The sequence below is a fragment of the Botryobacter ruber genome (genome assembly GCF_003347595.2).
Lineage (GTDB): Bacteria > Bacteroidota > Bacteroidia > Cytophagales > Hymenobacteraceae > Pontibacter > Pontibacter ruber_A.
The window spans coordinates 230,249-287,919 of sequence record NZ_QCZK02000024.1; the positions used below are offsets into that span (position 1 = coordinate 230,249).

Here is a 57,671-nt window from a genome sequence, read left to right on the forward strand (position 1 = left end):
AGGTGTTGATGATGATAATATTGGAATCGTCTTTGTCGGATTCATGCGCCACGTCCATCTGGTTGGCACGCAGCTGCCCCATCAGCACTTCCGAATCGACCAGGTTTTTGGAGCAACCCAGCGTAATGACGTTTACTTTATCTTTTTTGAGTGTTCTTACTTTCACTTATGTAACTGTTATCGCGATAGTTCCTGAATACTGAAAACCATTGCGCGCCGGTAATAGTTCGTTTTGATAATCAGGGGGCAAAGGTACGGGAAGTTTGGGGAATAACAGAGTAAGGCGCGACGAGCCTTATTATTTTTTGCCACTTCAGCTGCAAAAAGACGTTCACCCCACTTGAAGGCAAACGACTGAGAAAGTAGAACGCTGAAATACCTTAGCGTGGTTTTTTAGTTGGGTTTTGCCTTACATCAAACAAAGCCAGAATAATAATCTGTTCTTGCTTTATTCTATAGAATACCCTCGTTTGCCTGGTTACCTGGAAACTAAAAATGTGTTTGTCAGCAACTTCAATTATACCTATCCTGGGAAACTCTTCCAATATATCCAGGAAATCAATTATCTTCTGCTCAAAAGCTTCTGCTACCTTTTCTCCCCACTCCTCTGTAATTTTGTTTCTGATGGAAGCATAGTTTCTTTCTGCTCGTTTGGTAAAAGAAATTTTCATTTCCGTTTTCTGAAGATGGCTTCCCTGGCAATCAAATTTTCCTCCTCTTCTGATTCTTCGTAGGCCAACAACACCTCCCGCTTCTGTTCCTCTGTCAAGGAATTCCAGATGGCACCAGGGGTTTGGCTCTCCCTGCTCTTCAGGAAATCATAAAGGGCTTGCAGCAGCTCTTCATTCTGGATTCGCTCTACGAGCTGATGTATGCTTATTTTTAACTCAATTGCTCCCATATCAAAAGATTTAACCTGTTAATTTACGAATTAATGAAGATATTGATCACCCTAAAGTGGAATGAGAAAGCACCTTTCATACATGCCACAGCCCCTCAATGAAAGAACAGGTAAGCAATAAAGATTGCAGCCACAATACCCGCCAGGTCGGCCAGGAGGCCGCAGGTGAGGGCGTAGCGGGTTCTGCGGATGCCCACGGAACCAAAGTATACTGCCAGCACATAAAACGTGGTTTCGGTAGAGCCTTGTATGGATGAAGCCAGCCGACCGACAAACGAATCTACACCATAGGTGTTCATGGCTTCTACCATCAGTCCACGGGCGCCACTGCCGCTTAAAGGCTTCATAAAGGCAACCGGCAAGGCCGGCACAAAGTCTGTGTTCAGGCCGGAAAGGCTGATCAGGTAACCAAGACCGTTCACCAGCATGTCCAGCGCGCCCGACGTCCGGAAAACGCCGATGGCTACCAGGATGGCCACCAGGTATGGGATGATGGTGATGGCTACGGAAAAGCCTTCCTTCGCTCCCTCAATAAACGCCTCATACACATTCACCTTCCGGATAAGGGCTAAGGCGACAAACGAAACAATGATGGAAAAGAGAATGACATTGCTCGCCACGCTGGAGATAACACTTACCTGCTCCTGCGGAATGGTGCTGAAATAGTAAATAAGCCCGCCAATGAGCAGCAGCAATGTGCCCAGGTACGCCAGAATAACCGGGTTGAACAGGTTGATGCGCTGGTAAAGGGCCACGGCGATCAAACCCACCATGGTAGAAAAAAATGTAGCCAGCAAAATGGGAATGAAAATATCGGAAGGGTCGGCGGCGCCCAACTGCGCCCGGAATACCATGATGCTGATCGGAATGATGGTGAGCCCGGAGGTGTTGAGCACCAGGAACATAATCTGGGCATTGGAGGCCCTGTCTTTGTCCGGATTCAGCTCCTGCATCTCTTTCATGGCTTTCAGCCCGAGGGGCGTGGCCGCATTGTCCAGCCCCAGCATGTTAGCCGAAAAGTTCATCAGGATAGAACCGAACACCGGATGGTCCTTCGGCAGTTCCGGAAACAAACGACTGAAGAAAGGGCCTACGAGGCGGGCAAAAAGGGCTACCACGCCGCCACGCTCCCCCACCTTCATCAGCCCCAGCCACAGTGTCATTACCCCCGTCAGCCCCAGCGAAATCTCAAAACCCAGCTTGGCATTGTCGAAGGTACTGGCCACGAGCTTCTGGAAGATTTCAGTGTCCTGGAAGAACAGCAGCTGAAAGAGGGCAATGGCGAAAGCAATGAGAAAGAAGGCTGACCAGAGGTAGTTTAGAACCATGAGGTTGGTAAGGTTGCTATGAATTTCAGAAAAGATACTGCACCTGCGGCATCAGGCTTACCGTCTACAACCGGTGGAAACCAATCTTAGCATGACAAGAGGAACAGAGGCTGTGGTGGCAGGTGCAGCGAAGGAAAAATTTATTAAAACTAATACACCGCATCATAATTCACCAGGAACTCCACCTCCGTCACTTCCCCCTCCTTTACCTCCACCGGGAAAATGTTATTCTGCCCGTCGAAGAGATTGGCATATAAACCTTTTGGCTCTTTCGTGAAGATGGAGTAGCGGCCAGGCTTTAAGCTGACGGAGAAATTGCCGTTGGCATCAGTCGTAACCTGGGCAACTTGTTTGGTTTTGATATTGGAGTAAAAAACACCTTCAGTGGTGGTTACCTGGGAGGCATTGGTGAGTTCGTAGATGAACACCTGCCGCTGCACACCACGCTTGTTGCTGGTGCGGGGCACGTCCGGGGAAGGCATCTGGTTGCCGCTTTCGTAGTAGATCTTTCCTTTGATGCCTTGTTGAATGGGTGCCTGGTTATCCTGTGCCTGCTCGCTGGAGGTGTCCTGCTTTACCATGCCTTGTGCTGTGGCGGAATCGGAAGCGCTGTACTGCTCATGCCCGGGCTGCTGTTTGCTGCCATTGCATGCCGCTATGAAGAATAGCAGTATAACCAACGCTTCTTTCATACTTCATTATTTTTTAAGCGAGAAGAACGACTCTACAAATTCCTGCTTGTCGAACACCTGCAGGTCTTCAATCTTTTCGCCGACGCCTATGTATTTAACCGGTATCTTGAACTCATCGGATATCCCAATAACCACGCCACCTTTGGCGGTGCCGTCGAGTTTGGTAATGGCCATGGCCGTCACATCGGTAGCTTTGGTAAACTCGCGTGCCTGCACCAGGGCGTTCTGCCCGGTACTGCCATCCAGCACCAGCAGCACTTCCTGCGGCGCATCCGGAATAACCTTCTGCATCACGCGTTTGATCTTGGCAAGCTCGTTCATCAGGTTCACCTTGTTGTGCAGACGGCCAGCTGTATCGATGATCACCACGTCGGCATTCATGTCTACGCCCTTCTTTACAGCATCGTAGGCGACAGAGGCAGGATCGGTGTTCATGCCGTGCGAGATAACCGGAACGCCTACGCGTTCGCCCCAGATAATGAGTTGGTCTACGGCAGCGGCCCGGAAGGTATCGGCTGCTCCTAACACCACTTTCTTACCGGCACGATGGAACTGGGCAGCCAGCTTCCCGATGGTAGTGGTTTTGCCTACACCGTTCACGCCTACCACCATAATCACGAAAGGCTTTACATTGGCAGGCAACACAAAGGCATCACCGGCTTCGCCTTCATTGTTCTCCTCCAGCAGGGCTGCAATCTCCTCGCGCAGAATGCGGTCGAGCTCGGAGGTATTTACGTATTTATCACGCGCCACACGCTTTTCGATGCGGTCGATGATTTTAACGGTTGTGTCTACGCCTACATCCGCATGCACCAGGATCTCTTCCAGTTCGTCGAGCACTTCTACGTCTACCGTAGATTTACCCATAACAGCTTTGTTGAGCTGTCCGAAAAAGCTGGTTTTGGTTTTCTCCAGACCTTTATCCAGAGACTCTTTTTTCTTTTCTTTTCCGAAAAAGTCAAAAATTCCCATCTTAAGCAATGTAGGGTGAACAAACGTTGTCTAACGACATGGTAATATACCAAAAAAGTCCCAATAAAGGGACTTTTTCAAATACACTATCTATAAATAAGTAGAGTAGGCTATACTATTTAGCAAGATATTCCTGTACTTTATCAACAGGCACCATTTCTTCTTTAAAAGTGTAAGCTCCGGTTTTAGGAGACTTCACAGCTTTAATTATTTTAGCCCAGTCTTTACCTGTAGCGGTTTTCAGGGTTGCAACTACCTTCTTAGCCATGGTTATTTAATTTCTTTATGTACAGTAACTTTTTTCAATACAGGGTTATACTTCTTAAGCTCAAGACGCTCAGGAGTGTTTTTTCTGTTTTTGGTAGTGATGTACCTTGAAGTTCCAGGTGCACCAGATGCTTTATGCTCTGTGCATTCCATGATTACCTGGATTCTATTACCTTTTGCTTTTTTAGCCATCTCAACAGTAATTTTTTATTTAGGACTGCAAATATACAAGCTTAAATCCTTTATTACAAACTATATAAAATTTTTATTACAGTAATTCTGCATCGTGCTTTTCTGCACCTGCCACCACAGCCTTAGCACCTGCTGCTTCCCCGCTAAGCCACAACCACGTCCCGTAAACGGATAATGCAGCAGCAGCCGGATAAAAAACAGCAACGGAGCGAGCCGCAACTGCAAAACAGTAGCTCACTCCGTTGCCGGGAAATGCTTTATTTTGAAGATGGCTTGTCCGGACCTGTGACGAAGCAGCGGCCGCTATACAGCCACCGTGCAGCTCAGAAGCTGACGCACCAGCACAAGACTAAAATCTAGAATACGATGTAGCCTTGCTCTACTGCTTTTTTCAGCACAGCAGAAATGCCATTCTTGTTGATAGTTCTTAAAGCTGAAGTAGAAACTTTCAGGGTAACCCATGCATCTTCTTCAGGAATGTAGAAACGCTTCTTCTGAAGGTTTGGATAGAACTTACGCTTGGTTTTATTATTAGCGTGCGAAACGTTGTTACCTACGCGTACTCTTTTTCCGGTTAAATCGCAAACTCGTGCCATCTTATATTCTTTCTAATTTATTTCAATAGGGGTGCAAATATCTGTAAAAAGATACAGAAAGTCAAAGACATGAGAAATATTTTTCTAAAAACTGATCCGGCTCCGGCTACACACATCAATTAAGCGCTGCTCCTACTGCTTCTCCTCCTTCCCGCCTGGCGCCTTGGCAGCTCCTTTCCGGAAGCCATAGGGGCAATGGCGGCAGCCGTTCTGGCAGCAATAGCCGCGTTTCAGGTGGTAGCTGGCCGTAAAAACCAGTACCCCCTGCTCGTTCAGGTAATAATCTTCTCCTTCTTTCAGATGTTGCCCCATTTTGCCCGATTTTCTACAAACAGCTGTTTATCTGATATTTTAGTTAAATATATTTTTTTTGCACAACAAACCACACATTTAATCGTTATATTTTAAACTTGATTAATCCTGTTTTATCAACATACTCTTTTACTAACCTAAATTTTTACTTATGGCTACCAATTCCACTCTTGCAGAAGTAATCCATTCGATGCGTAGCCGCGGCTACCTGACCACCTTCACGATACAGCATGACTGTATTTTCTGCCCCGAACTCGACACCACCATTGCCCCTGGCAGCCTGACCCTGATGGAGCAGCACGAAGTAAAAGCCCTTGACAAAGTAACCAAGCGCGAGGTGTACGGGTTCAGAACGCCAGAAAACGTGCTGGGCATTATGACCAACGCCTACGCCGATTTTGATCACAAAGGGTTTACGGCAGTCTTTAGCCAGTGCAGTCAACGGCAAAGGCAAAGGTAGCGGAATGTTTAGTTAAGACAGACTTCTGATTTCATTTTGCCCACATCCCTCCTCCGCCTGTAGTTAACTGACCTGGTTTTTCAAAAACTTCCGTTATAGCATTAACCTGCTGACAGCTTGTTTTGCCCCGGCTCAAAACCGGAACACCTGCTTTGAGCCGGGGCAAAACAAGGGCCTGCCATAGTAACGCCTGCCTGCACATAAAAGCAGGTGTATTTAATTACTTTTACAACCATTCCTGCTAAATTCTGTAATAATTCTACAGGCCGTTTAGCTACCGCCGTCACCAAACCTTTTGTGAAATAACATAAGCTATCACTATGAATATGCAAGCGATCACGTCGAGCCAGGAGGCTATTGCTATCGAATATAAATATGGCGCCCACAATTACCATCCGATACCGGTAGTCTTAACACGGGGCGAAGGTATATTTCTGTGGGATGTGGAAGGCAAGCGCTACTATGATTTTTTGTCGGCCTACAGCGCTGTGAACCAGGGCCACTGCCACCCTAAAATAATCGGGGCGCTTACCCTGCAGGCGCAGCAACTCACCCTTACCTCCCGCGCCTTTTACAACGATAAGTTGGGCGTGGCCGAAAAGTATATCTGCGAGTACTTCGGGTACGACAAAGCCCTGTATATGAACTCCGGTGCCGAGGCTGTAGAAACCGCTATTAAACTGGCGCGCAAATGGGGTTACCTGCAGAAAGGCATTCCGCCGCACAATGCCGAAATCATTGTTGTAGAACATAACTTCCATGGCCGCACCACCGGTATCATCTCTTTCTCCACCGACCCCGTCTCTACCAAAGGCTTCGGACCGTACATGCCTGGCTACAAGGTAATTCCCTACAACGACCTGGCAGCGCTGGAAGAGGCCCTGCAGGAGAACCCCAACGTGTGCGGTTTCCTGGTAGAACCGATCCAGGGAGAGGCTGGTGTGGTGGTGCCTGATGAAGGATACCTGGCCAAGGCGCATGCGCTCTGCAAAGAATACAGCGTGCTGCTGATGGCCGACGAAATACAAACCGGCATTGGACGCACCGGCCAGATACTCGCCAGTTGCTACGACGCTGTACACGCCGATATCCTGATACTGGGCAAAGCGTTGTCGGGTGGTGTGCTGCCGGTGTCGGCGGTGCTGGCGAATGATGATATTATGCTGTGTATCCAGCCTGGCGAGCATGGCTCTACATTTGGGGGCAACCCATTGGCAGCAGCCGTAGCTATAGCTGCGCTGGAAGTGATCAAAGAAGAGAACCTGACGGAGAACGCCCGGATACTGGGAGAAATTTTCCGGGAGCGGATGGAGCGCCTGAGGGAGAAACGCCCGGAACTCGTGACACTGGTACGCGGCAAGGGACTGCTGAATGCTGTGGTCATAGAACCCACAGCCGACGAACGTACGGCCTGGGATGTGTGCGTGGAGCTAAAGGAAAACGGGCTGCTCGCCAAACCAACCCACGGCGACATCATCCGCTTTGCCCCACCGCTGGTTATCACAGAGGAGCAACTGCATGCCTGCTGCGATATTATCGAGGAAGTGATTCTGAATTTTTGATCCGCCGTGTAGGGACAGGTCGGGACCCAATGCCGTCAACTTAAGAAAAACTAAAGGTTATTGTCATTTCGACCAACGGGAGAAATCTGGGTTAATTAGCAAAAAAGGCAATATATCAGATCTCTCACTGCGTTCGAGATGACAATTTAATCCTTAAGTTGACGGCATTGGGTCGGGACCTGTCCAATCGTTCCCGATCCAATCCTACCCCAGACTCATATTAATTTGCTGCATCAGCCACCACAGCCTCTGCTCTAATGCATGACTGGTCCTGCACAATTGCCGGTGCACGATTCGGGCAGGTCGCGACCTGCCCCTACACAATATATTTTCGCTACTACTGCGCTGCAAACACCTTTTTCAGCAGGTCGGTGGTGCGGGCGCCGGGGTTCTGGCGGATGTTCTTTTCTTCTTTGGCTACCATCACAAACAATCCTTCTATGGCTTTCTGGGTGGCATAGTCGTCGAGGTTGGGGTTTACTTTCTGCACCAGCGGAATTTTGTTGTAGGTGTTTACCAGGTTGGTGTAATATTGGGTGGCATTTACCTTATTGAGCGAATTCTGGATAATAGGCTTAAACTTCTCGTTCAGTTGCGGCGAGGTGGTGCGGTTCAGGTATTGGGTGGCGGCATCGTCCTGTCCTTTCAGAATACTCCAGGCATCCTGAATCGTCATCTGACGGATGGCCGACACGAAAATAGGCTTGGCTTCGGTGGCGGCGTCTTCGGCGGCACGGTTCAGGGCCAGCACAAACTTGTCTACCTCGCTGCCCATGCCAATGGCGCGCAGTTTCTCCTCTACCCGCTTCACCTCCGGCGGAAAAGGAATTTTGATCGCCGGGTTGTTGAAATAGCCATCCACCTGCGACACCACATCGGCCCCGTTCGAAGCCCCGGTAGTTAGCGCCTGCTTCAGCCCCTCGGCCACCTCATCGGCAGAGAGACTTCCGCCGCCAGCCAAACCGGTTACGGTTTCCTTCATTTTGTTCAGGTTAAACTGGGCCATGGCGCCACTGCTCACCAGCACCAGCAGCACTAAAAAGATAATTCGTTTCATATACTTGAAGTTAGATGTTCCAAAACCGGATGCACGAAAGGTAGCAAACTCCTGCAGCAATAACAACGCAGGCAGACGCCTATTTCATATACCCGATTTTCTTTCTATTTGATTCATCCTGAACAGGTTAAACCAATCCGAAAGGAGCAGCAAAGGCTGTGGTGACAGGAGCAGCAGAATAAAATGGTTGTTTCTGCAGCTGCGTCAACCGTTACACCTGCTGCCGGCCAGGAATTCAGCGTTCATGAAACCATAAAACAACAGGCAAAGGTTACTTTTCCATCCCATTCGCCGTACCTTTGCATAACGAAGCTCAGAACAATTTCTGTTAAGAATATAAAGCCATGATCAGAAGACCAAGACGAAATCGCCAGACCGAGGCCATCCGGAATATGGTGCAGGAAACAACCGTAAACCTGCAGGATTTTATTTTCCCTGTATTCCTGCTGGAGGGCGATAACCAGAAAACAGAGGTTTCCTCCATGCCCGGCATCTACCGCTACTCCATCGACAAATTGCTGGAGGAAGTGCAGGAGTGCGTGGATTTGGGCATCAAAGTATTTGCCCCTTTCCCGAACATCCGCGAGGAACTGAAAGATAAATACGCCCGCGAAAGCCATAACCCCGAAGGCCTCTTCCCCAGCGCCATCCGCGCTATCAAGCAGAACTTCCCGGATGTGGCGTTGGTAACCGACGTAGCCATGGACCCCTACAGCTCCGACGGCCACGACGGCATTGTGGAGAACGGCGAAATCCTGAACGACGAAACGCTGGAGGTGCTCGGCAAAATGGCGCTCGTGCAGGCGCAAGCCGGTGCCGACATTGTTGCGCCATCCGATATGATGGACGGGCGCATCGGCCACATCCGCAAAGTGCTCGACGAGAATGGCTTTCAGAAAGTAGCTATCATGTCGTACACCGCCAAGTATGCCAGCGCCTTCTACGGTCCCTTCCGCGATGCGCTGAACTCGGCACCAAAAGCAGGCGACAAAAAAACTTACCAGATGAACTACGCCAACGCCCGCGAAGCCCTGATAGAAGCCGAACTCGATACCGCCGAAGGAGCCGATTACCTGATGGTAAAACCCGCCCTGGCTTACCTCGACATCATCAAGCTGCTCCGCGAGAACACCAACCTGCCGCTGGCTGCCTACAACATCAGCGGCGAATACGCCATGGTAAAAGCAGCTGCCCAAAACGGCTGGATAGACGGCGAAAAAGCCATGGTCGAAATGCTCACCAGCATCAAACGCGCCGGCGCCGACATCATCCTGACCTACTTTGCCAAGCAGTACGCGCAGCTATTGAAGTTAAAGAGTTAGAGAGTTTAGGAGTTAGAGAGTTAGAAAGTTAAAGAGTTTAAGAATTATAATTTGTAGGGGTTGAAAATCTTCAACCCTTTTACAAATGGCGCAGCGAAAGTCTTTTGCTCCAGCCACCATTGCTTCTGCTCCTGGCAATCAATTAATCTTCTTAATCGTGTTCAGACAAAGAAATCACACTAATCATTAAAATCACCGTTAATCAAAGGTTCAGACAAACATAAAATCACACCCATCATTACATCCTACCATCAACGGTCCGGAATGGAACGACTTTGTTTAAATAATCCTTTATAGGTAAATTGATAGTCTGCTATAATCTGTTATTCTGACCTTATGAAGGAATTGGCCTTTTGGCTTATTGCACTACTCCTGACAACCGCTTCAACCGCCGCTGCACAGCAGCTGGTAACGAATGCCCGCAGCAATGTTCAGGCGCTGAAAGCCATTGCCCTTACTTCTGAAAAAGAATACAAAGAAAACCTCTCCAAGGCAGTAGCCCTGGCGAAAAAGCATGATTGGGTTATCGAGAAAACCTACCGGGATGGCTCACACCTGTCGCTGCAGGGGCTGGATGCGAACGGGCAGCCAGTTTACTACATCACCTATAACAATACCCGCAGTGCCGCAACCACCCGAACCGATCAGCTTTGGTCCGGCGGCAGCCTTGGCCTGAGCCTGAGCGGCGCCAGTCCGGTGGTGACTAACAGCCTGGGCGTGTGGGATGCCGGGCGCGTGTACGAAATGCATCAGGAACTGGCGGGCCGCGTGGTGCAGAAAGACAAAGCTACTACCGCTGATGAACATGCCACCCACGTAGCAGGCACCCTGATTGCCAGTGGCGTAAACCCTTTTGCCAAAGGAATGGCCTTTGGGGTAAAGCAGCTGCAGGCTTACAATTTTAACAACGACCTGGCCGAGATGGCTGCTGCTGCCAATACGCTGCTGGTATCGAACCACTCCTACGGCTCAGTTGCCGGGTGGCGCCACAATCCCGACCGGAAAGGCACCAAAGAAGATCCGTACTGGGAGTGGTGGGGCGATAACGATATCAGCAAAACCGAGGATTACAAGTTTGGCTACTACAACGATGTTACCGCCTCCTGGGACCGCGTTGCCTTTAATGCGCCTTTCTACCTGATCGTAAAATCTGCCGGAAATAACCGCAACGAAAACGGTCCTGCCGCAGGCGAACCCTACTACAAACGCAACAAGAACGGCAAGTTCACACTCGAATCTGCCCGTCCTGCCGACATCAGCGACAACAAAGGCTACGACATTATCTCTACCTACGGTACCGCCAAAAACATACTGACCGTAGGTGCCGTGGCGCCACTTGCCAATGGTTACAACCAGCCGTCCGATGTAGCGATCTCTTCCTTCAGCTCCTTTGGCCCCACCGACGATGGCCGCATCAAACCGGATATTGTAGGTGGTGGCGTAGCTGTTCTCTCCACACATAGCGATGCAAAAAACGCTTACAAATCGTTGAATGGCACCTCGATGGCCTCGCCGAACGTGGCAGGCACTATGCTGCTGCTGCAGGAACATTATGCCAACCTGCACGAAGGCACCGTGATGCGTGCTGCCACCTTAAAAGGACTTGCCATCCATACAGCCGACGAAGCAGGCACCGCCCCGGGCCCGGATTACAGCTATGGCTGGGGTTTGCTGAATGCTGCACGGGCAGCGACCGTTATCTCTAACCCAAAGCAGACGCACCTGCTACAGGAGCTAAGCCTGAACCTGGGACAAACGCAGACAATTGAAGTAGTGGCCTCCGGCGACGGCCCGCTGAAAGTAACCATTTCCTGGACAGACCCGGAGGGGAATGTAACGCCAGTGGGCGCAGAGGCTTTGAATAACCGCACACCCCGACTGGTAAACGACCTGGACCTGCGCGTGAGTGGCCGCAGCAACACCTTTCTGCCCTGGAAACTTAACCCGATCCGTCCTGCCGATGCGGCTTTTACCGGCGACAACATCCTTGATAACGTGGAGCAGGTACTGGTGCCCGATGCGGTGCCCGGCGAAACCTACACCATCCGCATCTCGCACAAAGGCAGCCTCAAAAACAGCCAGCAGGATTTTTCGCTGCTCGTAAGCGGTGTGGGCGGACAGGCTTATTGTGCCAGTACTGCCGCATCAGAAGCAGGTACTTATATCCGCACCTTACAACTAGGCACCTACCAGGCGGCTCTAGCGGCTACCGGTTGCGCCACCTTCCGCGACCTGACAGGCAGCAGCGCCATCTCCTTTCAGCCGGGACAGTCGCAGGAGCTTCGGGTAACAGCTGGCACCTGCAATGCTGACGCGCCCAAAGCAGCCAAAATTTTCATCGACTGGAACAGCAACGGCAACTTTACGGACGTCGGGGAAGAAACGCTGCTGGCAGCAAGCAACGACACCTTTGCAGCCACTGTTACCGCGCCTGCCTCTGCAGAACCCGGCACCACCATCCGGATGCGCCTTGTGCTGCAGGAAACAAGTACCGCAACTGCCATTACCTCCTGCGGCACCTATACCCGCGGCGAAACGCAGGATTACCGCATCCGGGTAGAGCAGCAACAGCATGATGTGGGCATTACTGGCATTGAACTGGTGGGTGCTACGGCGGCGTGTGCGTCTCCGGCACAGGCCGTGCTGGTAAAACTGCGCAACTTCGGGGCAGCGGCACAGGCAGCGGTTCCTGTTACCCTGCGCGTGCTTCGCGACGGAACGGAGGTTGCGCGCCTGACCAGCAGGTATACGGCAGGCTTAGCCTCCTTCTCCGAAGCTGAATTTGTAATGGAAGGCAGCTTCCCGACCGAAGCCGGCGCCTTGTATGAACTGGTAGCCTACACAGAACTCACGGAAGATGCCATTTCCCGAAACAACACCACCGGCCGCACCATCGCCATTGGCACGCCTGCCGCAGCCCCCCAGGCAACCGCTTTCCGTTGTGGCAGCGACACCCATCTCTCTTTGCTGAGCAGTGGCGGCAATAACACGTTCTGGTATTCTTCTCCAGCAGCAACGGTTCCGGTAGCTGCCGGTAACCAGGTAAGTGTGCCGCTCGACCAGTCGGTGAATACGCTTTATGCTGCCGTGAGCGATTTCTCGGCCACAGTGGGACCTGCCGCTAAAACCTTTGCCACAGGCGGAGGCTATAACCAGTTCAGCCCGGATGTGCTTTTTACCGCGCATGCGCCCATGGTGCTGGAAAGTGCCAGGCTGTACATCGGGCATGGCGGCAAAATCACCTTCACCGTATACACCGAAGCAGGCGCCCCTGTGTCGAGCCGCACGCTGACGGTACAGCCAACCCGAACACCTGCAGCCCCCGACGTACAACCTGACGACCCTTCGGACGTTGGCGCTGTTTACTACCTGGGCCTGGAACTGCCCGAGCCCGGCGATTACCGCATAGGCATCTCGTATGCCGAAGGAGCTACTATTTTCCGCAATAACCAGGGCGTGGCAGGCTATCCGTTTGGTATCCCGAATGTGTTTACCATTACCGGAAACACGGCAGGTACTGAGCAGACAGGCTACTACTATTATTTCTACGACCTGAAAGTACGGGCGCTGGGTTGCCGGAGTGAGCGGGCACCTGTGCAGATGGGAAATGGCCAGACACTGCCCCAACCGGTCATCAGCCGCTCCGGCCACTCCCTCGTATCCAGCGCCGCCACCGGCAACCGCTGGTACCTCGATGGCAAACTCATTCCCGGCGCTACCGACCAGGAACTGGAGCCCGACCGCAGCGGCAATTACAGTGTGGTAACGGTGCAGAATGGCTGTATCTCGGAAGAGGCCGTTCCTTACACCTTTATCTACAGGCCCGGCGTGGAAGAAATCAGCCCGGAACTGATCGTTTACCCGAACCCCAGCCGCGACCGCTTCCGCATAGAACTGGAGACCACCCAATCCGAAGACATCAGCTTTGAAGTTTCAGACATGACCGGCAACCTGCTCTACTCAGGCAAAGTGGCGCAACGCAACGGCCAGTACGAAGGCGTTGTCGATCTGTCAGCAAGGGCCTCCGGCATCTACCTGCTGCGCATCTACTACGGCGGGAAATACCACACCCGGAAACTGGTGCTGCAGCGGTAAGAAGTTAGAGAGTTTGGGAGTTAGAGAGTTTGGGAGTTAGAGAGTTAGAGAGTTTAGGAGGCAGAAATTTTGTAGGGGTTGAAAATCTTCAACCCTTTCAGAGAGTTTAAATTGGCGACCTGCGTTTTAGCTGTAGAGACGCAGTGCCCGCGTCTCCTGCACGAACCACAGGCAAATCTAATCAATCCTGTTATTCCTTAAATCATCTTAATCCTGTTCAGACAAAAAAATCCTGTACATCCTTTAATCATTTAATCGTGTTCAGACTAATATAAAATCACAAAAATCAATACAATCACTACCATCAGCGGTTCAGACAAACAGCAGCGGCTGTGGTAACTGGTGCAGTTAATGTACCAGCGCTGATTTGATCATGATGAACTCGTTGATGTTTTCCAGGTTAATAACGCCGGCCAGCTTGCCGCTTTCCAGCACCGGGTAGAGCGGCGCTTTGTTTTTCTGCAGGCTGGTGTAGGCATCGGCGAGCTTGTCTTCTACATCCAGCACCTTCACCTTGCTCAGCATAATACCCGCGACTGGTACATGCACTTTATCCTCTTTTACCGCCTGAATCAGCTGCGACCGGGAGAGGATGCCCACTACCTGTCCCTCTTCCTCCACCACAAAATCCTGGTCTGAGCCGGAGAGTAGTTTATTTAATGCATCGCGCACGGTTTCGGAAGGAGCAAGCGTGATGAAGTTGGTCATCATGCCTTCGCGCACGCTGTGGCCCCGCATAAACTCCAGGAACTGCACCATGATATTTTCGGAGTGGGCGCCAAAGAACACGAAAATGCCGATCAGGATAAGAAAGGGATTGTAGAAGAAGCCGATAAACACGAAGAAAATGGCTAGCATTTGCCCCAGGTTGGCTGCTATCTGGGTGGCCCGTACCCGGCCCAGCTTAAAGGCCAGCAGCGCCCGCAGCACTCGCCCGCCATCCATGGGAAAGGCCGGTATAGCATTGAAAAAGACGAGCATCAGGTTTACGAACAGCAGCAGGTAAAAGAAGTTGGCAGGCGTGATGCGGGTAAAAAAGTCTTCGGACGGCAGCTCCTGCAGCGAAGGCAGCGCCAGCCAGAGAATCAGGGCAATCACCACGTTTACGGCAGGACCCGCCACAGCAATCAGCAGCTCCTGCTTCGGATTTTCGGGCATCCGCTCCAGGCTGGCCACACCGCCAATGGGCAGCAGCGTGATCATTTTGGTTTTGATGCCATAGCGTTTTGCTGTAAGCGAGTGCCCCAGCTCGTGCAGCACCACACACAGGAAAATTGTAAGCACAAAGGCAACGGCCAGCACCGTGGTAAAGGCATCGCTCCCGCGGCGCACTTCCGAGAAAACAATCCAGCCGATGAGGATCAGGAAGGTCCAGTGTACCAGAATTTTAATGCCGGCAATTTTGCCCAGCTTTAACGACCATTTCATAGCGGTATCTGTTAGATGCGATATTACTTTAAACGGGATTGCAAAGAGAAAGGCTTCCTTTCCTGGTCTGCCCCTTTTGCCTGTGTGTTCTCTTTATTTGTAGCTTTGCCTTGTCGGGCTTGTGGCGGCTGCGTATACCCTGGCAAAACCTGCAGCGCTATACTTCTACTACGGGCCCACGTAAACATTTAGTTACAAGGCAGCAGCAGCTGGAATCTTAAACACAAACAGTTATGAACCTGAAAGAGCGGGACCTGGAGCGGGAGTTTATCTTTTCTACCTCACGAAGCGGTGGTGCGGGTGGTCAGAATGTGAACAAGGTGGAAACGAAGGTGGAGCTGCGGTTCCCGGTAGCGCAGTCGCAAGCGCTGACGGCGGAGGAAAAGGCGCTGGTACAGGAAAAGCTGGCCAACCGCATCAACAGCGAAGGGTATTTGCAGGTGGTGTGCCAGACGGAGCGCAGCCAGTTGCAGAACAAGGAGCGTTGCATCGAACGGTTTTATGAACTGCTACGGCAGGCGCTCACGCAGCAGAAAAAGCGCAAAGCCACCAAACCTTCTCATGCCTCTGTTAAGCGGCGTATAGAGGGAAAGCGGCGGCAGTCGGAGAAAAAAGCAAACCGTGGCGGGTACCGGGGGGAGTATTGAGGTGGGATTGAGGTTGATCTGTTAATCAATCCACTTTTTGGCTTTGCTCATACAGGAACTCTGGATCAAAATCGGCTTCATTTTCCCATTCAATCGTATCGAAACTTGTTCTCACTGTATTAAACAGCCGCTCATCTTTCAGTTCCTGGAATATGCCTAAATGAAGGTAAGGCTTTACATCAAACTGCCTTCTCTCTCCATTTTCAAAAGTCAGCAGCAAGAGGTAGTTTTCCTGGGGCTTTACATCTTTAACAGCTAAATACATCTTTTTTATTTTAACGGATCAATCTGAAACGGCTTTTCTCCATTCTGGCATAAAGTCCAGTCAGCCAGAAGCTCTTCACGGTGAATTTCTATCCAGGCCTGAATCAGGCGCAGTTGCTTCGAAGGAACTCGTCCTTCCATAACCTCGCCATCAGAAATTTTGACTGTAGTAGTAAAATCCTGATAATAAGCATGAATGTGAGGTGGATTATGCTCTTTAGGGCCATAATACATTCTGATAATTATCCCGAAAAACATGGAAATTGTTGGCATATCCTCTCATTTGATCAAAGTTACTCATTCCCCATCCTTTTTGTTTTGCTGGTGTTTCGGTGGTAATAAAAATCTGCCAACATACTTGACCAAATTGGCGCAGCTACACAATGTATTCCTATTCATTTTCCTTGTTTTCACTTTCTATACCTTCATCTCTTTCGTAGCAATTAAAAAGAAGAGAATAGCCATCTTTTAAAGCTTCATTGTAAAATTCAAGGTAATCTTCTTCTACATCTTCAGGAGACTCAAAAATAAGATATTCCTCCTCTAATTCATCTATTTGCCAGCCGTCACTTTCGATGTAGTACCTTGCCAGTTCATACGCACCATCAATGTCTGCATAGTTAATAAAAACTACTGCATATGCACCTTCTATTTTCCCATACTGACTTGAAGTTTCTGTCGGTAAAACATGAGCATTTAATTGATACATATTTGTGATTTATATTTTGTACAACTATATATTACTTGACTTCCTCCGTTTATCCACCCAATACAGAAGTATAAACCGAATAACCCTTACCAAATATAAGCAAAACCACCCATCATCCCCTCTCCCACCGCAGCTTTTTTACCTCAAGCAAAAAACAGGAGCAGCAGTGGCTGTGGTGGCAGGTGCAGCAGAATAAAACGGGGCAATAAACACCATTCCACCTGTTGCGACACACCAGAAACGGGAAGTCTGCCGTTATTGCAGCTGAGGCGCCGGCTGATGTAGCGCCCGACGCGCACGCGAATGTTCTGATCATTTTTAATAAACTAATATTCAGACGCTTACATTTCTACAGAAATTCCGGTGCAGCAGCTGTCGCATTAGGTAAGATATTTGCAGCCAGGCAAACGAACTTTTACACCCTTATGAAACGATATTACCTACTTATTCTTTTCCTTTTAGGACTGGCCACGGCCACCCAGGCACAGAAATACAGAACAGCAGCAGGCGCACGCCTCGACGGTAACCTGTTTGGCGTAACGGTGCAGCAGAAAATTTTGGAGCGCAGCACCATCGAAGGCATTTTTGCGGTAGGCGGCCGGGAGCTCAGCGCCACAGGCTTGTACGAATGGCACCGCCCCCTCCTGGGCAAACGCTTTAACTACTACCTTGGCGGCGGCGCACACGTGGGCAACCTGAAAGACCATGGCGTATTCACAGGCGTCGATGCCATTCTGGGCGTTGAATACAAAGTAAACGGTTTGCCTTTCCTGCTCTCAGCTGATCTGAAACCCGCCGTACATATCAACCACGAAGACTGGGCAGGCTTGTCGAGCGGTGTTTCGATACGTTATGTGATCCTGGCCGAAAAGAAGGAGAAGAAAAGCTGGTGGCCGTTCGGTAAAAAGGAAGAGGAGACTAAAAAGAAGCAGCAAAGCGAAGAGACAAACATCTTCGATAAGATTTTCAAAAAGCCCGAGCCGGTAAAGGAGGAGGAGACAAACCCGCTTAAAAAGATTTTCAGGAAACGGGAAGAGTAGCTCTGGCAGGAGCAGTTCAGTGATTCAGGAGGCAAGGCAGTGGTGGCAGGAGCAGTATAGTATAAAGGCATAAAATCTTTTGCTGCAGTTGCCACCACAGCCTTGCCTCCTGCTTTTGCCTGCAAAAACGGTGTTGCGTACTGCGCTTGTGGCGCAATCGTTAAATACCACGGCCCTAAAAAGGGAAGAAGTTCAGCCGGGGTAGCTGAACTTCTATAACAGGAAAGCTTGTTTTCATACTTTAACTGCAGTGCAAACTTCTGCATTAAAAGGTTAGTTTAAGTTTGTTCTATTCTGATAGCTACCGTTGGGGTCCGGTAGCACCATGTAGAGCCGGCAGTGTTGTTGCTGCGCTAAAGCAATGATGGGGTTTATTAGTTTGCTTTCCTTTATCTTCACAATTAGTAGTGTCTTTGTTCTGCTGCATACCCGGACCATAACGACACAGGTTTCAGTTCCTGCGCTGTATTTATCCCGAAAATAGTAATGCTAACGCATAAAATTTACTTTCTGGTTCCTTAAACTTCAGTAAATCATAATTTTTATAAATTTGCTGCAATATAAACCATAAACATTACATTCATAATTTATTTTTAACAGCTGCAGCACTAAATTCTTACCAAGTAGCTTTCAGCTGCTTTTCGCCACAAAATTTCTTTTGTGATTACAACGCTAAACCGAAGAAAAGATTATTTTCAGGTGCATACGCCAACATTTGTATACATGAAATAAAGAGGGGAGTTAATAAACTGGCCTGCCTGGCAGGCATCTGGTTACACTGTACGCTCTCAACCTAACTTCCGTCACCTAATCCGCCTTCTGCTTTACTTAACTGGTGTAAAAATAACTAGCGCAACCTATTTTAAAAAGGAATTTTTCACCTGCAACGTAACATACCTTTTTCAGGCCGTAAAACAGCAAAAACGGGCAAACAGCGTAAAAAGCCACAACTACTGTGTAAAAAAACTGGGCCTTCCCACAGCAATCGTAACATCACGGGGGAAAAATTTTTTCGCATTTTTTCCGGCTTCTACGCCCGGGCCTACAGTTGAACTGCAAACCGGAGCGCAGAAGCCGGATGTTATGGAAAAACAAGGGGGCTGACAGGTTGTTTCCGGATCGGAATTTCTTTGTTTTACTTTGTACTAAAGGCGCAGCAGATACTCTTTAACAGAAGCAGGCTCCGGTATAATCAGGAACGGGGCAGGCGTTTGGCTACTACCTCGAACTGCGGCAACAGGTTAGGGTACTGCTTCATTTCGGTTCTGACAGCTATTTCTTTCAGATCGTCGGCAGTTTTTTTGAAGATGCCGATAAACATGAACAGGATGGCGAGTAACAGGACAATGATTTTCATAGTTTTATGGGTTTAGTGTTTTTGAGTTTCTGACTTAATAGATAGTGGTAACAGGCTGAAGGTTGCCTGGAACTTCATAAATATTTTTGCTTTCAAAAAAAAGGTCGGCACCTGCCTGTTTCTCCTGTAAAACACTCTGAACCAGCCGCTACTACTGCTGCTGGCGCCATACCGCCGGCTCTAGTAGTAGCGGCATAACATAAGTTGCATTCAGCTGTTTAATAAGAAAAGGGATTTCTGTAAGGTGCCACAACACCTGTTCCTGTGGAGCCGGCTTAGCATAAACAGGTGCTGTTATATAGCTGCATCTTTAATTTAATCGTAGCTTTACTGTACCTGGTGTTAAACATTCCAGGCAGAGCTTTACAACCTATAGCAACTAACACATGATAAAAGGGAAGCTGATTGCATTGGGCGGAGGCGACGATGACGGGCTGCTGAAACTGATCCGTTCCCAGATATGCAACATCACATCACGTATTGAGGTAATTGCCACCGCTGCCACAGAAGTACTGGATGCCGGCATAGCTTACAAGAAAGCATTCGAGGAATTTGGGTGCAATCATGTCCGGTTTATGCACATCGACGAAAACCACAAAGCCGATACGCCGGAGTACCTGGAGCGGATTAAACAGGCGGACGTTATCTTTTTTACAGGAGGCGACCAGTTGCGGCTGGCAAAATTTCTGAAAGGCACGGAACTGCTGGGCATTATGCACCGCCGGTTCCGGGAAGAGGAAATTATTATTTCAGGCACCAGCGCCGGCGCAGCCGTCATGTCAGACCGTATGATCTACGACGGGTACGGCCATTATTCCCTGATTAAAGGCGAGATGAAAACCACCAAAGGCTTTGGCTTTATCCAGCATATCTACATCGACACACACTTTGCCGAACGCGGCCGCTTTGGCCGCCTGGCCCATGCGGTGGCGCACGACCCCGAGTACATTGGCATTGGCCTGAGCGAAGAAACCGGCATCATTATAAAAGAAGGCGACCAGGTAGAGGTATTCGGGACGGGCGTGGTCACCATCATAGATGCCAGCCAGGTGCGCTACTCCAACACACGAAAGATAGAAGAAAACGAACCCATTGCCGTAGAACAACTGATCATGCACCTGCTGGTACAAGGCTATCGCTACTGCCTGAAAGAACATATCTTCCAGCCTGTTGCCCAGGACGAATCGCCAACGAAATTAACGGCAGACCAGCGCTTGCTTTCCTCATAAGCTATTCCGCCTGCCGTAGCTTTACACCGGTTACAAAGAAAAAAGTAGTTCTGCTCCTGCCTCCACAGCCTCTGCTCCACACCAGCAAGGGCTGAAAACAAAAACAGGCGGAGCAGCCTGCTTCTGATCCGGGCTACTCCGCTTGCTTCTATTTCCGGTATTCTTTCTCCAGTTCCATGTTAATGGCTACACCTGCCTTGGCACCTTCTGCGGCAGCTACAATTACCAGTTGCATATCGCGGGAGGCATCGCCGGCTACAAACAGGCCTGGTATGTTCGACTTCTGCTGCCGTCGGGTCCTGATAACACCTTTTGAAGTAAACTCGCAGCCCAGCTGTTCGCCCAGGTCGCATTGCTGCATGGTGCCTGTTGCAAAAAACAGAACCTCCTGCTCACGCACCTGGCCGTTTTGCAGCACAATCCGCTGCAGCATCCCTTCCTCTCCCTCCAGCCGGGCAATGGACGAGGTGCAGATACCAACACCGTTCCGCTTCAGCGCATCGCGGTCCGACTGCGTCAGTTTATCGGTACCGTCGGTGTAGAGGGTGATGTTGTCGCTCCAGGTTTTCATGGCCAGCGCCTGCCCTACACCTTTGCGATCTTTGCCATACACGGCAATGGCCTTGTCCCGCGATTCCCATCCGTCGCAGTACTGGCAGTGGTGCACGCTGGTGCCATAAAAATCCATGATGCCTTCCACTTCCGGCATAATATCTTTCAGGCCGGTGGCAAGCAGAAACTTTTTAGACCGGTACACATTGCCGTCTTCATCGTTCACTACAAACTCGCCTTTGGTGTAGGTAGCGGTTTTTACAAGTTTAAAAATAAGTTCTATATCATACTTCTGCAGTTCTGTCCTGGCCAGCTCAATAAATTCTTTGGGCTTGATGCCATCGCGGGTCAGGAAGCCATTCATGCTTTGCGACCAGCGGTTGCGGGGCTGCTGGGTATCGAACACAGCCACTCTGCGCCTGCACCTGCCCAACAACATGGCAGCACTCAGACCGGCAGGTCCTCCTCCAACTATTATTACATCGTACATTACTTGTTCAAATTAAATTTGTGTGTAGTAACGTAGGATGTCCTGTTTAGGTAACGCAGCAGCCTGAATTTTTAAGGTTTGGAGTTTAGGGGTTAGAGAAGTAGAGAGGTAGTAAACATGTATGGGTTGAAGATTTTCAACCCTGTATCAGAGAGGCAGAGGCGTTGGGGGGGAAGGCTGTAGAGACGCGGTGCCCGCGTCTCCTGCACGAACCCCAAACAATCTTAAATCCGTGTCATCCTTGAATCTGTTTAATCCGTGATTCAGACAAACAAAAAATCACAAAAATCAATTAAATCACACGAATCAGCGGTTCAGACAAGCAGCAGAAGCAATGGAGGCAGGAGCAGAAAGAAAGTTTTTTGTCTGAACCTGGATTAACCAGATTAGTGGATTAACAGGATTGGGTTTGTCTGTGATTCGTGTAAGGGTTTAAAATTTTAAACCCTTACAAAAACTCTACCTCTCTAACTTTCTAACTCTCTACCTCTCTAACTCCCAAACTCCCTGATCAATGTGCATCGAGCCAGTTCTGTCCTACCCCCAGGCCAACTTCCATCGGCACGCTGAGCGGCAGGGCGTTCGTCATCAGCTCTACGATTTTTGGCGTTACAATTTCAACTTCCTCTTTGGGCGCATCGAAGAGCAATTCGTCGTGCACCTGCAGAATCATGCGGGTTTGCAGGCGCTCCTGCTGCAGGTACTCCCGGATGTTGATCATGGCAATTTTAATGATGTCGGCAGCCGTACCCTGGATAGGTGCGTTGATGGCATTGCGCTCGGCAAAGCCGCGGATGGTGGCGTTGCGCGAGTTGATGTCGCGGAGGTAGCGGCGGCGGCCCAGCAGCGTTTCCACATACTCCTGCTCCCGCGCTTTTTCGATGGCCGAATCCATGTACTCCTTCACGGCCGGGAATTCTGCAAAATACGCTTCGATGATATCAGCTGCTTCACGGCGCGGGATGTTGAGGCGTTCCGACAAGCCAAAAGCAGAAATACCGTAAATGATGCCGAAGTTGATGGTTTTGGCCTTGCGCCGCATTTCGCTGTCTACCTTATCGAGGGGCACATGAAATACTTTGCTGGCGGTGGAAGCGTGGATATCGAGGCCTTTCTGGAAGGCTTCGCGCATGGTCTGGTCGCCGCTGAACTCTGCCATAATGCGCAGCTCGATCTGCGAGTAGTCGGCAGAGATGAGCAGGTGTTTGCTGTCGCGGGCGACAAAGGCTTTGCGGATTTCACGGCCACGCTCGGTGCGTATCGGGATGTTCTGCAGGTTTGGATTCGTAGAGCTCAGGCGACCGGTGGCGGTAACGGCCTGGTTAAACGAGGTGTGTACGCGGTTATCCTGCTCGCACACCAGTTGCGGCAGCGCATCCACGTACGTCGATTTGAGCTTGGTGAGCTGCCGGTGGTCCAAAATCAGCCCAACAATTTCATGCTCCCCCGCCAGCTTCGACAGGATTTCTTCGCCGGTGGCGTGCTGGCCGGTCTTGGTTTTCTTTATTTTGCCTTTGCCATGCAGCTGCAGCTTGTCAAAAAGAATCTCCCCGAGCTGTTTTGGCGAGCCGATGTTGAATTCTTCTCCGGCTATTTTATAGATTTTGGTTTCGATCTGCCTGATCTCCTGCTCCAGTTGCAGCGAGAAATCGGCCAGCGCATTCGAGTCGATGCTGATGCCTTCTTTCTCGATGTCGGCGAGCACCTGCACCAGCGGGTTCTCTACCTCATGAAACAGCTTCCGGAGGCCCTGCTCCTGCAACAGCGGCGCAAAATAGCGCTTCAGGCGTAAGGTGATGTCGGCATCTTCGGCGGCGTAATCTTTTACCTCTTCCGGCGTCAGGTCGGCCATGGTCAGCTGCTTTTTGCCTTTAGGACCGATCAGGTCGGTGATGGGGACGGGGCTGTAGTGAAGGTAAGTTTCGGCGAGCACATCCATGTTGTGGCGCATCTCCGGCTCCAGGAGGTAGTGCGCCAGCATCGTGTCGAATATCGGTCCCTGCACCGCCACGTTGTAGTTTTTGAGCACCAGGATGTCGTACTTGATGTTCTGCCCGATCTTGAGGATGTTGCTGTTTTCGAGCACCGGCCTGAACTCGTCTACAATCCGTTGCGCCTCCTCCGGGTTGTCGTGCGGCACCGGCACATAATAGGCCTCGCCGGGCACGTAGCTGAACGACATACCCACCAGCCGCGCTACAATGGCATCGATACTGGTTGTTTCGGTATCAAACGAAATTTCCTCCTGCTTAAGCAGGTAAGTTACCAGGCTCTGGCGCAGCTCCGGGGTGTTGATCAGGTGGTAGTCGTGCAGCGTATTGCTGATGTTCTGCATCGTCTGCGGCACTGCTTCCTCAACAGCTGCTTCCGCTACGGCAGTTTCTCCGAACAGGGATGTCTGGTTTTCGCCGGCGCCTTTGGCTTTACGTGTGGACGTTTTAGCCGGAGCTGCCGTTGCCGAACCTAAGGTTTCGCCCAATACCCGCTGCGCCAGCTGCCGGAACTCCAGCTCTGCGAACAGCTCGGTCAGCCGTTCTTTGTTCGGGCCATCGTAGGTAAGCGCTTCTTCGTTAAAGTCGAGCGGCACGTCGCAATGGATGGTCGCCAGCTCCTTCGACAGCAGGCCCTGCTCGGCAAATTTTTCTACATTCTCCTTCTGCTTTCCTTTCAGTTTATCGGTGTTGACAATTAGGTTTTCGACCGAGCCGAACTGCTTGATGAGCGACTTGGCTGTTTTTTCGCCAATACCCGGTATGCCCGGTATGTTGTCCACGGCATCGCCCTGCAAACCCAGAATATCCTTTACCTGTTCTACCCGCTCAATTTCCCACTTCTCCAGCACTTTCTGCACATTCCACACCTCCACAGCATTGCCTAAAAAAGCAGGCTTGTACAGGAACACGTGGTCTGTCACGAGCTGGCAGTAGTCTTTGTCGGGTGTCATCATGTACACATCGAAACCTGCTTTCTCGCCCCTGCAAGCCAGCGTACCGATAATATCATCCGCCTCGTAGCCATCCAGGATCAGCACCGGGATGTTAAAGGCTTCCACAATCTTTTTGCAGTAAGGGATGGCCAGTGTAATATCTTCGGGCTGTGCCTGCCGGTGTGCCTTATACTCAGCAAAATTGTCGTGCCGGAAGGTTTTGGCCGCAGAGTCGAAGGCCACGCCGATGTGCGTAGGCTTCTCTTTGGTAAGCACTTCGACCAGGGTGTTGGTAAAACCCAAAGCCGCTCCGGTGTTCATGCCTTTGGAGTTGATGCGCGGATTTTTACTGAAGGCAAAGTGTGCCCTGTAGATAAGTGCCAAGGCATCTAACAGGAAAAGTTTTTTTCGTGGTTCGCTCATGGGCTAAAGTTAGTCAATAATTGAGGAAAATGAAGCAGCGCAGCTCCTGGTTTGGCAGTAAAACCATCCGACCGGCGGGACTGTTTCATTCTGCATTTGATTAATGAAATCTTCAACAGAAACTAATTGTCATTTCGAACGCAGTGAGAAATCTGAATAATAACAGGCATTTGTGTCAGTACCAGATTTCTCACTGCGTTCGAAATGACATAAAATATTAGAACGAAACGATTCTACGGCCGGCGGGATATTGGGGTGCAGCTGCTTTACCCGCAAAAGTTCGGTTGTGTACCACAATTCCTCAAACTGTAGAAAATTTTCCACACTCCGCTTCCCCGTTCCCCAGTTTGTTGACACTCAACACAAAAAGACAAACATCTAATTTTCAGGCACTTAATACCTTTTTTTGACTTTTGGCACAGTTCTGACATATGGGAGTTCATTATCAATTAAAAATTTAAACAACTTAAACACTGATATGAAAAAGGTAACAGTTTTAGCAGCAGCTATCGCACTATTCGGATTTACAGCTATCGAAGCAAACGCACAAACTCAAAATACAGAGCAGCCAACTTCTACCCAGCAGCCTACCGCACAAGCTCCTGAAGAGCAGCGCGAGAAAGTAACGCAGGAGTCGCTTCCGGCCCCGGTACAGGAAGTACTGAAGCAGGATGCGCTGAAAGACTGGCAGGTAAGCGAAATTTATAAAATTGCTGCTGCTGCCGAAGGCGAGAAAACACAATACGAAGTTTTCTTCACCAACGCACAGCAGGAAAAAGCGAAGATTCGTGTAGACGAAACCGGCGCCATCATCACCGACAAACCAGAACAAACCAATACACCAGCACAAACAGACACAAAAGAGTAAAGTAACACGAAGCTACATCTTCAAAGAAGCCTCCGGTATCGGGGGCTTTTTTGTTTTCCGGCTTTTCTGCAGCAGCCACCACTGCCTCTGCTCCGACACTGAGCCGCAGGAAGTTCTTCTTTGGGCCGCAGCATAAATTCCTGTCGCCATTTGCGCCGATCCTGCGTATATTGCTGCCTGAGATGCCACACCTACTACTAATTGACGACGATTCTTCCTTCTGCCTGATGCTGGCTACGTTCCTGCGCAAGCAGCAGTACAGCGTGAAAACCGCCTACACGGCAGGCGAAGGACTGCAGCTGCTGAAAGAGGAACCATTCGACCTGGTGCTCACCGATTTCCGCCTGCCCGACCGCGACGGCCTGGAGCTGCTGAGCCAGATACGGGTGCTGTCGGCTGATGTGCCCGTTATCCTGATGACGCATTACGCTGATATCCGGACAGCCGTGAAAGCGATAAAAATGGGCGCTTTCGAGTACATCACCAAACCCCTGAACCCCGACGAGACACTGCTCACCATCCAGAAGGCGCTGCAGAAAAAGAGTTCCGAACCAGCTGCAACAGCAAGCAGAAGTGCGGCAACAGGTTTTGCTTTTGTGACCGGAAACAGTCCGCAGGCCGCTAAACTTGACGAGTACATTGCCCTGGTAGCGCCTACCAACATGTCGGTGATTATCGAGGGCGAGAGCGGCACCGGGAAAGAGTATGTCGCCCGCCGCATTCACCTCCGAAGCAAGCGTTCGGATAAGCCTTTTGTCGCGATAGACTGCGGCGCCCTCTCGAAGGAACTGGCCGGCAGCGAGTTATTCGGTTATGTGAAAGGGGCATTTACAGGCGCGATGGGCAACAAGGAAGGCCAGTTTGAAGCAGCCAACGGCGGCACGCTCTTCCTCGACGAGATTGGTAACCTGCCTTATGAAGTGCAGGTACAGCTGCTCCGGGCCATACAGGAGCGGAAGGTAAAGAAAATTGGCAGCACCACCGACCTGGATGTGGATGTGCGCATTATTGCCGCTACCAACGAGGACCTGGTGCAGGCCGTGAGCCGCGGCGAATTCCGCGAAGACCTGTACCACCGCCTCAACGAGTTCAAGATAAACGTCCCGCCGCTCCGCAACCGCGGCGCTGATATCCTGCTGTTTGCCAACCACTTCCTGGAGCAGGCCAACCACGAACTCAACCGGAACATCACCGGCTTTGCCCTTGCAGTAAGCGATGCGTTTGAGCGCTACAACTGGCCCGGCAATTTGCGGGAGATGAAGAACGTGGTAAAGCGGGCGGTGCTATTGGCCAAGACCGACAAAGTAACGCTGGAAGAACTGCCCTCCGAAATTGCGAATGCCACTGAGGCTCCTGTAGCTGCCACCACACCCACGCCTGCCGAAGCACCAGCTCCGCAAGCCACCGACCTCCGGAGCACCGTTGAGCAAAGCGAGCGGGAGCAGATCATAGCGGTACTGGAGCGGGTAAAGTACAACAAATCCAGGGCCGCCCGCCTCCTCAACATCGACCGGAAAACGCTTTACAACAAGATCAAGCTTTATGGTATTGATGCGTGAGGGGATGAGGAATGGGACTACAATAACAAGACTAGCATCACATCGTTAAATATAGAAAACAGAAGTCTTATGAGTACGGAACAACTAAGAAACCTGGTTATCGACAAAATATCGGCTATTGAGGACGAGAATTTTCTACAGGCGATAAAAACTATTCTTGATACAAACACTGCTGCTTCTGGCGTTTATAAGCTCACCGAAGACCAAAAGCATAAAATTGCTATTGGCTTAGAGCAGCTAAATAAGGGACAGGTAGTAAGTAATGAGGATTTGGAGAAAGAAGAGGACGAATGGCTAAAAGAATAGTCTGGTCACTTCAGGCCAAAGAAGACAGAAGAGAAATTCTGGAATATTGGTTTAAAAGAACCGGCAACAAAAAATACAGCCAAAAGTTAGCTCACCAGTTCAGAGAAACGGTAAAATATATTGCAACTTACAACTATCTTGGGCGAGCTACAGATATGGAGGATGTGCGTGTGGCTGTTAGCGGACATTATTTAATTTTCTACCGATTACTGGAAAAGGTGGTGGAAGTCATCTCTGTTTTTGATAGCAGAAGAAATCCGGACACACTCACATTAAAGGGTGATAAAAAGTAACCCTACAGCACCAACCGCTGCTCCGCTTCCCGCAAACTCTTTACCTCCGCAGCAATAGCCTCCAGTACCACCGGCACCCCCACCTGTAGCTGTTCCACTACCCACTGCAGGCGCACTGCCTCCTGCTGCTCCTGGTGCAATACCTGCTCCAGCTCGTCCAGCAGCTTTACAACCGACTGCGCCCGCAGGTGCTTAAAGGCAGTCTGCATTTTGTGCGCCAGCGCCCCTGCCTGCTGCCAGTCATTTGCAGCGGCAGCCGCTAACAGTAACTGGAAATTCTGGCGGTGGTCGTTCAGCAAAGCTTCTAAAATGGCAGCTAAGGCCTCGTCGTCATCGCCTGCGAAGGCTTTTATTTCTGACAGGTCATAAGCAGGCCCTTTACTTTCCGTTTGGAGGAGCAGAGGCTGTGGTGGCTGCAGCAGCGAAATTCCTGGCGCACTTTTCAGCACTTTTGCCAGTTTCCGGTACAGCTCCTGCTCCGAGAAAGGCTTCAGGAGGTAATCGGTGATGCCGGTGTTGGCAAAGAACTGCTGGTGCCGGCTCATGATGTTGGCGGTCAGTGCGATGATTGGAATTGTAGCATCCTGCTTCCGGATGGCTCTGGCGACTGCCTTGCCACTCATGCCCGGCAGCTGTATATCCGTCAGCACCGCATCAAACTTTTCCTGCCCGATCCGTTGCAGCGCTTCCTGCCCGTCGTTGGCCAGCTGCACGGTTACGCCCCAGCGTTTGAGCATCATCTCGCAGAGGGTGCGGCTGTAGGCATCGTCGTCAATTACCAAAACCTTGCTGCCTTTAAACGCCTGCGCCTGCGGTTGCCCTTGCGTTTGCGGCTCCGGTTGTGCGGCTGGAACTGTCGCTTTTTTGAATGGCAGTCTGATCGTAAAAGTCGTACCCTGACCCGGCACACTTTGCAGCGTCAGGTTGCCGCGCTGCATCTCTACCAGCTGTTTGCTAATCGAAAGGCCCAGCCCGGTACCGCCATATTTCCGGATGATAGAATCGTCGGCCTGGTTAAACTCGCCAAACACGTGCTCCGCCTGCTCCAGCGGAATACCAATACCCGTATCGGCCACTGTAATACAGACCACCACCCTGCCCCGCCGCTGCGACTGCAGGCTGCACACCACGCGCACCTGCCCCTGGTGAGTGAACTTAAGAGCGTTATCGGCCAGGTTGAAGAGCACCTGCTTCAGGCGCAGCGGGTCGCCGAGCAGATAGGCGGGCAGTTCTTTGTCTGCCTCACAGCTAAAGGCGATGCCTTTGGTTTCTGCTTTCAGGCGGAATACCTGCTCCAGCTCGGCCAGCAGCTGTTGAATATTGAAGGGTGTTGCCTCCAGCACCAGCTTGCCTGCCTCCAGCCGCGAAAGGTCGAGCACGTCGTTCACAATGTGCAGCAAGTGTTCGCCGGCACTGCTGATGGCCTGCAGGTGTTCCTGCTGCGCTGCCTGCAAGGGTGTTTGCCCAAGCTGTTCTGCAAAACCCAGCACCACATTCAGCGGCGTGCGTATTTCGTGGCTCATGTTAGCGACAAAGGCCTCTTTGGCACGCGCCAGTTGCAGCGCCTCTTTGCGGGCGCGTATCAGCTGCGCTTTGTAGGCATTGCTGCGGGTAAGGTCGCGGAGGATGATCCAGATAAACAAAATGCAGCTTATCAAGCCAAACGCTCCGATGCAAAGCAGCACCACCGATGTTTTATTTACGATGGCGCGGGCACTGGCGGAATTCTGCGCCGCCTGCTGCGCCTCGCTACGCTCCAGGCTGTATATCATGGCCCGTATCTGGTCCATGATCTGCTTGTCCTGCTGCAGCAGGGCCAGCTCTTTGGCCGCTACTTTTTTATCGTGCCGGCTTACTTCGGTTTTGATGTCCTGCAGGATGTGTTTAACGGCTGACACCTGGGCAACAGGCTGCGGAAGCGGCGTGGTCGTGGTATCGACACAAATTTCCTGCTCCAGGAGTACACGTGGCGCTGCTGGAGCAGAAGCAACCTGTTCTGCCTGTTCCCTGGACTGGCGCTTTGAAAATAGCCTGCCCAGGAAGCCGCGCCTGTCGTCAGCAGGTTGTGCTGCAGCTTCTGTTGGCGGGTTAGTTCTGGGCGCTATCGTGGTGGTGGTTTGCTCTTTGATGATGGTGGTGGCAGGCTGCCTGGAAGCAGATAAGGTGATCTGGCGCAGCGCTTTATCGGAGAAGTTTAATTCGCGTCGCTGCTTTTTTAACTCCACGTACCGCGCCATGCTCTGCTGCTTGGCCTGGAGCAACACCGAAACAGAATCCAGCTGCGTCAGCTCATGAGTGCTTCCGTTCATCAAGGTGCGCAGGGTATCTACCTGCCGGTCGATGTCCTCCAGGTGGGCCAAATAGGCTTTGAAATACTGGTCGTCGGTGGTAAGCGTGTAGGCCCTGATGGCACTTTCGGCCGTGGCAATATCGGCCAGCGTATGATGCAGCTTCGCCAGCTTTACATTGGGCTGCGACAGCAACTCTACTGACGAAAGTAGTTTGGTGAAACTTGCATAAAAAAGATAAATAGCAACAGCCACTACCGTAATGGAAAGGCAGAAACCTGTTACTACTTTTGCTTTGGTTGTTTCTTTAAAGAACCTCATGTAATCTTGCGCAGGCTGTATTTTGGAAAGCAAAACAGCCATTTGCCTGGTTGGTGCTGGTAACTTAACGAAAAATTGTGTGAAATGATTGCGGCGTCAGCTTAAATTGGTCGGACACAGCAACTTCCGCAGCAGGATTATTGTAGCAACAACCCGGACTGCAGGTGATGTGCTAAGGCAGTGGTGACAGTAGCTGCAGAAAAAAACTTAAAAAAAGGGGCAAAAAATAAAGGCGCTGCTCAGGAAATAAGCTTCCCGTCAGCGCCTTTCATCGTTTTACTTTCTTCTTTTACCAGTCGCTGCTGGCGCCGCCGCCGCCAAAGGAGCCCCCGCCGAAACCGCCGAAGCCTCCTCCTCCGCCCCCGCCAAACACGCCGCCGCCTGTCCTAAAGGTGCCGAAGCCGCCGGGAATGAAGATGGGGCCGCCCAGTGTGCGTGCTCCTCTGCGCCCACCACCTCTGCCACCGCCGCCGCCTCTCCTGGCCAGGATAAAGACAACGAGCATCACGATCAGGATAATCAGGAAAAGCGGAGGTCCGTCATCTTCCTGCGCCCGCCGTTGCTGTTCCGGGGGGGCCTGGTATTCGCCGCTGGCCATGCTGATGATCAGGCTGGTGGCTTCGTCAAGACCTTTGTAATATTGTCCCTGCCTGAAATTGGGGCTTAGGGTGCGTTCGGTGATTCGTTTGGCAATGGCATCGGGCACGATATGTTCCATGCCGTAACCGGTAGAGATGGCGACTTTGCGTTCGTTCTTTGCCACCAGGATCAGCAGGCCGTTATCTTCCTCTTTTTCGCCAATACCCCAGCGCTCGCCAAGCCGGGCAGCGTAATCATTGATATCATACCCTCCGATGGAGGTAAGGGTAACAACTGCTAGCTGGGTAGAGGTGGTGTCGTAGTAGTTTACCAGCTTTTGCTCCAGAGCCGCTTCTTCGCTGACGCTTAGCATGTCGGCCATGTCGTTTACCAGCCGCGGCGGGCTGGGCCGGGGCGGGAAATCGCTGTCCTGCGCGGCTGCCAGTAAACTTGCGAGGCAAAAGGTAAAGAGAAAAATAAAGTGCTTCATGTTGGTTATTTATACGCCGAACGAAACATCGTTGCTCAATTCGTTTGTGTCGCCTTTCTGGTCGTAGGGGAAGTGTGCTTTCAGCTGCTCGCCTGCCATCAGGATACCCTCCGACAGCCCCTGGGCATATTTCTTTTCTTTGAAATACTTGATGACAGTGGCCGTTACGTCTTCCCAGAAATGCTCGGGCACAATGGCATTGATACCGGCATCGCCTAACACAGCAAAGCGGTGGTCGAGCAGGGCTACGTAAAACAGCACACCATTGCGCAGCCTGGTCTGGTGCATGTGCAGTTCGGCGAATACTTCGGTGGCACGGTCCAGTGTATTGCCCTTGCAGCGGTTCTCGATGTGCACACGTATCTCACCCGACGTATTCAGCTCGGCCTGCCGAATCGCTTCCATTATCTTTTCTTCGTCTGCTTCGGTTATAACGTCTCTGGGCATGGTTTGAAGTTTAAGAGTTAGAGAGTTTGGGAGTTTGGGAGTTAGAGAGTTAGAGAGTTTAGGAGGTAGAGAGGTAGAAATTTTGGAATTTTTGTAGGGGTTGAAAATCTTCAACCCTTTAAGAGAGCCTGGAGTGATCATGTGTATTAGCTGTAGAGACGCGGTGCTCGCGTCTCCTGCACGAACCACAGACAAACCCAATCCTGTTATTCCTTAAATCATCTTCATCCTGTTCAGACAAACCCTAATCCTGAAAATCCTGATTCAGACAATTAATCGTGCGAGATCAAAATCAGGTTAATCAAAAAAATCACCGTAAATCAAAGGTTCAGATAACTCATCCAATTAAAACTGTACGGTTGGAGCTCGTTCTGCGCCGGGGTCTGCCTGGAAGTGGCCTTTGCGTTCGAACCCGAAAATGCCGGCCATCAGGTTGTTCGGGAATGACCGGACGGTGGTGTTATAATCCTGCACCAGTTCGTTGTACTTCCGCCGCTCTACGGCTATCCTGTTTTCGGTGCCTTCCAGCTGTGCCTGCAGTTCCAGGAAGTTCTGGTTTGCCTTGAGATCGGGGTAAGCCTCTACGGTAGCCATTAGCCTCGACAAAGCTCCGCTCAGCTGGTTCTGTGCCTGCTGAAAACGTGCAATGTTTTCGGGCGTCAGATCGTCGGCGCTTAACTGGATACTGGTGGCTTTGGAGCGGGCGTTCATCACGGCTTCCAGGGTCTCTTTCTCGAAGTTGGCTGCTCCCTTCACGGTGTTTACCAGGTTCGGAATCAGGTCGGCACGCCGCTGGTATACGTTTTCTACGTTAGCCCACTGCCCCTGCACCGCCTCGTCTTTCTGCACCATGGTGTTGTAGCCACAGGACGATTGTGAAGCCAGAATAACAAAGCCAATCAGGTAAAAGAATAGTTTTTTCATGTGTTTTGTTTGTAAGGTGTGCATGTTCAAAGTCTGTTGCCCTAAGCGATATGAGTACGAAATTAACAGACCATCGTTTAAATCAACGCGAAATATTCAAAAATTAGTATGTTTTACCTTCGTTAGTTCCTGGTATAGCGGCTGCACAGTCAGCTTTTGTGCCGGGCACTGCGTAAAATAAACCTCAACAGCCGCTCAGATTGACACTTAAACCGGGAGTAGTTATTTAATGCAGTCATTATTTAATATATTGCCTCCAAAAGTATAGTATATGAAAGCAGTTATACCCGTAGCCGGAGTCGGTTCCAAGCTTCGTCCGCACACACACACGCAGCCAAAGTCGCTGGTGCCGGTGGCAGACAATACTATACTGGGGCATATTATCGAGAAGCTGAAGAGTGCCGGTATCCGCGATTTTGTTTTTATTATCGGGTACATGGGCGAGAAAGTGGAACGCTACGTGCGCCAGAAATACCCGGACATTCAGGCTGAATTTGTAGTGCAGGAACCGCGCGAGGGGCTTGGGCATGCGCTCTGGATTGCCCGCGACACCTTCCGCTCAGAAGACAACATCCTGATCATGCTCGGCGACACCATCGTGGATGTGGACCTGGAAGCTATTCTGCAAGCGCCTTACTCGGTGCTGGGCGTTAAAAAGGTAAATAAACCTTCGCTGTTCGGCGTAACCGAAATAGGCTCCGACGATTTTATTGTGAAGCTGGTGGAAAAGCCCATGATCCCGAAATCCAACTTTGCGCTGGTGGGCCTTTACAAAATCATGCACCCGCAAAAGCTGGCGGAGTCGCTGGAGTATATCATCCAGGAAGATATCCGGACCCAGAACGAGTACCACCTGACCGACGCGCTGATGCACATGATCCGGAACGGCGAAAAAATGGTAACCTGGAGCGTCGACAACTGGTTTGACTGTGGCCGGAAAGAGTCGCTGCTCGAAGCAAACGCCACCCTGCTTGGCCGCCCTCAGTTCCGCACCCGGAAAGACTACAGCCAGTTCCCGAACACCATCATCATACCGCCGGTAAGCATCGGCGAAAACTGCACCATCTCCAGCTCTATCATCGGCCCCAATGTAGCCATCGGCGATAACACGATTATCACCTCCTCTGTTCTCAGCAACTCCATTATCGGCACATACAGCGAACTGCTGAACGCCGTGATGCGCAACTCCATCATCGGCAGCGATTCTTCCTTTAAAGGTCTCAGCCACAGCCTCAACATCGGCGACAGCACCGAGATTAACTTCGGACAGTAGTTTAGTTATTTGTTACTGGTTATTAGTTATTGGGGAGGGCATTGAAGTTAGAAAGTTTAGAAGGGAGAGAGGTAGAAAAATTAAGGGTACGGCTGTAGAGACGCGATGCTCGTGTCTCCTGCACGGGCCACAAACAAACCCAATCTTGTTATTCCTTAAATCATCTTAATCCTGTTCAGACAAACAATCCTGAAAATTCTCAAATTCTGTGAATCCTGATTCGGACAATCAAAGGAGCAGAGGCTGTGGTGGCAGGGGCAGCAGAAAAATTTAAGGAAAATACGTATCTTGTTTCTGTTTCTGAACAAATTTCAGACGTAGCTTAATGAAACGCACAACTATTTTGCTGCTTGCCGGAGGCCTGGCTGCTTTTTCGGCTTGCAAATCATCTAACCCAGACACTACTGCCAACGGCATGAACCAGGAAACAACAGCACTCGAAACACAAACAGCAATATCCGAAGCCCTTATCTACCCCAGCACCAGAAAGCTAAACCACACCGACGACTATTTCGGCACCAGCGTCGCCGACCCCTACCGCTGGCAGGAAACCCACGATGCCGAACTGGACCAGTGGATTGCGGCGCAGAACGAGGTAACACAGGCGTACCTTGCCGATATTCCGTTCCGGGACAAGATAAAAGAACGCTTAACCCAGATCTGGAATTACCCGAAGTATGGCGCGCCGTTTAAAAAAGGAGGCAAATACTACTTCTATAAAAACAACGGGCTACAGAACCAGAACGTGCTGTACGTACAGAACACCCTCGACAGCGAACCAACCGTATTTCTCGACCCCAACAAGTTTTCTGCAGATGGCACCACAGCCTTAACAGCACTTGCTTTCTCGAAAAATGCCAAATATGTAGCCTATGGCACCGCCAGCGGCGGCTCCGACTGGAACACTTACCACGTAATGGAAACCGCTACCGGCAAGAAGCTGGACGACCAGGTGGAGTGGGTAAAGTTCTCGAGCCCGAGCTGGTACAAAGACGGCTTCTTCTACAGCCGCTACGACGCGCCAACAGCGGGCAACAAACTGGCCAATAAAAACGAGTACCACAAAATCTATTACCACCAGGTAGGAACGCCGCAGCACCAGGACAAACTGGTGCACGAAGACAAGCAGCATGCGCTCCGCAACTTCTACGCCGGCACTACCGAAGATGAGCACTTCCTCTACATCAGCGCTTCGGAGGGAGCCAGCGGCGCCAACGCCCTCTACTACCGCGACCTCTCTGATCCGAAATCGACCATCAAACCCATTGTAGATAATTTTGAGTCGGAGTACAATGTCGTGGATAATATCGGCGATAAGCTGCTGGTTCACACGAACAAAAATGCGCCGCGCTACCGCCTGGTGCTCATCGACCCCAAAAAACCGCAGGAGGCAAACTGGCAGGTAATTGTGCCGGAGTCGCAGAACGTGATGACCAACGTATCGTTTGTTGGCGACCGCCTGATCGCGTCTTACATGAAAGATGCCGCCAGTGAGGTAGTAGTTTTCGATACCAATGGCAAGCGCCTCAACAGTGTGGAACTTCCTACCATAGGCACGGTGAGCGGTTTCAGTGGTGAGCGCCAGGACAAGGAAACGTTCTTCACCTTTACCTCCTTTACCTACCCCACCACCACTTACCGCTACGATATATCCAACAACAAGGTAACGCTGCTGCGCAAGTCGGAGGTAGACATTAACACGGATGCTTACGAAACAAAGCAGGTGTTTTACACCTCGAAGGACGGCACCAAGGTTCCGATGTTTATCGTGCACAAAAAAGGCCTGAAGCTCGATGGCAGCAACCCCACCTACCTCTATGCCTACGGCGGCTTTAACGTATCGCTTACCCCCAGCTTCAGTATCACGAATATGCTGTGGCTGGAGAATGGCGGCGTGTATGCCATGCCGAACCTGCGCGGCGGCGGCGAGTACGGCGAAGCCTGGCACAAAGCCGGCATGACGCCCAACAAGCAAAACGTGTTCGACGACTTTATCGCTGCTGCCGAATACCTGCTTAAGGAAGGCTACACCTCGCGCGAGCGCCTGGCCGTTGCCGGTGGTTCTAACGGGGGCCTGCTGGTGGGCGCTTTCATGACGCAGCGTCCTGAACTGGCAAAGGTAGCCCTGCCCGCCGTGGGCGTGATGGACATGCTGCGTTTCCATAAATTTACCATTGGCTGGGCATGGGTGCCGGAGTATGGTTCGTCAGACAACGAGGCACAGTTCCGGAACCTGTACGCTTTCTCGCCGCTGCACAACCTTAAAAAAGGGGTGAAGTATCCGGCCACGCTGGTTAAAACAGCTGACCACGACGACCGGGTGGTACCGGCACACTCGTTCAAATTTATTTCTGAACTGCAGGATAAAGGCGCTCCCGGCAATCCTTACCTCATCCGGGTGGATGTAAAAGCAGGTCACGGAGCCGGCAAACCTACCTCGCTGCTCATCCAGGAGTGGGCCGACACGTGGGCGTTTGTGTACCAGAACATGGGCGTAAACCCGTATGCAGCCCAGTAGCAGCAGTTAAACGCAAGCCTGAAGCCCCGCCTGTGCAATAAAGGGGGTTTCAGGTGCGTACATAAATTGAGCTGCCTGCTTATCCATGGCGTATCGCTTTTCGTATGCATAAAAAGCGGCTTCGTGTGCTGCAGGTTTTACGACAACAGAAGTTCATCATCTCAAAATCATCACGTACATGATTCGTTTTTACCCTGTGCTCTTACACTTCGGCAGGCAACCACTTCTTATTCTGTGTTTCTTACTCATTGCCTTTGGCGCCCTTGCCTCCGACCAACTCCACATGATACCGCTTTCGCTGGAGGAGCGCATAAAAGCAGCTGATGTAATTGTGGAAGGGGAAGTAATAGCACAGCGCTCTTTCTGGGACGAAGGTCATCGTAACATCTACACCTCCAACACCATTCGGGTGTACAAGCTTTTTAAAGGAGAAGCGCAGCCACAGGAACTGGAACTGATTACAGAAGGCGGCACCGTTGACCTGGAGAAGCATGTTTTTTCGGCAGCACTGCAGCTGCACAGCGGCCAGCAGGGGGTTTTCTTCCTGGTGAAAGAGCAGGCCTTACGTACCACACCGGCAAGCAGCAGCTTTACCGGCAGAGCCTACGGCAGCAAACAAGGCTTTATCCGTTACGATTTGCAGCAGCACATCGCCGCAGACGTTTTTACCACCTACCCTGCCGTGCAGGAAATCTACCAGGCGATTATAGCCAGAACAGGCAAAAGCTTCCGGGTTGTGGCCAATAACCTGCCGCTGCAGGAAAGCCTTTCGCCCGAACCCAGGATACAAGGCAATGTGCTGGCTCCAGCCATCAGCAGTTTCAGCCCCACCACCGCCAGTGCCGGCACCAAAACGCTTCTGACAATCAACGGCTCCGGCTTTGGCAACACCCGGGGCAACGGGGCAGTCAAGTTCCGGAACGGGGATGACGGCGGCCAGACCCTGGTAGAGCCCTATGCCAGCGATTACAAACTCTGGACCGATACCCGGATACAGGTGCAGATTCCTTCTGTCACGGTACAGGGCGGGCCTGCCGGCTCGGGGCGCATCCAGGTGGTTACCGCCGACGGGAGCGCCGTAAACAGCAGCGGCAGCATTATCATCCAGTATGTTTACAGTAACGTGCTGGAAGAAAACGGCACCACACCGGCACCACCTATCCTGGTTAACAAAAACGGTGCGGGTGGCTACAGCATCCGCTTTGCCCCGAGTATGCAGTCGCGCCAGCAGGCGCAGGAGGGCTTCCGGCGGGCCATGAACAGCTGGGTCTGCAACACCGAGATTAACTGGCGGATTGGCTCCCCTACTACCATCGAGAAATCGGAGAAAGACGGCGTAAGTGTGGTGGTTTTCACACAAATTGCAACCAATACCCTGGCCCAGACCATCAGCCGCTACTCCGGTTGCCGCAACACCAGCACCAACGAGATAGCCTGGTGGGTAGATGAGTTTGACATGGAAATAAACCAGAACATTAACTGGCAATATGGCCCTGCTCCCCCCACCGGAAACCAGTTCGACTTCGAAACTGTAGTTTTACACGAACTGGGCCATGCGCACCAGTTAGGCCATGTGATCCAGCCAAACGAATCGGTCATGCATTATGCCGTTGCCGTCAGAACCTCATTCCGGAAACTTGTTGCTACTGATATTACCGGCGGAAACCAGGTGATGGAAAACAGCTTTGACCCTGTACGGCTGGCCCTGGCTGCTCTTTGCAATATCAAGCCAACCAGCCGCAACACAGAGGGCGACTGCAATTTATCAAAGGAGATCACATTGGCTGACGCCGATTTTAACAGCGAAGGAGATGTGGACGTTACCTGGACCACCAGCACGGAACAGAACGTGAGCAGTTATATAGTAGAGCGCAGCCCCAACGGCACCGACTGGACAGACATTGCCACTGTCGCACCTAAAGGTCCGGGCAGCTATGTTTTTACCGACACCGCCCCCTTGGACGGCACCAGCTATTACCGCATCCGCGTAACCTACAGCAATACAACCGTCCCGCTCTTCTCGTCAAGGGTAACTGTAATCAGTCCGGAGGTGGTAAATACGTTTATCGTGTATCCCAATCCTTCCCATCCAAACACCGAAGAGGTGCAACTGCAGTACCTGATACAGCAGGAAACCGACGTCACACTTCAGCTCTATGATTATACCGGTAAACTGGTAAAGGAACTGGAGCATACTTTTATTGATAATATTCCTTTTACATTACAGGTGCACGGCCTGGCAGCAGGTATGTACATCCTGGTATACAGCCACGGCAGCACAAGAGGAGAAGTAAAACTGGTGAAACTGTAAGGAAATGCTGCTGAACCTGCCCCCGTAGTTTCTCCTTCAGGAGCAGTGGCTATGGTGGCAGGGGCAGCAAAACATTTTAGCAGGTAATCAGGAAGAAAACAGCTTGCTTTTGCTGGTGAACCCGGTGATTGGAGCAGCGGCTGTGGTGGCTGGCGCAGCAGCCTGCAAAAAGATAACCACCTATAACGCTGTATTATCTACAGCCGATACAGGTGGTTTACCTCGTGTTGGGGTTTACTAGTAAGTTTTGATAGCTTGGAAAGGGCGCGTTCTAATGCTACAAAGATGCGCTATCCTGCCTCAGCACAAAAGGAATATTTACCCCAAAAAGTAACATCCGTTTCACAACTGTTTTGTTTTAAAAAAAGCAACAGAACAGCTGAAACAAACAAAAAAGCAAACATACTGGCAAGCAAAAACCTCAAAAAGTAACATCATCAAAACCACTTTTATGCCGGAAAGATGACCGGTTTTTTGCCGCCCTGCTCCTTTTCCTGCTTTGCCTTAGCTGTACACGAACAATAGTTGCTCATTTTCTGGTTTAAACAGGAGTTTACTTTATACTTTTGTATATTCAGTAACCTTTCACATACCTATGCAGCAGCGCACTACCTGGGAGCGATTGTTATCGAAAAAACGTTTTGAGTCAGATTCCAAAAAGTACGGAACCGACGAATCGGTACGGGGCGAGTTTCAGCGCGATTATGACCGCATTGTGTTCTCCTCGGCTTTCCGGAGGCTGCAGAACAAGACACAGGTCATGCCGCTGCCCGAAAGCGATTTTGTGCACACCCGCCTCACCCACAGCCTCGAAGCATCGGTAGTTGGTCGTTCGCTGGGGCGCATTGTGGGCAAAAGCATACTGGAGCGCCACCCGCAGCTCATGGTAGATAAAAACATCCAGGAGGCTGACTTCGGCGATGTTGTAGCTGCAGCCTGCCTGGCACACGATATTGGCAACCCACCGTTCGGTCATTCCGGCGAAGATGCCATCTCGGCTTATTTCCAGAGCGAGGCGGCACAGCCCTTCCTGCAGCGCCTCACCGAAGCCGAAAAAGCCGATTTGCAGAATTACGAAGGCAACGCCGCCGGTTTCCGGGTGCTTACCTACACCTACCCCAGCCACTGTAACCTGCCAGGCGGCCTCAGCCTGACCTACACCACGCTGGCCACGTTTACCAAATACCCGAAAGAATCGCTGCCCGTGATCCGGGGCTCCCGAAATACCAGCGAAAAAAAATATGGCTTCTTCCAGACCGAGCGCCTCTGGTTTAACACCATTGCCAACGAACTGGGGCTCCTGAAGAAGGGGCAGGACGCGGAAGTGTTTTACCACCGCCACCCCTTTGCTTTCCTGGTAGAGGCAGCCGACGACATCTGCTACCGCATCATCGATTTTGAAGACGGGCTGAAACTGGGGCTGGTGCCGCCGGAAAAAGGCATGGCCCTGCTGCGCCAGATCCTCAACGATGCCCCGGACCGTGTCTCCAGCCTCACCTTTTACGACTGGAAAGAAGAAATAGGCTACCTGCGCGCCCGCATCATCAACAAGCTGATAAACGAAACCGCAGATATTTTCCTGAAACACGAAACCGAAATACTGGCCGGCACTTACGATATGCCACTCATCAACGAACTGGCCTGCAAACCAACGCTCGACGAGATTGGCAAACTTTCCGTCAGCCTGATTTACCGGAACCAGCCGGTGCTGGAGATAGAGGCTGCCGGTTTCGAAGTGCTGGCCGGCCTGCTGGATGCCTGCATGAAAGCTGTTTTCAGAACCGACTCCAAACACCACCGCAAACTGGCCGCCCTCATTCCGCCCCAGTACATCGCCCTGCCAGACACCGCCTCCGACTACGAGCGCATCATCCACATCACCGACTTCGTAGCCAGCCTCACCGACCAGGCCGCCCTCAGCCTGTATAGGAAGATAAAGGGGATTGAGTTGCCGAGAATGTATTGAGATAAGCCAGGGCAACAGATTACTACTCACGGCTGATCGTACAATCCAACTGTTCTGCTTCTAAAGTTTTGTTTTAATAGACAAAATCCCCGCGTTCGTATAAATCTGCCGGAGCAACTCTGTTTTCCGGGCTGCCAGAGTGGGCAGTCTGCATAAAATACGTTAATTTTAAGAACATCCGAACAACAGGAAGCCTTTCCTGCTGTTCCTGAACCATTAACTGTCTTTGCATGAAACGCACATTTTTCAGTTGCCTTTTGTGGTGCGCCGCCAGCCTGGCTGTACTGGCCCAGAGCAAGAGCAACAAGATTGAATTTACAGAATACACGCTCGACAACGGGCTGCACGTGATCCTGCACCAGGACAAATCTACCCCGAACGTAGCCGTTTCGGTGCTGTACCATGTCGGTTCCAAAAACGAGGAACCCGGACGCACCGGCTTCGCCCACTTTTTTGAGCACCTGATGTTTGAAGGGTCCGAAAACATTGACCGTGGCGAATACATGGGCATGGTAACCAAAGCAGGCGGCGCCCTGAATGCCAATACCTCCTTCGACCGTACCTATTATTACGAACTGCTGCCCTCCAACCGGCTGGAGCTTGGTTTGTGGATGGAAGCAGAGCGCATGCGTGCCTCAAAAGTAGACGAGGTAGGCGTTGAAACCCAGCGAAAAGTTGTGAAGGAAGAGAAGCGGCAGCGTATCGATAACCAGCCCTACGGCACTATCCTGGAAAATACCTTTGACCTGGCCTTCGACGTGCACCCCTACAGCTCCACCCCGATCGGCTCTTTCGAGGACCTGAACAATGCCAAAATCGAAGGATTCCGCGACTTCTACAAAACCTTCTATGTGCCCAACAACGCCACCCTCTCTATTGCCGGCGACATTAACATAGACGAGACGAAGAAGATGATAGAGAAGTATTTTGCTTCTATCCCGAAAGGAACAAAACCCATTCCCCGACCAACGGTAACAGAGCCGAAGCAGACGGAAGAGCGCCGTAAAATTGTGTACGACAACATTCAGCTGCCGGCGGTTATCCAGGGGTACCACATACCGGCCCAGGGCACCGAAGATTTTTATGCCCTCTCCATGCTGACAACGCTGCTCTCCGGCGGCGAGAGCGCACGCCTGCCCAAAGCCCTTGTAGATAAGCAACAAAAGGCGGTAGCAGCTGCCTCCATTCCCTTTCCTACAGAAGATCCGGGGCTGTTCCTGACTTATGCCATCGCCAACATGGGGGTAGAAGCTGACGACCTGGAGGCTGCTATGGACGCTGAAATTGAACGCGTAAAAGCAGAACAGCTCAGCGACCGCGAATTCCAGAAGCTGCGCAACCAGGTAGAAAGCGACTTTGTGCAGCAGAATGCCACTGTGGCCGGCGTAGCTGAACAGCTGGCCAACTACCACGTGTATTTTAAAGATGCCAACCTGATCAACACCGAACTGGAGCGCTACATGAAAGTGACCAAAGACGACATCAAGCGCGTAGCCAACCAGTATTTAACCAAAGAGAACCGTGTGGTGCTGCATTACTTACCAAAAGCAGCGCAACCCAAATAAGCATTTCCAGCCATGAAAAGAAAAATATTCAGTACCCTTTACCTGCTGCTGGCCCTCGTTGTCACGGTGACGGCACAAACAAAACAACAACCGCCGGCTCCGGGACCTGCTCCTAAAATTGAGCTGGGCGAACACGAATCGTTTACCCTGAAAAACGGGCTTAAAGTATTTGTGGTGGAAAACCACAAGCTGCCGGTGGTGTCCATGTCGCTGGTGCTCGACCGCGACCCGATCCTGGAAGGCGACAAGGCCGGTTACGTGTCGGCCGCCGGGCAGATGATGCGCACCGGCACCAAAACCCGCACCAAAGACCAGTTTGATGAGCAGGTCGATTTTATTGGCGCCGACCTCTCGTTTTCTTCCACCGGCTTTAGTGCCTCCTCCCTCAAGAAGCACCTGCCTACGCTGCTCAACCTGACAGCCGACGCCCTGCTGCACCCGGAGTTTAAGCAGGAGGAACTGGACAAGATCAAGAAGCAGATGCAGGCAAGCCTGGCCCAGGAAAAAGAAGACCCGGACGCCATTGCCCGTAAAATGCGCCAGATTATGCTGTTCGGCAAAGACCATCCGTATGGCGAGCAGCTGACAGAGGAGAGCATCGAAAGCATTACACTGGCCGATGTGCAGAACTACTACAACAGCTACTTTAAACCAAACATCGGTTACCTGGCTGTGGTGGGCGACATTACGAAGAAAGAAGCCAAAAAGCAGCTGAAAAAGGCGTTTAAAGACTGGCAGAAAGGCGAGGTAAAGAAGCAGGAATACCCGCTGCCGCAAAAGCCTGCCCAAACCGAGGTTGTTATCGTTGACAGGCCAAGCGCGGTACAAACATCTGTTTCGCTGGTGAACCCGGCCGAGTTGAAGCCTGGCAGTCCCGATGCTATTCCGTCGCAGCTGATGAACAGCATGCTGGGCGGCTCCTCCACTGCCCGCCTTTTCATGAACCTGCGCGAAGCCCACGGCTACACCTATGGCGCCTACTCGTCCTTAACCAGCGATAAGCTGCTGGGGCAGTTTACCGCCTATGCCAATGTGCGCAACGCCGTAACCGACAGTGCCGTGGTCGAATTCCTGAACGAGCTCAACCGCATGCGCACCGACCGCGTAACGGAGCAGGAGCTGAACGATACCAAAGCGTACTTAACCGGCAGTTTCGCCCGTGGCCTGGAGCGTCCTGCTACCATTGCAGCCTATGCCATCAACACCGCCCGCTATAATTTACCGGAAGATTATTACGCCAACTACCTGAAGATGGTAGAAGCAACCACCATAGACGACATCCAGCGCACGGCTCAGCAGTACATCACACCCGACCAGACCTACATCATTGCCGTAGGAAACGCCGGCGAAATTGCCGACAAACTGGAGCGCTTCGACAAGAAAGGCGGTATTGAGTACTATAATGCCATGGGCGAAAAAGTAGAACGTCCTGCGGCGGCAGCTGTTCCTGCCGGGCTTACTGCCGAAACCGTGCTGGCCAACTATGTGAAAGCCCTCGGCGGGAAAGCCAGTATCGAGAAGCTCAAAGACATAACCGTACGAAGCAACGCCAACGTGCAAGGCATGCAACTGGAGCTGGTACAGCAGCAAAAAGCGCCGGATAAATACTACACCGCCGTACTGATGAACAACAGCCCCATCCAGAAGGTAGTGATTAACGGCAGCAAAGGCAAAATGGAAGCCCCCATGCAAGGCATTAGCAAAGACATGACTCCAAAAGAATTAAGCGCCCAACGCCTCGAAGCGGACCTGTTTGGTATCCTGCTGTACGACAAGCTGGGTGTAAAAACAGAGCTGAAGGGTGTTGAAAAGATAGACGGAAAAGATGCTTATGCAGTCGAGATTGAGCAGGAGAATGGCCAGAAGGCAACCCAGTACTACGACAAAGCGTCCGGCCTGCTCGTGAAAACCATCAACAGCCTGGAGTCGCCGCAGGGTATTATTACCCAGACCAAAAACTTCAAAGACTACAAAGAGGTGAGCGGCGTTAAATTCCCGCATGTGGTGGAGACCACCATTGGCCCGCAGGTGATTAAGGCAGAAGTAAAATCTGTTGAAGTAAACAAGGGTATTCCGGAAGAAGTATTTAAATTGTAGTCTTATTTTATTTAGCTGTTTATTTAAAAGGCGCTGCCGTTTCTGGGCAGCGTCTTTTTTTATGCCGCAAAACAGGCCTTTTTCCCCTGTAAAAGTTTACTGCTGCAGCCACTGCTCCTCCTCCGGAAGGCAGCCTCAGAACAGCTCGCCCTGCACCGGCTGCACAAATTTTTTCGGCGGTTTCAGGTTTAATCTGCAGGTTTGGTTGAGTTGGTTGATCAGGTAAGTGGCCAGTTCCGGCGAGGTGATGTTGTCGGGTTCGTGCACAAAAAAGTAGAGCTGCTGCAGTCCCGCTTCAAACCACAGCTTCAGGCGCTCCACCCAGGCATCGATGCGGCTGTAGTCGGTGGGGTGCAGGCCGTTGCCCACAAAGCGCACCATGGCAACAGGCGTGGTCAGGCGCATGTGCAGCACGTCGCGCCTCCCCGACACATCCGTGAGCACCGTAGCCACCCGGTACTTCTCCAGCACCTCGAACAGCTCCAGCGAAGCCACCCTGTCTGTAAACCAATCGAGGTGGCGCAACTCCACCGCCAGCGGCACCGGCTCCGGCACAAACTGTACGAAAGCCTCCAGGTCGGGCAGCTGCGCCGGTCCGAAGGAGGGTGGCAGCTGTATAAAGGAATGCCCCAGCTTCTCTTCAAGGCCCGCTATGGCCTCGCAGAAGGTGCCTGTAAGGCCTTGTGCGCTACGCAAAGCGGAGTCGTGGCTGATGAGCTGCGGAAACTTCGGGCAGAATTTAAAACCGTGCGGCACCGTATACCGCCAGCGCTCAATGGTATCGGGGCCGGGGATGTGGTAGTGGGTGCTGTTAAGTTCGATGGTATTAAACTGTTTGCCGTACCACAGCAGCGAATCTTTCTCACGCATCGAGGCAGGATAAAAGCTTCCTACCCAGGCCTTGTTGATCCAAACGGGTAACCCGATGTACACCTCCGGCACCTGCCCGGTTTTTTTAGCGGCAGCCAGTGTGCGCAAGGTATCGGGGTGGTCCGGCGGGAGGCTAAAATCCACGCGGCTTATGTCTGCCAGCTTTCCAAAATCCATCTTCTGTTTGTTTACAAAGTGTACGCTTTCTGCCCACAGTCTCCTCTACTGAAAAACCACAGCTCCTGTTCTTTATCGCGGGCTCATCAAATATAAAATTCGCTGCTTTTGCCCAAAAAATTAAGAATTTTGGTGAAAGAAGAAAAAAATTTTCAATATTTTTTAATGAATCTTGCCCCGCATCACCATCTGTAAAAAAACAGCCTCAGCAGCTCCAAAATGGACTTTTTTAACAATTTTGACTTATAGCAACTTTGCCCTCGACGCTGTATCCCCCTCTGTTCTGGCAGCCTATCTGCCTTAAAAGGCTTTATTTTTAATTTTTTGCCTTATCTTTGTCGCTTCACCAACCAATATTTGATATGAACATTAATAGAAAATTCTCTCTTTTCCTATTAATCATCCTCTTATCATTCGGGTTTAATTTTACTTCTTTTGCACAAAAAAGTACCCGGTCACAGAAGGGCACAGCCTCCTGGTACGGCAGTAAGTACCACGGGAAAACAACCAGCAGCGGCGAGCCCTATAACAAGCATAGCATGACTGCCGCTCACAGGGTTCTCCCTTTCGGCACCAAGGTTAAGGTAACTAACCTGTCCAACAACAAATCTGTTATTGTACGCATCAACGACAGAGGTCCTTTCAGCGGCAACCGCATCATCGATGTATCGGAAGCAGCCGCCCGCAAGCTTGACTTTATTGACGATGGCCTTGGAAAAGTATCTGTAGAAGTGATAGAACTTCCGGATGCGACAGCCAGCACCGATAACAACACCGCCAGTGCCTACACTATCAAAACCGGGTTCTACACAGAGTATGCCCACGCACAGGAGCTTTCACAAAAACTAAAAGCATTCGATAAAAGCTTAACTGTGGAACTTACCGAGGAAAGCGTTAACGGTAAAAAAATGCACCTGATTAATGCCGGACGTTTCGGTAACCAGCAGGAAGCAGAAGCTTTTAACGAACTGCTCGAGGAAGAAGGCCTGCACGGAATTGTAAGAGGCGTATAATCCTGGCTGCAACTAAAATCTGAAGCAACAGGAAACGCAGCCGTTCTGAGGATAACGGCCGCGTTTCCTGTTGTTTTTTGCTTCTCCCCCACAACAAATTTAAAATACAGCTACAGCGCCTTTCCCACAGCCTGTACTGCCTCATCTCCCTCTTTTAGTTCTCCTCTCCTGCACCACCTTTTGCTCCTGCCATACACCACCACGCCAGGCTACCCGAAAATCTTCTGATGAGAAGAAAAAGCATTTCCTGTTGGAGATAAGAAAACTATTGTTATATTTAGCTGCAGAAACTACCATTTTTCCGGCTTATGCAACAGCTGACAGGATAGCTTGCAGGAAAACCTCACGAAAAAAAATCTGATCATTTGCTCCGCCTTCGCGTATGACTGAACTTTGCATCGGAGGCTGGGCCAATCTGCCGGTCCGCCAGGATAGCAGATGCACTCCCACAGGCTGTAAAAGCTCATAACAGTTGGATACAGAAGCTTTAATTACTTAAAGGAAATAAAGGTGCGAGAAGAAATTGAGATCGTCAGAATTTCTGATGCCCAGCTAAAGATCCTGCGGTCTGTTCTGGGTGAAAGAATTTATTACTTTTATGCTGACAAACTTCAGGTAGAAGGCGTCCCTGGGAATCATCTTTTCTGGGCCAGCGGCTTTGCCCTGGCATTGTCTACCATCAACAACACGTCCGATAAATTCAGAACATACATCAACATTAGTGCAGATTACCGCTCTACGGCAAAGGATACGGGTACCTATTACGAGTTTGACGTAAATGTAAGCAATGCCCCGCTGTGGCAGGAAGGGGCGCTGCAAACCGGCAAGCTTTCGAGCCTGCGCGTTTTCTCTGATCCTATCCTGATGATAGAGATTTACCAGGACAACAGCGAAGATGGCAATACAACCGTAGCACACGATTGTGCGATCCTGTTTTACTCGCAGACCAGTAAAATACTGATGCGGGCACGGCAGGGCCTGATTGGCGGGGTAGATGTGGTGCTGGAAGATGCTTACATCGAAACGTTGGTCAAAAACCGGAAGCTCAGAACCACGCTTGTTTGACCCGGGGTGCCTTTCCGGCTCAGGCATCGGCGGTTTGCCGTAGTTGCTCCGGAACGGCGGGCTGTAGCCCGGGAGCAGGCAAGGCAGTGGTGGCAGCTGCAGTGCACCTCTGCGGCACACCAACATGCCTGCTTTCGCTCATAAAAAGGCGAGGGCGCTGCCCGCGGAGGCGGAGCAGCCCTAAAATGATGCCCATACCGGAAAGCAGCAGCAGCAGCCAGCACACCAGCACCGACACCGTTATGCCCTGCAGCAACACTATAGCGGTAAGCCCTAACAAGCAGGAGCCCAGGATAAGCCGGACGGGCTTAGGGGTCGATTGGTAAAGTTTATCAACTCTGGTAATAACTGACATAGCGGCTTCGGATTATGTTGGGTGATTTTACATTACCTGCTGCGCCTTTTTTTGTTGCGCTTGTTATTGTAAAGTTTACGTCCGGAAATGCAGTTGAGAAAGAGCATGTTGTTTGCCGGAATGAAACAGAGCGGATATTTTTATTCTACCGCCGCTGTTCAAACCCTTTAAACTCCTTCAGTTCGTCCAGTTCCTTTACCTCTACCTTTTGTACACGGGCACGGCTTGGGCCCTGGTGTGCCCATTGCTCCAGTTGCTTCAGGGCTTCGGCGTCGCCCTCGGCTTCGAGGTACACAGTGCCGTCGTCTTCGTTCTGCACAAAGCCTGCCAGGCCCAGCGCTTCAGCTTTTTCCTGGGTGCTGGCCCTGAAGAAAACGCCATGTACTTTTCCGTGCACGCGCATGGCTACACGCTTTTTGTCATTCCCCATAGTTTCTTGCTTACTGCTCTTGTTCATCTGCTTCGCAGGCTTGTTTTACATCTTCCAGCTGCTCCTGGTTTATCCAGCCCATTTTAGCAGCATGCTTGGCGGCTGAGAGCGTTTCTTGTACTAATTCCATTTCCACGTTATGCTTTTTCAGCTGTCCGGCGATCTTTCTTACCTCCTTGTCGCGCTCGTCCGGCGATACATCGCGAATGTAAATACCGAGGATGCGGCCCGGATATTCCTCCACTATTTTCTGGTAGATCTCAGGATCACGCTGGCCGCTGTCGCCGATGCAGATAAACTTAAGGTCGGGATAGGTGTCGAGGATGTGGCGGATTTTTTCGCGCTTGTACTCTTCTTCGCTGGTCTCAAAGTCGCCCCTGTCGAGTTGGGTGCCTTTGTCGCGGAGCAGCAGCGGGCCTTCGGGTATGTCGTGGGAGCGGAAGAAGCTGATGAGCAGGTCGTAGAGGTTCCATTCGCTGCCCGACACAAAAAAGAGCGGGTTTTGCCCTTTGCCGTCGCTGCCTTTGCAAAATGCCCTGAGCAGGCCTGCTATCCCCGGAAACGGGCTGCGCTCGGTGGCATTCTTCATCAGCATCAGCTTCAGGCGGCCCAGGAAATGCGTGATGTTGGATACCAGCACCGTATCGTCGATATCGGAAATGATCCCGAACTCTACATCTTTACCAGGTGCAAACACATAAGCCTCTGCTTCCAGTATATCTTTACCGGTTTTATGCTCGAGCAGCTGCAGCTTTATTTTATTGCCGGTGGTGCTGTAGTCTATTGGTGTATCCGGTCTGAACTCCACATTAAAATAGCCTTCCCCATCCGTCTCTACCTCCTGCTCCTGCCCGGCAAAACTGGCCTTTAGCTTAATGCCCGGTATCTCGTCCGACTCGTAGCGCTTATAGGTATTTTTAAGGTGCGTCAGCACACTGTCCTCATCCCTGGACTGCTTTACCTTTTCGTCTTCCAGCACACGCCCCTTCAGGTACACATATTTTTCGTTGCCGAAGCCATAGTAGGGCATAATGTTAATGGGCTCCAGGATATGCAGCTTGTCCTTTACCTTAAACTTTGCCAGCGACAGCTTGTCCTCCACCGCTATAACGGCATTTAAAAGTTTTTCCTTCAGGTCTTCTGTTACGTTTGCCATAGCCTTTGTCTTCGTAAAAAGAGGTACGGACAAGGCGCCGGAAGAGGTACATAATTAGCGGCAACAGCCGCAGCGGCTAGTCCAGGAAAATGGTGCGCAGGTCGCGGTTGTTGTAGGCAAAGCTATGGCCCTGGCGCATGAGGTACTGCGCGTATTTCTTCACCGATTCAAACTCTCTGGTAAAACCAAACAGCCGCAGCGAACTGCCGCACTTGTAGAGCCTGATGGGCCAGTTGCTCCAGTGCTGGTCTGCCGCCGGGTTTTCGACAAGCTGCTCGTTATACAGGTCCCAGCCCCAGGCCAGCAGCAGGAGTTCTACGCCCCGCAGGTAGTTTTTCACATACACCGGGTCCTTTTTCAGCTCGTTTACCTCATAGTCGTATACCACCCAGGTAAAGCCGTAGCTGCTGGGCTGGTCTACCGGAAACATCCACCAGTCGTAGTGTGTTTCGTGGAAACGCTGCCAGTCCTGGCGCGCCGCCCATTCTTCGAACTGCGCCAGCTGCCAGGCCTGCTTTTCTTTTATTTTCTCAATGCCTGCAAAATCCTGTTCTGTATTTCTTTTCATCATTTTTTGTGCTGTTACTCCCCTGCCGGTAACGGAAAGGAGGATTTACGTTTTAATAGCTGCAGTACGCTTACAACTTTGGTGTGCAGCGGCTGTGGTGGCAGGGGCAGCAAAGCAGAACCGGGCTTTTTTACACCCAAAAAAGACTGCAGCCCCAGCCACCATGGCCGCTGCACTTTTATACGTAAGCCGGGGCAAGATAATGTACGGTTTCAGGTCTGCTGCACCACCCACCACAGCCGCTGCTGCAGCCCGGGCCTGATTCTATAAAAACCAGAAAGCGGCACACCTTACTTTGCGTAGGGTGTGCCGCTTTTGATCGGGACAGGCAAGTTAACCGATGGAAATTTGCCTGGAGATGCTTTCTTCCAGCGATATAAGTGTTTCGGTGCGCTGCACACCAGGGATCGTCTGCATTTTCTCGTTAAGTACCTCCCGCAGGTGCTTGGTGTCGCGGCAGATCATCTTCACGAACATGCTGTATGAACCGGTGGTATAGTGCAATTCTACAATTTCGGGTATTTGCCGCATGCGCTCTACCGCATCTTTATACACTGCACCGGTTTCGAGGTAAACTCCAATAAAGGCGCAAACGTCGTACCCGATGGCTGCAGGGTTGATCAGTAGCTGCGATCCTGTTACTACTCCCATCTCGGTCAGCTTTTTCATGCGCACATGGATGGTACCTCCGGAAACATTAAGTTCTTTGGCAATATCGGTATACGCACGGGTTACATCCTGCATGAGCAGTTTCAGAATCTGGCGGTCCAGATTATCAATTTCGTAATTCATATTCGGCTTGAGCTGTTACGTCTTTGCTTTTGACAAAAATAGTAAAAATTGCTTCACAGAATATTAATAATAAAAAAATAATGTTAAAAATTTACTAAAACTTGAATAAATGGCAAAACACCTGCCGGATTACGGCTATGGGTTTAACAGCTGCAGGCACACGGCAGCAAGGGCCGTTACGGGAACAAGACCTGCAGCTGCGGCAGCACGTTTCCGGCCGTGCCGGCCCTGGAAAAAAATCAGCTTTCCCCTTTTCGCCCTACGGCATCTACGGCCACCGATGTTCCATCCGGGTTGATCATCTGCACCTGCTGCCGTGGGTAAACAGGTATTATTTTGCCTGCATAATCGGGCTTGTTCAGCTCCTGTGCAATCCGGAAGGTTAAGGCGCTCTTCCATTTCCGGCGCTCCCGGACGCCTACCAGGTAGCGGATGGTAATATTGGTCCAGGATTCTTCTATCGAAATAAACACCTGCGGCTTTTCAGCCACGTTGTCGCCCAGTCCGGCCCTTTTCAGTAACTGCGCATAGCGTTGGGCGGGGGCGACCATGTAGCTGCCCAGCAGGTTCTCGGCGGTCCCCTCCAGCACCTCCATCGCCAGCTGCATATCCGACTCGTTTGCCACCGACACCGACAGTTCGTCCCACACATAAGGGAAATCGCCGGTCAGGTTGATCACGGTGCCGGTGAGTATTTCGTTGTTGGGGAAGGTAACCAGGCGGCCGGTTGGCTGCTCGGCCTGCACAAAGCCCGGCTGGTAGGGTGCGCCAATTTCCCAGACCGTCGTTGTCAGGAAATCGATCCGGTACACATCCCCGAAAACTTCCCCTACCCGGATGCGGTCGCCAACCCTGTAGTAGCCCTGGAAGGAGTTCAGGAGCCAGCCGGTAAAACTTTCGATAGGCGTTTGCAACGACCACGACAAGGCCAGGCCAATCAGACCCAACGAGCCCACCAGCGCCCGTATATCGCCTGCCACCACACTCAGGGCCACACCTACTGCCAGCAACCAGACAGCAATAGAGACCAGCGAAATGATGGCGCTGGAGCTGTACCAGCGGCCAATGGTTTTATGCAGCAGTACCCGCAGGAGCCTCGACAGCGCCCAGGCCAGCACCAGCGTACCGATGGCAATCAGCAGCTTCGGAAGGTAATAGATAAAGCTTTCCCAGAGGTTTTGCAGCGCCCCAATAGCCTCATCAGCCGATTCGCGGGTCGACTGCGGTGCCGTAACCGTATCGGCTGCTTCGGCTTCGGCTTCCGTTACGGTGTCGGTTACAATTACCCGCTCCGTGATAGTATCCTGCGCCAGTCCGGCCTCGCTTGGTGAGAACATCATCAGCATAAAGCCTGTTATGGCAACGGCCAGTATAGAGGCCTGTTTAAAGTTTTTCAGCTTATTTTGCGCTCCTGCCACCGCAGACCCTCTGGCCACTCTTCGTTTCCTGATCCTGGTTCTTACTTTCCGGCCTGGCCTGATCACGCGCTGGTCCTGGCGGTAACCGCGTGCAGGTTGGGTTGTTCTTACCGTGCGCTGGTTTCTGTTTCTGTTAAAGGAAAGCATATATTGGTTTAACTATTTTTCCGTTTTTTGTTTTAGCTTTACGGAGTATGCTTATCCTTTAGTTTCTATACCTGAAAGAATTAAAGGAGCTGAAAAAGACAGCGACGTGCACTATTCCTGTTAGCCGCACGTTGGCAAACATTTAACACATGAATAAATTTCTATTAATCATATTTGTCTTCTTGTCCTTCTCTGGATATGGTCAGACACAAATTAAAGCCCCTGAAAATGCTATGACAGAGCTTGAAGAATTCAAAAAGAAGGAAAAGTTTGCAAAGGACAGCACATCCTTCTATACAGGAGTGGCAGACCCTAAAATGCGCACCGTGCTGACAGATAAAATTAATAAAGCAGCAGATGATTTTAAGGCTGTAGCGGAGGGTGAAAGTCCAACTGCCAAAAAGTATCAGGACATGATAAAAATTGGTCTATCAAGATTCTCTGATGTGAAAATGGACTTGGACACCGAAGACAGAGAAAGGCTTTGTGGCTATTTTGAAGAGCTCATGGACATTGTGGGACTTGAAAGCTCAGGCGGTCATTTAATGATGTTTATGTATGGGTTTAGCCTTCCAGAATCACCTAAATCAGGAGAATAAAACACTTGCCAACCAAGCCTATTATGCTTCGGCTACGCCTCGCACACCTATATTTAGGCAAATCCGAACTGAAACAGCAATAACACAGCTACAGCACCAGCATGCCAGTGGCCTGTTTAACATAATTTCTGATTAACCAAACTCCTAAACACTTATAACCCGGATGAAAAAAGTACTAAGCTTGATTTTCCTGCTGGCCTTCCTGTGCTCCTGTACGGCTGTTAAAAAAAGTGCATCTGACGACGAGGTTTACCTGTATTCCTATTTTAAAGGCAACGGAGACGGACTGCACCTGGCCTATAGCACCGATGGCTACAACTGGCAAGCCCTGAAAAATGATGAGATTTTCCTGAAACCAACAGCAGGCAAAGACAAACTGATGCGCGACCCCTGCATCATCCGCGGCGGCGACGGCAAATTTCATATGGTCTGGACGGTGAGCTGGAACGAGAAAGGCATAGGCTATGCCAGTTCCGACGACCTGCTGAACTGGTCGGAGCAGCAATACATACCGGTAATGGAACATGAGGAGGGCGCACGCAACACCTGGGCTCCCGAAATCACCTACGACAAAAAGAAGAAGGAATACATGATTTACTGGGCGACTACTATTACCGGCCTTTTCCCGGAAACGCAGGTAGCAGAGGATGCCGCCTACAACCACCGCATGTACTACGTTACCACCAAAGACTTTAAAACCTTCTCCGACACCAGGCTGCTGTACGAGCCGGGCTTCAACTCCATCGATGCCACCATCGTGAAAGATGATGACAAAGACCGCTACGTGATGTTCCTGAAAGATGAAACACGTACCCCTCCGCAGAAAAACATAAAGATTGCAGAAAGTAAAAACCTGACCGGCCCCTACTCCCCTGCCAGCTCCCCCATCACCGGAAGCTACTGGGCCGAAGGGCCAACCGTCCTGAAGCTGGACGATACCTGGATTGTGTACTTCGACAAATACAGGGACAAAAAAATGGGTGCCGTACAGTCGAAGGACCTGCAGAACTGGACCGACATTTCTGAGCAAATCTCATTCCCGCAGGGAATGCGGCATGGCAGTATCTTTAAAGTGACCAAAGCAGAATTTGCAAAGCTGCAATAGCAGGACAACCAACCCTCCACATTCTGAAGCCTTTCTGGGCAGGGCCTGGAGGGTTGGTTTACGTATTTACAACACAACAGCAACAATAAAATAATACCATTTATCATAACCTAAACCACAACCAAGCGCCCGCCGTAGCTGCTCCTCCTGCCATACCTTAATTTCCTGAATTAACTTTTCCCAAACCTGTACCCTCCTGCCGGGTTTTGCGTACTAAAGAACACAGTACGCAAGCAACCATAAATTTTACACATTGGTTGTAAAAAAATACCATTTTTTTGTTGCAGCATTGGTTACTTTTTGTAATTTAATGCCAGGGTTTTGTTTGCTACTGTGTTTATAACATAGCACAACATAAATCACAGGCACACTTTGCATTGCTTTCCGGATAGTTGGGTGTACATGACGTGTAGAAGCACTTTAAAAGTATGGCAGATGGGGTATCTTATTGCACTTATGGCACTTATAGGATGTGTACTGCCTAAGCAGCAGCAAGCAGCGCCCTTTACGCTGCTGGAGGCCGGCATGCAGGAGCAAAGATCCGGCGTACACGGCGGCGGAAGCAGCCAAGACTTTACTTTTAAAGTTTTAGTAACCACCGATGATAAAATAGTATTTGACAGCGTGTGGGTGGAAGGCCAGATGCTGGGACTGCGGATAGAAAAAGAAGGACACCTGCTGGGCAAAAATGAACGTATAGCTAAAAACGATATACTTATTTTACACGCTTCTTCTTTTATTCCATCAGAACCCGGCAGCAGCACCCTGCCTGAACCGGTTAAGTCGGAGCCCCCGGTAAAATTTACCGGAAAAGCTCTTATCAGGTATTATCACGCTGACAAGCCCGGCCATTTTACTGTAACTGCTATTCGTGAGCTTCCGCCTGTGATAATGCACTGAGGTTTGGCTATTTGACTTATTTACAAGTTCAATTACAGTAACATGAAAAAACTTTACCATAGCATATATATAGTAGTCTTCTTCTTCCTGCTTCCGGTTACGCTGTATGCGCAGGAGTGGGTAAACTCTTTGGAGAAGGCCGAAGTTAATTTTTATGAGATAAAGCAGGAGTTCGAAAGCTACTGGCAGGACAGGGAAGTAGAAAAAGGAAAAGGCTACAAACAGTTCAGACGCTGGGAATGGTACTGGCAGCAACGCGTTTCGCCGGGAGGTACTTTTCCCGACCCGGCTTTACTCTACAACGAATGGCAGCAGTTCCAGCGGGCAGAAGAGCGCCTGGCTTTACGACGCACCACCGTTGCCAACTGGGCTCCGTTAGGACCTGCCAACTCGGAAGGCGGCTATGGCGGCATCGGCAGAATCAACTGCATTGCCTTTCATCCGACCGATACCAGCACCTTCTGGATAGGAACCGCCGGGGGCGGCCTCTGGAAAACATCCAACGGCGGCGCCTCCTGGACTACCAGCACCGACGACCTGCCCGTGCTGGGCGTAACCAGCATTGTCATCGACCACACCAACCCCAACATCATTTACATTGCCACCGGCGATGGCATCAACAACAACAACAGCGAAGGCGTGATGAAGTCTACGGACGGGGGCGTTACCTGGACCAAAACACAGCTTTCTTTTAATTATGAAGAAAAAGTGCGCATCAGTACGCTGGCCATGCACCGCGTTAATACCAAAGTACTGCTGGCGGCTACAAACAGGGGCATTTTTAAAACCACAGACGGCGGCGCTTCCTGGAAAATGGTGCGGGAAGGCGTATACTCCGATTTGAAGTTCAATCTCGGAGACCCGTCCATCGTGTATGCCTGCAGCCGGAGCAGCGATTCGCAGGTGTTTATTTCTACAGACATTGGCGACAGCTGGGAACAGACCAGCACGTTTACCGGCGTAAACAGAGTAGCCATTGCCGTTACGCCAGCCGATCCGGATTTAATTCAGGCTGTGTGCAGCAACAGTTCCAACAGCGGGTTCGGAGGCATCTATACCTCCACCAACAGCGGCGTTACCTTTGAGCTGGCCTACGACAAAAGCGGCATCAACCTGCTGCACTCCAGCTACAACGGCGTAGGGGCAGGCGGGCAGGGCTGGTACGATTTGGCAATCGCCATCTCTCCCACCAATCCCAAGCTGCTGTTTGTGGGCGGCATCAACACCTGGAAATCTGCCGACGGCGGCAAAAGCTGGGAACTGGCTACGATGTGGTGGGCCGACTCCCGCACGGCCAATGTAGCGGTCGTACATGCCGACAAACATTTCCTGATGTTTCATCCGCTCGACAAAACTGCTTTGTTTGAGTGCAACGATGGCGGCATCTATAAATCTACCAACAACGGCCTTACCTGGCAGGACCTGAGCAACGACCTGCAGATCACGCAGTTTTACCGGGTTGGCGTATCGGCCGGGAACAGCGCCCTGCTGCTGGCCGGCGCACAGGACAACGGCACCAAACTGCGCAACGGCATTGGTTGGCGCGATGTAACCGGCGGCGACGGCACCAACTGCCTGATCGATTATTCGGATGAAAAAATTATGTACTCCAGCTATCAGAATGGCGGCATTTACCGCACCAAAGATGCGTTCGCGACGCCTCCTACTTTTATCTCCAACAACATACCGGGCAACCCTCGCGGCGCCTGGGTTACGCCGTTTATCCTGGATCCTGTAAAACCGAATATTCTGTATGCCGGATTTAAAGACGTTTACAAATCCAACGACCGCGGCGACACCTGGAAGGCCATCTCCAACAGCCTAAGCACCGACAACCTTACCTACCTGGCCGTAGCCCCGCTTAATACAGATATTATTTACACCGGTACCTCCGGTGGCATCAATACAAAAAGCAAAGTTTTTAAAACCGAGAACGGCGGCGACAAGTGGACCGATATTACAGGCAGCCTTCCTGTAACGGCTGCCAACATTTCCAACCTGTCGGTAAACCCCTTAAACCCGGAGCATGTGGTGGTCACCTTCTCGGGCTTTAGCGCCGGCAACAAAGTGTACAGCTCCGAAGACGGCGGCAAAACCTGGCAGAATATTTCTGGCGCTTTGCCCAACATCCCTGTAAACTGCAGCGTGTTCCGCGATGCCGCCAGCAACGAAGTTTATATTGGCACCGACCTGGGCGTTTTTTTCAAAGACTCGACTTCCGAATGGCAGCCCTTTAACAATGGTTTGCCGAATGTGGTAGTAACCGACCTGAAAATTCATTTTGCCGAAAATAAAATTCTGGCAGCCACTTTTGGCCGTGGCATCTGGGTCTCTGATTTAACCACACCCAACGAACCTGTCCTGTTATCCTTTAACCCCGATAGCGGCAAAGCAGGCGATAACATCACGATTACCGGCTCTAACCTGGCCGGCACAACCGAGGTACTGTT

52 protein-coding genes (2 of these 52 running past the window's edge) are annotated in these 57,671 nt (G+C 51.1%); 23 read left to right on the plus strand and 29 right to left on the minus strand.

Going from position 1 to position 57,671, the window contains the following annotated elements:
• The 10 genes from rimO to DCW36_RS06350 all read right to left on the minus strand — a co-directional run.
• A protein-coding gene (gene rimO / locus DCW36_RS06305) for a 30S ribosomal protein S12 methylthiotransferase RimO (protein ID WP_114777497.1) crosses the window boundary here: on the minus strand, positions 1 to 166 show its 5' end (the start). 1,148 nt of this gene lie to the left of the window's left edge; the window shows 166 of its 1,314 coding nt (coding positions 1-166); it begins with the start codon at positions 164 to 166; its stop codon lies off the left edge, out of view.
• A gap of 214 nt (positions 167 to 380) precedes the next feature.
• On the minus strand, positions 381 to 671 hold the full coding sequence (locus DCW36_RS06310; RefSeq protein ID WP_114777498.1) for a type II toxin-antitoxin system RelE/ParE family toxin: 291 nt from the start codon (positions 669 to 671) through the stop codon (positions 381 to 383).
• The gene (locus DCW36_RS06315; protein WP_114777499.1) at positions 668 to 901 is read right to left on the minus strand and encodes a hypothetical protein; all 234 of its coding nucleotides are present in this window, start codon (positions 899 to 901) and stop codon (positions 668 to 670) included. The genes DCW36_RS06310 and DCW36_RS06315 overlap by 4 nt, the downstream gene beginning before the upstream one ends.
• Before the next feature lie 95 nt (positions 902 to 996).
• The gene (locus tag DCW36_RS06320; protein WP_114777500.1) at positions 997 to 2,229 is read right to left on the minus strand and encodes a nucleoside recognition domain-containing protein; all 1,233 of its coding nucleotides are present in this window, start codon (positions 2,227 to 2,229) and stop codon (positions 997 to 999) included.
• A gap of 149 nt (positions 2,230 to 2,378) precedes the next feature.
• Positions 2,379 to 2,921 carry a carboxypeptidase regulatory-like domain-containing protein gene (locus tag DCW36_RS06325; protein WP_114777501.1) on the minus strand — a complete coding sequence of 181 codons (543 nt, stop codon included), beginning with the start codon at positions 2,919 to 2,921 and terminating at the stop codon, positions 2,379 to 2,381.
• Between the two features lie 6 nt (positions 2,922 to 2,927).
• Entirely contained in the window at positions 2,928 to 3,893 is a 966-nt protein-coding gene (gene ftsY, locus DCW36_RS06330; protein ID WP_114777502.1) for a signal recognition particle-docking protein FtsY, read from the minus strand.
• A 115-nt stretch (positions 3,894 to 4,008) separates the two neighbouring features.
• Positions 4,009 to 4,161 (minus strand): DUF4295 domain-containing protein, encoded by a 153-nt coding sequence (locus tag DCW36_RS06335; RefSeq protein ID WP_114777503.1) that lies wholly within the window; start codon positions 4,159 to 4,161, stop codon positions 4,009 to 4,011.
• 2 nt (positions 4,162 to 4,163) lie between these two features.
• Positions 4,164 to 4,352: a 50S ribosomal protein L33 gene (rpmG, locus tag DCW36_RS06340; protein ID WP_114777504.1), complete on the minus strand. Its 189-nt coding sequence runs from the start codon at positions 4,350 to 4,352 to the stop codon at positions 4,164 to 4,166.
• Between the two features lie 356 nt (positions 4,353 to 4,708).
• Positions 4,709 to 4,948, minus strand: a complete 240-nt coding sequence (gene rpmB / locus DCW36_RS06345) for a 50S ribosomal protein L28 (protein WP_114777506.1) — start codon at positions 4,946 to 4,948, stop codon at positions 4,709 to 4,711.
• 132 nt (positions 4,949 to 5,080) lie between these two features.
• Positions 5,081 to 5,260: a DUF5522 domain-containing protein gene (locus DCW36_RS06350; protein ID WP_114777507.1), complete on the minus strand. Its 180-nt coding sequence runs from the start codon at positions 5,258 to 5,260 to the stop codon at positions 5,081 to 5,083.
• Positions 5,261 to 5,411: 151 nt separating this feature from the next.
• Between DCW36_RS06350 and DCW36_RS06355 the strand changes: the two genes are divergently transcribed.
• Positions 5,412 to 5,720 carry a hypothetical protein gene (locus tag DCW36_RS06355; RefSeq protein ID WP_125185093.1) on the plus strand — a complete coding sequence of 103 codons (309 nt, stop codon included), beginning with the start codon at positions 5,412 to 5,414 and terminating at the stop codon, positions 5,718 to 5,720.
• 320 nt (positions 5,721 to 6,040) lie between these two features.
• Positions 6,041 to 7,282: an ornithine--oxo-acid transaminase gene (gene rocD, locus DCW36_RS06360; protein ID WP_114777509.1), complete on the plus strand. Its 1,242-nt coding sequence runs from the start codon at positions 6,041 to 6,043 to the stop codon at positions 7,280 to 7,282.
• 337 nt (positions 7,283 to 7,619) lie between these two features.
• On the opposite strand, the gene DCW36_RS06365 is transcribed toward rocD, so the two are convergent.
• Complete coding sequence (locus DCW36_RS06365; RefSeq protein WP_114777510.1) at positions 7,620 to 8,339, minus strand: DUF4197 domain-containing protein; 720 nt, start codon at positions 8,337 to 8,339, stop codon at positions 7,620 to 7,622.
• 344 nt (positions 8,340 to 8,683) lie between these two features.
• On the opposite strand from DCW36_RS06365, the gene hemB reads away from it, so the two are divergent.
• Together hemB and DCW36_RS06375 are read left to right on the plus strand one after the other, a co-directional pair.
• The gene (hemB, locus tag DCW36_RS06370; protein WP_114777511.1) at positions 8,684 to 9,661 is read left to right on the plus strand and encodes a porphobilinogen synthase; all 978 of its coding nucleotides are present in this window, start codon (positions 8,684 to 8,686) and stop codon (positions 9,659 to 9,661) included.
• Positions 9,662 to 9,997: 336 nt separating this feature from the next.
• A complete protein-coding gene (locus DCW36_RS06375) occupies positions 9,998 to 13,756 on the plus strand; it encodes a S8 family serine peptidase (protein WP_114777512.1) in 3,759 nt (1,252 codons plus the stop codon).
• A gap of 348 nt (positions 13,757 to 14,104) precedes the next feature.
• On the opposite strand, the gene DCW36_RS06380 is transcribed toward DCW36_RS06375, so the two are convergent.
• Positions 14,105 to 15,184 (minus strand): site-2 protease family protein, encoded by a 1,080-nt coding sequence (locus tag DCW36_RS06380; protein WP_114777513.1) that lies wholly within the window; start codon positions 15,182 to 15,184, stop codon positions 14,105 to 14,107.
• A gap of 233 nt (positions 15,185 to 15,417) precedes the next feature.
• Here DCW36_RS06380 and arfB point away from each other — a divergent pair, with 233 nt between their 5' ends.
• Positions 15,418 to 15,831 (plus strand): alternative ribosome rescue aminoacyl-tRNA hydrolase ArfB, encoded by a 414-nt coding sequence (gene arfB / locus DCW36_RS06385; RefSeq protein WP_114777514.1) that lies wholly within the window; start codon positions 15,418 to 15,420, stop codon positions 15,829 to 15,831.
• Between the two features lie 25 nt (positions 15,832 to 15,856).
• Here the strand turns inward: arfB and DCW36_RS06390 are convergent, their stop codons facing one another.
• The 3 genes from DCW36_RS06390 to DCW36_RS06400 form a co-directional block, all read right to left on the minus strand.
• Positions 15,857 to 16,096, minus strand: a complete 240-nt coding sequence (locus tag DCW36_RS06390; protein WP_114777515.1) for a DUF2442 domain-containing protein — start codon at positions 16,094 to 16,096, stop codon at positions 15,857 to 15,859.
• Between the two features lie 5 nt (positions 16,097 to 16,101).
• Positions 16,102 to 16,368, minus strand: a complete 267-nt coding sequence (locus DCW36_RS06395) for a DUF4160 domain-containing protein (RefSeq protein ID WP_164891045.1) — start codon at positions 16,366 to 16,368, stop codon at positions 16,102 to 16,104.
• 118 nt (positions 16,369 to 16,486) lie between these two features.
• Positions 16,487 to 16,804, minus strand: coding sequence for a hypothetical protein (locus DCW36_RS06400; protein WP_125185094.1), 318 nt, complete (start codon positions 16,802 to 16,804; stop codon positions 16,487 to 16,489).
• Between the two features lie 425 nt (positions 16,805 to 17,229).
• On the opposite strand from DCW36_RS06400, the gene DCW36_RS06405 reads away from it, so the two are divergent.
• Positions 17,230 to 17,844: a hypothetical protein gene (locus tag DCW36_RS06405; protein ID WP_114777517.1), complete on the plus strand. Its 615-nt coding sequence runs from the start codon at positions 17,230 to 17,232 to the stop codon at positions 17,842 to 17,844.
• Between the two features lie 1,192 nt (positions 17,845 to 19,036).
• On the opposite strand, the gene DCW36_RS22500 is transcribed toward DCW36_RS06405, so the two are convergent.
• Positions 19,037 to 19,201, minus strand: coding sequence for a hypothetical protein (locus DCW36_RS22500; RefSeq protein WP_164891046.1), 165 nt, complete (start codon positions 19,199 to 19,201; stop codon positions 19,037 to 19,039).
• Between the two features lie 386 nt (positions 19,202 to 19,587).
• On the opposite strand from DCW36_RS22500, the gene DCW36_RS06410 reads away from it, so the two are divergent.
• Positions 19,588 to 20,430: a cyanophycinase gene (locus DCW36_RS06410; protein ID WP_114777518.1), complete on the plus strand. Its 843-nt coding sequence runs from the start codon at positions 19,588 to 19,590 to the stop codon at positions 20,428 to 20,430.
• 148 nt (positions 20,431 to 20,578) lie between these two features.
• Here DCW36_RS06410 and DCW36_RS06415 read toward each other — a convergent pair whose 3' ends face one another.
• Entirely contained in the window at positions 20,579 to 21,472 is an 894-nt protein-coding gene (locus DCW36_RS06415; protein WP_114777519.1) for an NAD(P)/FAD-dependent oxidoreductase, read from the minus strand.
• Between the two features lie 511 nt (positions 21,473 to 21,983).
• Positions 21,984 to 24,821 (minus strand): DNA polymerase I, encoded by a 2,838-nt coding sequence (gene polA / locus DCW36_RS06420; protein ID WP_114777520.1) that lies wholly within the window; start codon positions 24,819 to 24,821, stop codon positions 21,984 to 21,986.
• Positions 24,822 to 25,299: 478 nt separating this feature from the next.
• Between polA and DCW36_RS06425 the strand changes: the two genes are divergently transcribed.
• The 4 genes from DCW36_RS06425 to DCW36_RS06440 all read left to right on the plus strand — a co-directional run bounded on the left by DCW36_RS06425 (position 25,300) and on the right by DCW36_RS06440 (position 27,847).
• Positions 25,300 to 25,689, plus strand: coding sequence for a hypothetical protein (locus DCW36_RS06425; protein ID WP_205702883.1), 390 nt, complete (start codon positions 25,300 to 25,302; stop codon positions 25,687 to 25,689).
• 182 nt (positions 25,690 to 25,871) lie between these two features.
• Positions 25,872 to 27,248 carry a sigma-54-dependent transcriptional regulator gene (locus tag DCW36_RS06430; RefSeq protein WP_114777521.1) on the plus strand — a complete coding sequence of 459 codons (1,377 nt, stop codon included), beginning with the start codon at positions 25,872 to 25,874 and terminating at the stop codon, positions 27,246 to 27,248.
• Between the two features lie 69 nt (positions 27,249 to 27,317).
• Positions 27,318 to 27,554, plus strand: coding sequence for a hypothetical protein (locus DCW36_RS06435; protein ID WP_114777522.1), 237 nt, complete (start codon positions 27,318 to 27,320; stop codon positions 27,552 to 27,554).
• A complete protein-coding gene (locus DCW36_RS06440) occupies positions 27,539 to 27,847 on the plus strand; it encodes a type II toxin-antitoxin system RelE/ParE family toxin (protein WP_114777523.1) in 309 nt (102 codons plus the stop codon). Before DCW36_RS06435 ends, DCW36_RS06440 begins: the two co-directional genes overlap by 16 nt.
• A 2-nt stretch (positions 27,848 to 27,849) precedes the next feature.
• On the opposite strand, the gene DCW36_RS06445 is transcribed toward DCW36_RS06440, so the two are convergent.
• The 4 genes from DCW36_RS06445 to DCW36_RS06460 all read right to left on the minus strand — a co-directional run bounded on the left by DCW36_RS06445 (position 27,850) and on the right by DCW36_RS06460 (position 32,896).
• Positions 27,850 to 30,456 carry a hybrid sensor histidine kinase/response regulator gene (locus DCW36_RS06445; RefSeq protein WP_114777524.1) on the minus strand — a complete coding sequence of 869 codons (2,607 nt, stop codon included), beginning with the start codon at positions 30,454 to 30,456 and terminating at the stop codon, positions 27,850 to 27,852.
• Positions 30,457 to 30,745: 289 nt separating this feature from the next.
• Positions 30,746 to 31,525 carry a TPM domain-containing protein gene (locus DCW36_RS06450; RefSeq protein ID WP_164891047.1) on the minus strand — a complete coding sequence of 260 codons (780 nt, stop codon included), beginning with the start codon at positions 31,523 to 31,525 and terminating at the stop codon, positions 30,746 to 30,748.
• Positions 31,526 to 31,534: 9 nt separating this feature from the next.
• On the minus strand, positions 31,535 to 31,972 hold the full coding sequence (locus DCW36_RS06455; RefSeq protein WP_114777525.1) for a TPM domain-containing protein: 438 nt from the start codon (positions 31,970 to 31,972) through the stop codon (positions 31,535 to 31,537).
• 345 nt (positions 31,973 to 32,317) lie between these two features.
• On the minus strand, positions 32,318 to 32,896 hold the full coding sequence (locus DCW36_RS06460; RefSeq protein WP_114777526.1) for a LemA family protein: 579 nt from the start codon (positions 32,894 to 32,896) through the stop codon (positions 32,318 to 32,320).
• 271 nt (positions 32,897 to 33,167) lie between these two features.
• Between DCW36_RS06460 and DCW36_RS06465 the strand changes: the two genes are divergently transcribed.
• The 6 genes from DCW36_RS06465 to DCW36_RS06490 all read left to right on the plus strand — a co-directional run bounded on the left by DCW36_RS06465 (position 33,168) and on the right by DCW36_RS06490 (position 44,626).
• Positions 33,168 to 34,169, plus strand: a complete 1,002-nt coding sequence (locus DCW36_RS06465) for a sugar phosphate nucleotidyltransferase (RefSeq protein WP_114777527.1) — start codon at positions 33,168 to 33,170, stop codon at positions 34,167 to 34,169.
• Between the two features lie 325 nt (positions 34,170 to 34,494).
• Entirely contained in the window at positions 34,495 to 36,687 is a 2,193-nt protein-coding gene (locus DCW36_RS06470; protein ID WP_114777528.1) for a prolyl oligopeptidase family serine peptidase, read from the plus strand.
• Between the two features lie 178 nt (positions 36,688 to 36,865).
• Positions 36,866 to 38,998 (plus strand): T9SS type A sorting domain-containing protein, encoded by a 2,133-nt coding sequence (locus tag DCW36_RS06475; RefSeq protein WP_114777529.1) that lies wholly within the window; start codon positions 36,866 to 36,868, stop codon positions 38,996 to 38,998.
• Positions 38,999 to 39,593: 595 nt separating this feature from the next.
• A complete protein-coding gene (dgt, locus tag DCW36_RS06480; protein ID WP_114777530.1) occupies positions 39,594 to 40,964 on the plus strand; it encodes a dGTP triphosphohydrolase in 1,371 nt (456 codons plus the stop codon).
• A 230-nt stretch (positions 40,965 to 41,194) separates the two neighbouring features.
• Positions 41,195 to 42,529, plus strand: coding sequence for a M16 family metallopeptidase (locus DCW36_RS06485; protein ID WP_114777531.1), 1,335 nt, complete (start codon positions 41,195 to 41,197; stop codon positions 42,527 to 42,529).
• Positions 42,530 to 42,541: 12 nt separating this feature from the next.
• Complete coding sequence (locus tag DCW36_RS06490; RefSeq protein WP_114777532.1) at positions 42,542 to 44,626, plus strand: insulinase family protein; 2,085 nt, start codon at positions 42,542 to 42,544, stop codon at positions 44,624 to 44,626.
• Positions 44,627 to 44,761: 135 nt separating this feature from the next.
• Here the strand turns inward: DCW36_RS06490 and DCW36_RS06495 are convergent, their stop codons facing one another.
• Positions 44,762 to 45,673 (minus strand): DUF72 domain-containing protein, encoded by a 912-nt coding sequence (locus DCW36_RS06495; RefSeq protein ID WP_114777533.1) that lies wholly within the window; start codon positions 45,671 to 45,673, stop codon positions 44,762 to 44,764.
• Positions 45,674 to 46,035: 362 nt separating this feature from the next.
• Here DCW36_RS06495 and DCW36_RS06500 point away from each other — a divergent pair, with 362 nt between their 5' ends.
• Both DCW36_RS06500 and DCW36_RS06505 read left to right on the plus strand, forming a co-directional pair.
• Positions 46,036 to 46,686, plus strand: coding sequence for a septal ring lytic transglycosylase RlpA family protein (locus DCW36_RS06500; RefSeq protein ID WP_114777534.1), 651 nt, complete (start codon positions 46,036 to 46,038; stop codon positions 46,684 to 46,686).
• Between the two features lie 510 nt (positions 46,687 to 47,196).
• A complete protein-coding gene (locus DCW36_RS06505) occupies positions 47,197 to 47,751 on the plus strand; it encodes a hypothetical protein (protein WP_125185095.1) in 555 nt (184 codons plus the stop codon).
• Between the two features lie 19 nt (positions 47,752 to 47,770).
• Here DCW36_RS06505 and DCW36_RS06510 read toward each other — a convergent pair whose 3' ends face one another.
• The 6 genes from DCW36_RS06510 to DCW36_RS06535 form a co-directional block, all read right to left on the minus strand.
• Positions 47,771 to 48,106, minus strand: a complete 336-nt coding sequence (locus tag DCW36_RS06510; protein WP_114777536.1) for a hypothetical protein — start codon at positions 48,104 to 48,106, stop codon at positions 47,771 to 47,773.
• 145 nt (positions 48,107 to 48,251) lie between these two features.
• Positions 48,252 to 48,536, minus strand: a complete 285-nt coding sequence (locus tag DCW36_RS06515; protein ID WP_114777537.1) for an acylphosphatase — start codon at positions 48,534 to 48,536, stop codon at positions 48,252 to 48,254.
• A 10-nt stretch (positions 48,537 to 48,546) separates the two neighbouring features.
• A complete protein-coding gene (locus DCW36_RS06520) occupies positions 48,547 to 49,692 on the minus strand; it encodes an App1 family protein (RefSeq protein WP_114777538.1) in 1,146 nt (381 codons plus the stop codon).
• 76 nt (positions 49,693 to 49,768) lie between these two features.
• Positions 49,769 to 50,263: a hypothetical protein gene (locus tag DCW36_RS06525; protein ID WP_205702884.1), complete on the minus strand. Its 495-nt coding sequence runs from the start codon at positions 50,261 to 50,263 to the stop codon at positions 49,769 to 49,771.
• 330 nt (positions 50,264 to 50,593) lie between these two features.
• The gene (locus DCW36_RS06530) at positions 50,594 to 51,052 is read right to left on the minus strand and encodes an Lrp/AsnC ligand binding domain-containing protein (protein WP_114777539.1); all 459 of its coding nucleotides are present in this window, start codon (positions 51,050 to 51,052) and stop codon (positions 50,594 to 50,596) included.
• Positions 51,053 to 51,291: 239 nt separating this feature from the next.
• Positions 51,292 to 52,617 carry a mechanosensitive ion channel family protein gene (locus DCW36_RS06535; RefSeq protein WP_114777540.1) on the minus strand — a complete coding sequence of 442 codons (1,326 nt, stop codon included), beginning with the start codon at positions 52,615 to 52,617 and terminating at the stop codon, positions 51,292 to 51,294.
• A 149-nt stretch (positions 52,618 to 52,766) separates the two neighbouring features.
• Between DCW36_RS06535 and DCW36_RS06540 the strand changes: the two genes are divergently transcribed.
• From DCW36_RS06540 to DCW36_RS06555, 4 genes are all read left to right on the plus strand, one after another.
• Complete coding sequence (locus DCW36_RS06540) at positions 52,767 to 53,216, plus strand: DUF4844 domain-containing protein (RefSeq protein ID WP_114777541.1); 450 nt, start codon at positions 52,767 to 52,769, stop codon at positions 53,214 to 53,216.
• A gap of 163 nt (positions 53,217 to 53,379) precedes the next feature.
• A complete protein-coding gene (locus DCW36_RS06545) occupies positions 53,380 to 54,321 on the plus strand; it encodes a glycoside hydrolase family 43 protein (RefSeq protein WP_114777542.1) in 942 nt (313 codons plus the stop codon).
• Positions 54,322 to 54,777: 456 nt separating this feature from the next.
• Complete coding sequence (locus DCW36_RS06550; protein ID WP_114777543.1) at positions 54,778 to 55,221, plus strand: hypothetical protein; 444 nt, start codon at positions 54,778 to 54,780, stop codon at positions 55,219 to 55,221.
• A gap of 42 nt (positions 55,222 to 55,263) precedes the next feature.
• A protein-coding gene (locus DCW36_RS06555) for a VPS10 domain-containing protein (protein ID WP_114777544.1) crosses the window boundary here: on the plus strand, positions 55,264 to 57,671 show its 5' portion. It continues 406 nt past the right edge of the window; the window shows 2,408 of its 2,814 coding nt (coding positions 1-2,408); its start codon is at positions 55,264 to 55,266; its stop codon lies off the right edge, out of view.

Excerpts from the sequence above, each read along its gene's own strand:
- DCW36_RS06310 (WP_114777498.1), bottom strand. The coding sequence starts at position 671 with ATGAAAATTTCTTTTACCAAACGAGCAGAAAGAAACTATGCTTCCATC.
- DCW36_RS06315 (WP_114777499.1), bottom strand. The coding sequence starts at position 901 with ATGGGAGCAATTGAGTTAAAAATAAGCATACATCAGCTCGTAGAGCGA.
- DCW36_RS06320 (WP_114777500.1), bottom strand. The coding sequence starts at position 2,229 with ATGGTTCTAAACTACCTCTGGTCAGCCTTCTTTCTCATTGCTTTCGCC.
- DCW36_RS06325 (WP_114777501.1), bottom strand. The coding sequence starts at position 2,921 with ATGAAAGAAGCGTTGGTTATACTGCTATTCTTCATAGCGGCATGCAAT.
- ftsY (WP_114777502.1), bottom strand. The coding sequence starts at position 3,893 with ATGGGAATTTTTGACTTTTTCGGAAAAGAAAAGAAAAAAGAGTCTCTG.
- DCW36_RS06335 (WP_114777503.1), bottom strand. The coding sequence starts at position 4,161 with ATGGCTAAGAAGGTAGTTGCAACCCTGAAAACCGCTACAGGTAAAGAC.
- rpmG (WP_114777504.1), bottom strand. The coding sequence starts at position 4,352 with ATGGCTAAAAAAGCAAAAGGTAATAGAATCCAGGTAATCATGGAATGC.
- rpmB (WP_114777506.1), bottom strand. The coding sequence starts at position 4,948 with ATGGCACGAGTTTGCGATTTAACCGGAAAAAGAGTACGCGTAGGTAAC.
- DCW36_RS06350 (WP_114777507.1), bottom strand. The coding sequence starts at position 5,260 with ATGGGGCAACATCTGAAAGAAGGAGAAGATTATTACCTGAACGAGCAG.
- DCW36_RS06355 (WP_125185093.1), top strand. The coding sequence starts at position 5,412 with ATGGCTACCAATTCCACTCTTGCAGAAGTAATCCATTCGATGCGTAGC.
- rocD (WP_114777509.1), top strand. The coding sequence starts at position 6,041 with ATGAATATGCAAGCGATCACGTCGAGCCAGGAGGCTATTGCTATCGAA.
- DCW36_RS06365 (WP_114777510.1), bottom strand. The coding sequence starts at position 8,339 with ATGAAACGAATTATCTTTTTAGTGCTGCTGGTGCTGGTGAGCAGTGGC.
- hemB (WP_114777511.1), top strand. The coding sequence starts at position 8,684 with ATGATCAGAAGACCAAGACGAAATCGCCAGACCGAGGCCATCCGGAAT.
- DCW36_RS06375 (WP_114777512.1), top strand. The coding sequence starts at position 9,998 with ATGAAGGAATTGGCCTTTTGGCTTATTGCACTACTCCTGACAACCGCT.
- DCW36_RS06380 (WP_114777513.1), bottom strand. The coding sequence starts at position 15,184 with ATGAAATGGTCGTTAAAGCTGGGCAAAATTGCCGGCATTAAAATTCTG.
- arfB (WP_114777514.1), top strand. The coding sequence starts at position 15,418 with ATGAACCTGAAAGAGCGGGACCTGGAGCGGGAGTTTATCTTTTCTACC.
- DCW36_RS06390 (WP_114777515.1), bottom strand. The coding sequence starts at position 16,096 with ATGTATTTAGCTGTTAAAGATGTAAAGCCCCAGGAAAACTACCTCTTG.
- DCW36_RS06395 (WP_164891045.1), bottom strand. The coding sequence starts at position 16,368 with ATGCCAACAATTTCCATGTTTTTCGGGATAATTATCAGAATGTATTAT.
- DCW36_RS06400 (WP_125185094.1), bottom strand. The coding sequence starts at position 16,804 with ATGTATCAATTAAATGCTCATGTTTTACCGACAGAAACTTCAAGTCAG.
- DCW36_RS06405 (WP_114777517.1), top strand. The coding sequence starts at position 17,230 with ATGAAACGATATTACCTACTTATTCTTTTCCTTTTAGGACTGGCCACG.
- DCW36_RS22500 (WP_164891046.1), bottom strand. The coding sequence starts at position 19,201 with ATGAAAATCATTGTCCTGTTACTCGCCATCCTGTTCATGTTTATCGGC.
- DCW36_RS06410 (WP_114777518.1), top strand. The coding sequence starts at position 19,588 with ATGATAAAAGGGAAGCTGATTGCATTGGGCGGAGGCGACGATGACGGG.
- DCW36_RS06415 (WP_114777519.1), bottom strand. The coding sequence starts at position 21,472 with ATGTACGATGTAATAATAGTTGGAGGAGGACCTGCCGGTCTGAGTGCT.
- polA (WP_114777520.1), bottom strand. The coding sequence starts at position 24,821 with ATGAGCGAACCACGAAAAAAACTTTTCCTGTTAGATGCCTTGGCACTT.
- DCW36_RS06425 (WP_205702883.1), top strand. The coding sequence starts at position 25,300 with ATGAAAAAGGTAACAGTTTTAGCAGCAGCTATCGCACTATTCGGATTT.
- DCW36_RS06430 (WP_114777521.1), top strand. The coding sequence starts at position 25,872 with ATGCCACACCTACTACTAATTGACGACGATTCTTCCTTCTGCCTGATG.
- DCW36_RS06435 (WP_114777522.1), top strand. The coding sequence starts at position 27,318 with ATGAGTACGGAACAACTAAGAAACCTGGTTATCGACAAAATATCGGCT.
- DCW36_RS06440 (WP_114777523.1), top strand. The coding sequence starts at position 27,539 with ATGGCTAAAAGAATAGTCTGGTCACTTCAGGCCAAAGAAGACAGAAGA.
- DCW36_RS06445 (WP_114777524.1), bottom strand. The coding sequence starts at position 30,456 with ATGAGGTTCTTTAAAGAAACAACCAAAGCAAAAGTAGTAACAGGTTTC.
- DCW36_RS06450 (WP_164891047.1), bottom strand. The coding sequence starts at position 31,525 with ATGAAGCACTTTATTTTTCTCTTTACCTTTTGCCTCGCAAGTTTACTG.
- DCW36_RS06455 (WP_114777525.1), bottom strand. The coding sequence starts at position 31,972 with ATGCCCAGAGACGTTATAACCGAAGCAGACGAAGAAAAGATAATGGAA.
- DCW36_RS06460 (WP_114777526.1), bottom strand. The coding sequence starts at position 32,896 with ATGAAAAAACTATTCTTTTACCTGATTGGCTTTGTTATTCTGGCTTCA.
- DCW36_RS06465 (WP_114777527.1), top strand. The coding sequence starts at position 33,168 with ATGAAAGCAGTTATACCCGTAGCCGGAGTCGGTTCCAAGCTTCGTCCG.
- DCW36_RS06470 (WP_114777528.1), top strand. The coding sequence starts at position 34,495 with ATGAAACGCACAACTATTTTGCTGCTTGCCGGAGGCCTGGCTGCTTTT.
- DCW36_RS06475 (WP_114777529.1), top strand. The coding sequence starts at position 36,866 with ATGATTCGTTTTTACCCTGTGCTCTTACACTTCGGCAGGCAACCACTT.
- dgt (WP_114777530.1), top strand. The coding sequence starts at position 39,594 with ATGCAGCAGCGCACTACCTGGGAGCGATTGTTATCGAAAAAACGTTTT.
- DCW36_RS06485 (WP_114777531.1), top strand. The coding sequence starts at position 41,195 with ATGAAACGCACATTTTTCAGTTGCCTTTTGTGGTGCGCCGCCAGCCTG.
- DCW36_RS06490 (WP_114777532.1), top strand. The coding sequence starts at position 42,542 with ATGAAAAGAAAAATATTCAGTACCCTTTACCTGCTGCTGGCCCTCGTT.
- DCW36_RS06495 (WP_114777533.1), bottom strand. The coding sequence starts at position 45,673 with ATGGATTTTGGAAAGCTGGCAGACATAAGCCGCGTGGATTTTAGCCTC.
- DCW36_RS06500 (WP_114777534.1), top strand. The coding sequence starts at position 46,036 with ATGAACATTAATAGAAAATTCTCTCTTTTCCTATTAATCATCCTCTTA.
- DCW36_RS06510 (WP_114777536.1), bottom strand. The coding sequence starts at position 48,106 with ATGTCAGTTATTACCAGAGTTGATAAACTTTACCAATCGACCCCTAAG.
- DCW36_RS06515 (WP_114777537.1), bottom strand. The coding sequence starts at position 48,536 with ATGGGGAATGACAAAAAGCGTGTAGCCATGCGCGTGCACGGAAAAGTA.
- DCW36_RS06520 (WP_114777538.1), bottom strand. The coding sequence starts at position 49,692 with ATGGCAAACGTAACAGAAGACCTGAAGGAAAAACTTTTAAATGCCGTT.
- DCW36_RS06525 (WP_205702884.1), bottom strand. The coding sequence starts at position 50,263 with ATGATGAAAAGAAATACAGAACAGGATTTTGCAGGCATTGAGAAAATA.
- DCW36_RS06530 (WP_114777539.1), bottom strand. The coding sequence starts at position 51,052 with ATGAATTACGAAATTGATAATCTGGACCGCCAGATTCTGAAACTGCTC.
- DCW36_RS06535 (WP_114777540.1), bottom strand. The coding sequence starts at position 52,617 with ATGCTTTCCTTTAACAGAAACAGAAACCAGCGCACGGTAAGAACAACC.
- DCW36_RS06540 (WP_114777541.1), top strand. The coding sequence starts at position 52,767 with ATGAATAAATTTCTATTAATCATATTTGTCTTCTTGTCCTTCTCTGGA.
- DCW36_RS06545 (WP_114777542.1), top strand. The coding sequence starts at position 53,380 with ATGAAAAAAGTACTAAGCTTGATTTTCCTGCTGGCCTTCCTGTGCTCC.
- DCW36_RS06550 (WP_114777543.1), top strand. The coding sequence starts at position 54,778 with ATGGCACTTATAGGATGTGTACTGCCTAAGCAGCAGCAAGCAGCGCCC.